Below are 57671 nucleotides of genomic sequence, written 5' to 3'. Positions count from 1 at the left end.
AGGCGGCGAACTTCTCGCCGAGCCACGCCGCCAGGCCGGCGGGGGAGTCGAGCAGGGAGTAGCCGAGCGTCTGCGGGCGGGTGTTCATGATCATCCCGAATCCGTATCCGTCCGCGAGATGCAGGTCGCGCCGCTCCAGCATGCGTCGTTCCGCCGGGTCCGGCGAGATCCGGTCGTCCGGCAGGGGAGAGGCGAGCGGCATCGTCAGATGCAGGCCGGCGACGCGCTCGGGCGCCAGGCGCGCCAGTTCGGTGCTGACGAACGCGCCCCAGTCCCCGCCGTGCGCGCCGAACCGCTCGTAGCCGAGCACGGTCATCAGCTCGGCCCACGCCCGCGCCGTGCGGCCGGGGTTCCAGCCGCGCTCGCGGGGACGCTCGCTGAACCCGAACCCCGGCAGGGCCGGGACGACGAGATGGAAGGCGTCACTCGCGGAGCCGCCGTGGGCGACCGGGTCACTGAGCGGCCCGAGGAGGTTCTCGAACTCGAGGACGGAACCCGGCCAGCCGTGGGTCAGCACCAGGGGGAGCGCTGTGGGCTCGGGTGAGCGCACGTGCCAGAACGCGATACGCAGGCCGTCGAGCAGCACGCGGTAATGCGGAATCGTGTTCCACTGCTTCTCCCTGGCCCGCCAGTCGTGCTCCCGCCAGGTGTCCAGCAGCGTCCCCAGCCGCTCCAGCTCGATACCCTGCGTGGCGTCCGGCACCGTCTCCCGCTCGGGAAGCCGGACCCCGTCGAGCCGGGCCCGCAGGTCCGCCAGGTCGCGGTCGGGAATGCGCAGGGGAAAGGGCTCGATGTCAGGCGTTGTCACTGTGTTCTCCGACATGATCGAAACCCTAGGAACGAACCACCGCCGAATCCATGCCGGAGATTGCCGGGAAAACGGTCAGGAATTGCGGTAGGCCGAGGGACGGGTGCCGGTGTGCCGCAGGAAGGCCGTCGACAGGGCGCCGGGACTGGCGAAACCGCAGAGCGGCGCGATCTGGGCGATCGTGAGGTCGGTGTCCCGCAGCAGCCGTTGCGCCTTCTCGATCCGCAAGCGGATCAGGAACCGGTGGGGCGTCTCTCCTGTCGCTCTGCTGAACACGCGAACGAGGTGATAGACGCTCAGATACACCTCGTCCGCGATGTCGGCCAGGGTGAGCGGTTCGGCCAGCCGGTCACGCATGACGGCGATCGCCGCGCGGACGCGCGCGTCCTCCCGCGCCGGCGACCGCCGGGCGGGCAGCCGGGCATGGCGGGTGAGCAGGTGCACGGCCAGGAAGGCGGCCGCGGACTCGGCGTACAGGTCGCCGGTCTCGTCCGCGGCGCCGACCGCGCGGACGGTCTCCTCGATCAGCGGATCTCCGGCGGCGACGGACGCGGCCATGCTCGCGTAGTCCACCGCGCGGCCACCGAGCTGCTCCGCGGTCCGTTCGACGGTGCGGCGCGGGATGTGGAGCTGCACGCTGCGTAAGGGGCCGTCCGCGCGATAGCGGCGGAGGGCCGGCCGGTCCGGGATGCCCAGTTCGAGCCGCCCCGGCGCCCAGGTGTGGCGGCTCCATCGCCCACCGGTCCGCGTCTCGATCACGGCCCGGCCTCCTACGGGCAGGATCAGGTGCAGGTCCGCCGTGGCCGGCAACTCCATGTCCTCGACCAGCGGGACGTGGTCGAACCGCTGCGCGAGCAAGGACTGCCAGCCGAGATCCTCCCAGCTGCAGCGCGTCCGCCGGACGTAGCGATCCATGTCGAAACCGGCATAGGGCTGGAGATCCAACTGAGCGGAGTCGAACACCATGCGACCGAGGCTAGCCGCATGGGCCGGAGATCAGGATGCCCCGGCGTCGCTCCGGGACCACCGGCCCGAGCCTCAGGACACGCCGCCGAGCGGGTCGGTCGTGTCCGTGGCGTGGGACGCCGGGCGCCGGTCGCGGCCGGGCGTGCTGGCCCAGCTCGCGAGGAGGCGGAGCTTGTCCTCGGAGTCACTGCCCGGTTCGGTGCCGTAGGCCACCAGGACGAGGCCGTCGGCGGCCAGGTCGAGGGATTCGTAGGTGAGGTGAAGGTCACCGACGACAGGGTGGTGGAAGGGCTTGGCGCCGAGGTGGTGCTGGCGGACGTCGTGACGGGCCCAGCGGGCGCGGAAGTCGTCGCTGCGGGTGGACAGCTCGCCGACGAGGTCGGTGAGGTCCTTGTCGTAGGGGTCGCGGCCGGCTTGGGCGTGCAGCAGGGCGACGGTGTCGTCGGCGGCGCGTTCCCAGTCGCCCCAGAACTGGTGGGAGCGCTGGTCGAGGAAGATGAACCGGGCGTGGTTGGGGGTGGCGCCGCGGGCCGCGTCGATCATGGGCGCGTACAGGGCGCGGCCGAGGGCGTTGGTGGCCAGGATGTCGCCGCGGCCGTTCATGACGAACGCCGGGGCGCCGGTCATGGCGTCCAGGAGCCGCTGCACCGAGGGCCGCACCTGGTTCGGGGCGGGACGGCGCCGCCGCCGCGGGCCGGGACCCGCGGCGCGGGCGAGATCCTCCAGGTGGGTGCGCTCGGCGTCGTTCAGCCGCAGCGCGCGGGCCAGAGCGTCGAGGACGTGGTCGGAGACCCCGGACAGGTCGCCGCGTTCCAGGCGGGAGTAGTACTCCACGCTCACTCCGGCGAGCTGGGCGACCTCGGAACGGCGCAGCCCGGGGACCCGGCGGGTGCCGTAGGAGGGCAGCCTGGCCTGCTGCGGGCTGATCCTGGCGCGCCGGGAGGTCAGGAACTCACGGATCTGACTGCGGTTGTCCACCTTCCCCAGGCTAGGCCGCCCGCCATCCCGGTGGGATGCCCTGTCAGTACACCTTTGACCAGCGCCTTCACTGGCAGAAGCCGTACTGTCCGCCGAGAGCGAGGCTTCGCCGCCGGCCCGGTCAGGTGCGGGTCCACTTCTGGTTGGCGCCGCCGTGGCAGGTCCAGATCTGGACCTTGGTGCCGTTGGCGGTGCCGGCGCCGGCCACGTCCAGGCACTTGTTCGCCCCGACGGCGGTGACGGTGCCGTCGGTGTTGAGGCGCCACTTCTGGTTGTTCTGGCCGTTGCAGTCCCAGATGATCACCGCGGTGCCGTCCGCCGTGGCCGCGCCGTTCACGTCCAGGCACTTGCCACTGGACGTCCGCAGCTCGCCGGAGCCGGTGGAGGTCCACTGCTGGCCGGACTGGCCGTTGCAGTCCCAGATCTGCGCCTGCGAGGCGCCGCTGACGTCCAGGCACCGGCCCGACCCCACGCCCTGAAGCGTCTGCGCCGCCGGTGGAGCGCCCGGGGGCAGGAGGGTGATGGTGAAGCTGTCGTCGGCGCTGACGTGCGGGAGGTTGACCGTCGTGCCGGTGCCGGACAAGGTGACGGTGGAGTCCTGCACGGTGACCGGGCCGGAGACCGCGCCGCCTCCGTTGTACGGGATGCGCTGGGTGACCACCCGCACCTGGTTGTTCCGCACGACGCCGCTGGTGGCGTCCAGGCGCTGCAGGTCGACGGCGACGTTGCCCGTCGTGCTGCCGCCGCCGACCAGGATCTTGGCGTTCCCGTCGGCCTTGGTCGCGAACGCGTCGTAGGACCTGCTGGGGGTGACGGAGACGATCTGGCCGGTCTGCGTCCCGTAGAAGCGGTGGACCCACCACTCGCCCTTGGGCTGGTACCGGCCCGCCGAGTCGCGGATCAGCAGATTGGCGAGATCGTCGTGCAGGTTCGCGCCGCCCGCCCAGTTGGCGCGCAAGCCGTCCGCGCCGGCCCGCTCCAGACGTGCGATGTACCAGGATCCGTCACCCGGGTTCTGCTCGTTGGCGGCGCCGTACTCGTTGATCTGGTACGGCCGCGGATGGGGGATACCGCGGGAGCCGAGCGTGTTGTCGGCCGTGGCGGCGTTCGCCACCGGGTCGCCAGGCAGTGCGTGCCAGCTGACGATGTCGGGGACCGCGTCGTTGGCCTTGACGTAGTCGAGGTACTGGGTCCACCAGCCGCCCGTCGCCGGTACGCAGGCGCAGCTCGGCCCGACGATCAGGTGCGTCGGGAAGGCGGCCCGGATGCGCTGATGCGCACGCTTCCACATGGCGAAGTACTGCGACTGCGGACGGTTCCAGAACAGGGTGATGTTGGGTTCGTTCCAGAGGTCCCACTCCACCGGGACGCCGGTGGACCGCACGTCGTTGATGAGGCGGGTGAGGAAGGCGTCGTAGTCGCTCCAGTCGCCGTTGTCGCCCGGGAAGCGCGAGATCGGATAGCCGTCGGCGCCCCACAGGTCGTGGACCAGCAGGACGAACTCGCCGCCCAGCGCTCTCGTGCGCAGCAGTTGCGCTCGGGTGGCGTTCCACCGGCGGTCGTACCTGCCCGACACCCAGCCGCCGGGGCTGTCGAGCTGCGCCCCGCCGGCCCGCATCGAGCGGAACTTCACCTCCGTGAAGAAGTGGTCCGGGGGGTTGGCCGCGTTCTCGGTCATCCCGTAGATCCACCCGGAGGCCCGGTAGGTGGGGGACCCGCCCGCGGCGGAGAAGTTCACGCTGATCGACTCGTCCGCGGCCTGAGCCGGCCCGGCGGGCGAGAGGACGGCTGCGATGACGAGCGCACCGATGGACAGCAGCGCTGCCAGGCGGCGACGGCGTCCGCGCCGCCGGTTACCCGAGGTGTCCATTCACACTCCTTCGACAGAACGGGCTAGGGGCGGGTCCACTTCTGGTTGGCGCCGCCGTGGCAGGTCCAGATCTGGACCTTGGTGCCGTTGGCGGTGCCGGCGCCGGCCACGTCGAGGCACTTGTTCGCCCCGACGGCGGTGATGGTGCCGTCGGCGTTGAGGCGCCACTTCTGGTTGTTCTGGCCGTTGCAGTCCCAGATGATCACCGCGGTGCCGTCGGCGGTGCCGGCGCCGTTGACGTCCAGGCACTTGCCGCCGTACACGCGCAGCTCACCGGAGCTCGTGGAGGTCCACTGCTGGTTGGACTGGCCGTTGCAGTCCCACAGCGCCACCTGGGTGCCGTTCGTCTGGGAAAGGGATGGGACGTCCAGGCACCTGCCGGCGTTGACGTTGCGCAGGGCGCCGTTCGCCCCAGAGGGCACCTTGATCGGCCCGTTGAAGGTCAGCTTCACCACGTAGGCCAGAGCGGAGTACGGCTGGCCGGGCAGCGTGATGTGCAGGCCGCCGGCGTCCTGGGCGCGCGTCGGCAGGTCGATGTACGTGCCGGCGGCGTCGCCGATCAGCTCGGTCCTGCTCAGGTTGGACAGGTCCACCCTGCCGCTCGCCAGGGACGCGAGGTCGAGGGTGGCGCCGTTGCCGGGCCACCCGAGCACGGTCGCGTACAGGACGGTGTTGTCCTTGCTGCGGGTGTAGCGGATGTCCTTGGCCGTTCCGGGACGCGGGGTGGTGAACGAGCCGCCGCCCATCTTGGTGGGACCTTCGCCGTAGACGGTCCAGGCTCGGGTGGAGTAGATCGACTCGCCGTTGCGCCGGAGATGGGTCCCGATGGCGTGCAGGATGTCCCGCTGGCCCTGCGGGATGGTGCCGTCGATCATGGGGGAGACGTTGAGCAGCATGTTGCCGTTCTTGCTCACCCGGTCGATCAGCGAGTGGAGCATCGCGGGGGCGCTGTAGTAGCCGATCCCGTTGGTGTAGGACCAGCTCGAGCTGCTGATGGCGTCGTCGGTCAGCCAGTACGGGTACTGGATGTCGGCGGGGCCGCCGCGCTCGTAGTCGAAGACCTCGCCCTTGTTGGTGAAGCCGTCCTTGTAGGTGGCGACGACCTCCTTGCCCCACGCGTTGGCCTGGTTGTAGTAGTACGACAGGAAGTCGAGCCGCCTGGACTCGTCGACGCGGCTGAGGTTGAAGTCCTGCCAGAGGATGTCGGGCCGGGCCTTGTCGACGACCTCCTTCAGCTTGTCGTACCAGAGCTGGTTCTGCGCGGCCGGGCCGAGCTGTCCGTAGAGCTTCTTCAGCGACGTGGTCGGCTGCGCCGGCACGCGGTCGTAGTAGCCGGTGAAGTTGTACGCGTGGTGCATCGCGACCAGCAGCTTCATGTTCTTGGCGCGGATCGCGTCGGCGAAGATCCGCAGCAGGTCCAGCTTGGGGCCTCGGCCGACCGAGTTCCACTCGTTGACCTGGCTGTCCCACATGGAGAAGCCGTCGTGGTGCTCGGCGACCGGGCCGGCGAACCTGGCCCCGGAGTCGGCGAAGAGCTGGGCCCACTCGTCCGGGTCGAAGGTGCCGCCCGCGGACTTGAGCTTGGGCGCGAACTGGACCCGGTTGCCGGCCTTGTCGCGCGCGCCGTCGATGAAGTTGTGGTACGGCCACGCCGCGGGATCGCCGTAGACGTTCCTGTGGTGGTTGTTCTCCGCGGAGCCGCCGACGTACATGTTGCGCGGGTACCACTCGCTGCCGAAGGCCGGTGTGGCGAAGGCGCCCCAGTGGAAGTAGATGCCGAACTTCGCGTCCTGGAACCATTCCGGCGCGGCCGGATGCTGGTCCACCGACGCCCACGTCGGCTCGTAGACGGCGGGGGCGGCTGTGGCGGTGCCGGTCAGGGCGGGCGCCGTGAGGAGGGCCCCGGCGAGCAGGGGGACGCCGGCGAGGGCGGTGCGTCTGCGCAGTGCCGACAGCTTGGTGGGGGGCACGCTGTCTCCTGATGTTGACCGTCGTATCGATTCGATCGGGTTTCGATCGGGTGAGGAGAGGGATCCTCTGCGCGCGGCTGCCGAGGGTGCGGCCGGGGATGCTCAGAGGCGGGTCCACTTCTGGTTGGCGCCGCCGTGGCAGGTCCAGATCTGGATCCTGGTGCCGTTGGCCGTGCCGGCGCCGGAGACGTCGAGGCACTTGTTCGCCCCGAGGGCGGTGATGGTGCCGTCGGCGTTGAGGCGCCACTTCTGGTTGTTCTGGCCGTTGCAGTCCCAGATGATCACCGCGGTGCCGTCCGCCGTGGCCGCGCCGTTGACGTCCAGGCACTTGCCGCCATAGACCCGCAGCTCACCGCTCGCGGTCGCCGACCACTGCTGGTTGGACTGGCCGTTGCAGTCCCAGATCTGCGTCTGCGCGCCGTTGGCCTGGGAGGCGCCGCTGACGTCCAGGCACCGGCCCGACCCCGCCCCCTTCAGCGCGCCCGTCGCCGGCGGATCGACCGTCGGGGTGACCGTGGGAGTCGGCGTCGGACCGCTGCCTCCGAACTGCGCGAAGAAGTTCCACACCACTGGCCTGGTCCAGGAGTTCTCGCCGGGTTCGAGGTCACCGGACTTCCCGTCGACCGGGCCGGGGGTGTGACCGGCGTCGAACGCCGCCCACGCGACCGGGTAGCCGGCCCGGCACCCGGAGTAGGAGGTGACGACGTGTGTCAGGCTGCCCTGCGCCGGCTCCGGCGGGTTCTGGGGGGTGCAGCCGTTGTTCCTGACGAACCTGTCACGCAGCGACCGGCCCGCGGAGATGTTGAGCACCGGGTCCCTGAGGCCGTGCAGCCCTATGTACGCGATGGGCTCGGTGCCGCCGCTGCATCCGCTGAGTTGCCCGCCCGAGTAGACCGCCACCGCGCGGAAGGTCGTCGCCCGGGCGCACGCGAGGGCGTAGCTCATGCCGCCGCCGTAGCTGAAGCCCAGGGCGAAGCGCTGGGTGGTCTCGACGCAGAGGTCCGCCTCGATCCGCCGGATCATGTCGTCGACGAAGGTGATGTCCTCGCCGCCGGAGTTGGCCCAGCCGTTGTTGAGGCCCTGGGGCGCGACGAAGATCGCGGTGTTGTTCGACAGTGCCCTGAGCCCGTAGTAGGACCAGGGATATCCACTGGTCCCGCCCGAGTCGACGTCGTTGGCGGTGCCGCCGTTCCAGTGGAACCCGAAGATCAACCGGTAGGGCGTCGTGTTGGTGTAGTTGTCGGGGATCCGCAGGATGAAGGTGCGATTCCTTCCGCTCGTCGTGATCGATTGGGGGCCGCTTCTCAGCGTCGGGGACTTGCCGCATCCCGCGGTGCCCGCGGCGGCGCTCGTCCCGGTGGGCGACGTGGTCGCGCTGTTGCCCAGCGCCGCCTGCGTCACGCCGAGGACGAGCAGTGCCGCGGTCGCGACAGCGGTGAGAAGCGCTCTGTGCCGCGACATCACCCGCGCTCCTTCGCCGTTCTCAGAGGGACACAGGTCAATGGAGGAGCCATTTCTGCCGCCTTTCTGATGTTAGCGCTCACAACACCGCGATGATCGGAGGTCTCCGTTCTTCCGGCCGGCTGGAGGGCGATGGTGCAGCGGAGCAAATATGACCGTGGCGGGACCTGTCAAGCGGCTGCCTCCCGAGGTTCACGGGGCCTCGCCGCGAGAGGGCCGGCGCTCCGGCGGCTGGCCAGGGGAGGCGGTCGTGGTCACCGTCGGCGCGCTGTCGTGAAACTTTCACCGCCCGCGTCGAATCGTTTCGCATCGGTCGAGCCGGCGGCACGGCCGTGGGGCGGCGGGCTGGACCGACCGGTCGGATGTGCCGGCGCTAGCGCCGCAGCCGGACGGGATCGGCCGGTCCGCTGCGGCGTACCAGCCACGCCTCGGTGATGTGCTGGAACATCGCCGCCGCGGCGCCGTCGGGGTCGTGCGCGGCGATGCGTTCGTAGATGCGGCGGTGGCCGAGGTTCGACGCCACGCACAGGGCCCGCTCGGTCCGGCCCATGTACCGCGCGGTGTTGATGACCTGGCTCTCCAGGGCCCGTACGACGCCGCGAGCGATGCGGTTCCCCGACGTCTGCATGATCGTGTCGTGGAAGGCGCGGTCGCTGTCGGCGTACGTGACGGGATCGTCCACCAGCTCGTCCATGCGGTCCACCAGCGCGCGCAGCCGCTCCACCGTGTCCGGGCCGGCCAGGCGGGCGGCGACGTTGGCCATGTCGGACTCCAGCACGCGCCGCGTGACGACGAGGTCGTCGAGGATCGCCAGGCTCTCGTCCTCGGCGATCGTCGCGGCGAGGACGAGCTCGTCGAGCATGTCCCACATCGCCGGGGGGTTCACCATGGTCCCGGCGCCTTGGCGGACCTGGACCAGCCCCTTCTCCTGCAGGACTTTCACGGCCTCCCGGACGACGGTGCGGCTCACGGAGAAGGCTTCGCACAGCGCGGGCTCGGGGGGCAGCGCCGTCCCGGGCGGGTGCACGCCACGGACGATGCGCTCCACCAGCTCGGCCGTCACCGCTCGCGCGAGAGTGGCCGGGCGTCGTACCCAGGCCGGTGGCGCCGGGACACCGCCGGCGGCCTCCTGCGATGCCGTCATGTTCCCCTCCGGTGGCCTGCGGCACAGCGCCGACCACCGCGCCAGTATACGTGCCTACTGTTGACGTAAGACGTCATACGAGTTACGTTTCGGCCGGTAAAAGCTCGGCCGCTCTCGGAAGGTGAGCAGCTATGCAGCAGCGAGTGTTGTGGTCGGCCGTGATGGTCGCGGCGCTGGTCCTGGCCGGCTGCGGAAGCGCGGCCCGGCCGGCTTCCCCGTCCGGAGGCCCCCAGCAGGAGCAGCGGAAACTCGTGGTCTGGGACTGGAAGTCCGGTGAAGCGGCGACCGCCACCTACGTCGAGAAGGTGAAGGCCGACTTCGCCGGGCGGCATCCCGGCGTCACCGTCGAGTTCGTCGCCCAGCCGTTCGACCAGTACTACACCCTGCTCGGCACCGCCGCCCAGTCCAGGAAGGGGCCCGACGTCATGCTGTTCAACGGCGGCGGGCAGATCCGCGACCGGGTCGACTCGCTCCTGCCCCTGGAGCAGCACGTGGCCCAGGACAGGAGCCGGCTGGCGGGCTGGGACGCGTTCACCAAGGACGGCAAGATCTACGCCGCGCCGGTGACCCTGCAGGGCCACCCGATCTACTACAACAAGACGCTCTACGAGAAGGCCGGCCTCGACCCGGCCAACCCGCCCAGGACCTGGGACGAGTTCGTCCGCGCCTGCTCCGCCGTCAAGAAGGCGACCGGCGCCGCGTGCCTGGCACTCGGCAACAAGGAAGGCTTCGGGATCCAGTTCTTCATGTCCGGCCTCGGCTCCGGCATCCTGACGCCACAGGAGTACGACGACTGGATCGCCGGGAAGCGCGACTGGAGCTCTCCCCACGTCAGGCGGATCTTCGAGCTGTGGAAGGAGGCCGGCGACAAGGGGCTGAACAGCGACGGGGCCAACTCCACCGCGATGTTCACGGACGTCTTCAGGGTCTTCGAGAGCGGTAAGGCCGCCCACATCATCGGCCTGATGTCGGACGTCGGGCACTGGAAGGACTTCGGCGAGTTCCTGCCGCCCGACAAGCTCGGCGTCATGCGGGCCCCCGTCGTGACCGGCGGAGCCACCCCGAGCCTGCCGTACGACGGCGGCATCGGCTACGCGGTCGCCCGGTGGACGAAGGACCCGGAGCTGGCCGCGGACCTGGTGCACTCCCTGACCTCGGCCGACGCCCTGGCCGCCTTCTCCTCCGCGGCCGGCGCGATCAGCTCGGACACGACGATCGACGTCTCGCGGGCGGGCCCGGCCGTCGCCGCGATCGTGCCCGAGATCAGGACCGGCCGGCCCGCCCTGCACGTCGCGCTGTCGGCCAAGACCCTGGACCTGATGGGAAGGCTGTCCCAGCAGCTCCTGAGCGGGTCGGCCACCGTGGACAAGGCCGTGGAGCAGTTGGCTGCCGCCGACCGGGCGGGTTGATCGCGTGCCGCTGCGAGGTTCGTCGCCGTTGGTCCGCCCGGCCGGCTCCGGACGGGCCGACGGCGCGGGGACGAAGCAAGGCGGAGGGGGCGGCCCGGCCACCCGGACCGCCTCCCGTGGGGCGCGCGCCGAACGCCTCGCGCCCTACGTCCTGGTGGCCCCGGCCGTGCTGATCCTCGTGACGCTGCGGCTGTGGCCGCTCGTCCTGGGAGTCAACTACTCCTTCACGGGTGACGGCGCGGACAACGGGACCCCGGTCGGTCTGGGCAACTACCTGGAACTGGCCGGCGACCCGTTGTTCCGCACCGCGCTGCGCAACGTCGGGCTGCTGGTGCTGCTGCTTCCCGTGGCGGTGGCGATCCCCGGCCTGCTCGCGACCTTCATCTACCTGCGCGTGCCGGGCCACCGGGTCTACCGCGGCGTCTACTTCTTCCCCGCCGTGCTCTCACCGGTGATCGTCGGCGCGATCGTCAATCTCATGCTCGGGTTCGACGGCCCGGTGAACGCCGCCCTCGGGACGGTCGGCGTCGGCCCGGTCGACTGGCTCGGCGACCCGGGCATCGCCATGTTCACGGTCACCGGCGTGCACGTCTGGGCGACGTTCGGGATGGCTCTGGTGGTGTTCCTCGCCGGGTTCAGCACCCTGGACGCGTCGCTGCTGGACGCCGCCCGCGTGGACGGCGCGTCGCTCGGCCAGGTCGTCAGGCACGTGATCATCCCGGGCCTGACGCGCACCATCCAGTTCGTCTTCGTGACCACGTTGATCGGGATGCTCACGTCCATGTTCGGTCTGCTCTTCGTCATGACCAGCGGGGGTCCGGAAGGATCGACCTACCTGCCGGAGTACTACATCTGGCACCAGCAGGGACAGCTGAACCGGCCGGCGCTCGCCTCGGCCGCGTCGACCGTCCTCTTCGTCGTCATGCTCGTGGTGGGGCTCGCGCAGATCACCCTGCTGCGCCGCGCGGGACGGCAGGACTGATGCCGGGCATGCGTCCGGCCAGGTGGGCGGCCGCCGTTCCGATGGCCGTTCTCGCGCTGGTGACGGTCTATCCGCTCCTGTTCACCGCGAACGTCGCGATGAAGACCCGGCGCGAGTACGTCCTCGACCGGTTCGCCCCGGCGGGTTCCCTGCGCTGGGACAACCTCGCGGAGGCGTGGGCCGGCGCCGGAATGGCGCGGTACTTCGCCAACTCCTTCGTCGTCGTGGCGTTCGCCGTGGCACTGCTGTTGCTGCTGGGCTCCATGGCGGGTTTCGCGCTGAGCCGGCTGCGCTTCCGCGGTTCGTCGCTGATCTACCTGGGCTGTCTCGCGGGACTGTTCGTCCCGTTCCAGGTGATCATGGTGCCGCTCACCAGGATCATGGCGGACACCGGCCTCGTCGACACCTATCCGGGCCTGATCCTGGCCTACGTGGCGCAGTTCCTCCCGTTCACCGTCTTCCTGATGACCAGCCACTATCGGACCATCCCGGCGGAGATCGTGGACGCGGCCAGGATCGACGGGAACACGGTGTACGGCGTGTACCGGCGGATCATGCTGCCGCTGGGCGTGCCGGCGCTGCTGTCGGTCGGCATCCTCGACATGCTGTTCTGCTGGAACGACGTGCTCATCTCCCTGCTGATGATGCCGTCGCCCGAGCATCGCACCCTCATGATCGGGGTCAACTCGCTGCGCGGACAGTACTCCGACGACATCCCGACCTTCGCCTCGGGAGTCCTGATCGCGGCGGTGCCCGTGCTGATGCTCTATCTGTTCCTTCAGCGCCAGATCGCCGAAGGCGTCACCGCCGGTTCCACGAAGGGCTGACATGCGGATCACGGGGTATAGGACCGCGACGACGATCCAGGAATGGGGACGCCCGGTCGGTGACGCCAACGGCGTCTTCGCCGACGGGACCGTCCCGGTGCCGATCGTCCTGGTGGACACCGACGAGGGCATCACCGGCGTCGGCCTCGGGCCGCACGTGCAGATCGACGCCGTGTTCGCCGCGATCGAGGGCGAGGACCCGCGCGGCGTGACGGCGCTCTACGACCGCATGCTGCGGCATACCTTCAAGGCGGGGCACGCGGGCGCCGTGTTCGGCACGATCGGCGCGCTCGACACCGCCCTGTGGGACATCAAGGCGCAGGCGGCCGGCGAACCGCTCTGGCGCCTGCTGGGCGGACGCGACAGGACGGTGCCCGCCTACGCCTCGGGCCTGGACATCGGCCTGACCGACGACGAGCTCGTCTCGGTCTACCGGGCCTACGCCGAGCACGGCCTGCGCGCGGCCAAGATCAAGGGCGGCCTGGACATCGAACGCGACCGGCGCCGCCTGACGCTGGTACGCGACGTCCTGACCGAGGCCGGGCGCGGATCGCGGCCGGGGCTCATGCTGGACGTGAACGAGGCATGGACCCGCAAGCAGGCGGTCCGGCACGTCTGCGAGCTGGAGCGCACCCTGGATCTCACCTGGATCGAGGAGCCGGTGCGGCGGTGGGACGCCGAGGGCCTGGCCGCCGTCGGCCGTGGCGTGCGCGCCTCGGTCGCCACCGGGGAGAACCTCACCGGGCTCGAACAGTTCCGTCCGCTGCTGGCCGCGGGGGCGGTCGACATCGTGCAGACGGCCGCGGTGTGGGGGGTGTCCCACTTCCTGCGGGTGTCCGCCCTGGCGCACGCCCATGACCTGCCGGTGAGCCCGATCGGCACCACACCGGTCGCGTTGCTGCACGCCGCGACGTCGGTGCCGAACCACCTGGCCAGCGAGCTTCAGGACCTGCGCCCGCCGTGGGGGATCTCGCTCGACCTGTACGTCGAGGACGGCTCCTTCGTGCTCGGCGACGCGCCGGGCCTGGGCATCACCCTCGACGAGCGCGCCTTCGACGCCGACCTCCCGCGGCCGGACGCCAGGGCCGCCGAGGGCCCGCACATCCGGCCGGAGCACGCCGGACGACGGCTGCTGGCGGTGGCCGACGGCTTCCGGCCGGAGCGGTCACCGGGACGGGACGGCGCCTTCCGCGACTGACCGGTGATGATGCGGGTCAGCGGTAGCCGGCGGCGATGACGTCGGCGTGGACGGCGTTCTCCACGGCGTCGGTGGGGTAGCCGGCGACCATGGCGCCTTCGTAGAAGGTGCCCGCGCTGAGGTTGGCGCCGCCGTCGGGCTTGCAGCAGTCGCCGCCGCTGCCCAGGATGACGGCCCCCTGCTTCCTCATCGGGCTGTAGCCGTTGGGGAGCGGGCCGTCGTACAGGGTGTACAGACCGCCGGACTGGGCGTTGCTGCCCTTGATGGCGAACCGGGATGTGCCGTTGTTCTTCAGCGTGGCGGTGACGAACTTGTGGGGGAAGGCCCGCTGGTTGGGGTTCCACGACTGGCTGCCGCCGGGGTAGAGGCCCCATTCGAGGTCGGCCTGGACCCACGGGCCGCCTCCCTGGCAGCCGCCGAACCAGCATTGGGTGCTGAAGTTGATGGCGTCCATGGCGCCGGCGGCGTCGGCCTTCCTGGTGGTCTCGCTGTTGCCGTAGTCGAAGCAGCAACCGCCGTTGACGTGCGTGCCGCTGGTCACCATGTACATGCCCTCGGGCGCGCTGCCCGTGGGGACGCCGGTCAGGTGGCCGTCCCGCCAGTAGCTGTTGCCGGGGTTGATGTAGAGGGAGTAGACCTTGGCGCCGCCGACGGTGAGCGACTCGGTCGTCGCGATGGCGGGCCTGCTCTGAGGGGAGCCGGGGACCACGCTGGAGCCCTGGTACCACAGGTCGTTGCCCCGCCCGGACTGGTCGTAGACGACCGTGATGACGCACGTGGTGGCGGTGCAGAAGGAGTCCTGCGCCGCGGCGTCGGCGACGCCGCCGGAGGTGCGGACGCCGATGTCGCGGGTCGTGTTGTCGGAGGAACGCCTGACCTGGTACAGGTTGCCGCTGTAGGAGCCGTAGAGCGCCCGGGTCGTGCTGTGCGCGGCCACGCACGGCGTGCCGCCCGAGGCGTAGATGTCGCACGGGCGCGCGCCGGACGGCGGCGGGGTCGGGGTGGGGGTCGGACTGGGGCCGGTTCCGGTGGTCCACTTCTGGTTGGCGCCGCCGTGGCAGGTCCAGATCTGGATCCTGGTGCCGTTGGCGGTGCCGGCGCCGGCCACGTCGAGGCACTTGTTCGCCCCGACGGCGGTGACGGTGCCGTCGGCGTTGAGGCGCCACTTCTGGTTGTTCTGGCCGTTGCAGTCCCAGATGATCACGGTGGTGCCGTCCGCCGTGGCCGCGCCGTTGACGTCCAGGCACTTGCCGCCGTAGACCCGCAGCTCACCGGAGCTCGTGGAGGTCCACTGCTGGTTGGACTGACCGTTGCAGTCCCAGATCTGCGTCTGCGCGCCGTTGGCCTGGGAGGCGCCGCTGACGTCGAGGCACCGGCCCGATCCCGCGCCCACCAGTGGCGTGGTCGCCGCCGAGGCCGGCGCCGACCAGGTCAAGGCTGTGGCGACGAGCGCCGCGAGCACCGCCGTGACGGTCGCGACGACGGCCGCCTGACGGCGCCGCCCACGCGGTGCACGGCCCGGTAAGGGAACGGAGGAAGGTCGCATGGGGGGTGCTCCTTGGGGGAGGGCCGCTCGGAGTCCGGTCGCCCTGTCGAATCGATTCGACGACACACGGGTCGGATGGGAGGGCAGACGGCGGTGTACGGCGAAGCACATACGACGGGCGGGCCCCTGTCAAGGCTCCACCCTGTGCGGACTCGGCGAGAGGCTCGCCCGGTGGCGCTCATCGGCCCGGCCCGCGCTCGGCCGGGCCGGGCCCCGATGAAACGTTCATCCGCCGCCCGCGCGGGCGCACGTCCCGGCCGGTTTGGCCCGCGGGCGGCGGGGTCAGTGGGACGAGAACAGGCGCTGCCGGATCTCCCGGCGGTAGTCGTCGAGCGTGTTGTCGATGTGCGTGGCGGCGGCCTGGGCGGCCGCTTCGGGGTCGCCGGCGCGGATGGCCTGGTAGATCGCCTCGTGTTCCTCGACGGCCTCGGCGGCGTGCCCGCCCACCGAGCCGCGCAGCCCGATGAGGCTGGACTGCGCCTGCAGCCGCCGCGCCTCCTGCACGGCGATCTGGAGGAACATGTTGTGCGCGGCCGTGGCGATGGCGGTGTGGAAGGTGTCGTCGCCCTCGTTGAACAGGTCTTCGCGTCCGGTCTCGAAGCCGTGGCGGCACCTGGCGGCCGCGTCCTCGATGGCCCGCAGCTCCGCCGGCGTGGCGCGGCGGGCGGCCAGCCGGCTGGTCTCCATCTCCTGCGCCCGGCGGAACTCGAACAGCATGTAGACGTGGTCCAGGTCGGTGGGCAGGAAGAAGGACGCCCAGCGCCCGGTGCCGAGCATCCCCTCGTCGTCGGCCACGTACAGGCCGCGCCCCTTCTGGGCGCGCACCCGGCCGAGCGCGGAGAGGATCTTCACCGCCTCGCGGACGACGGTGCGGCTGGTGCCGAGCTGCCGGGCCAGCTCGTTCTCGGTCGGCAGGCGATCTCCCGGGCGCAGGCGCAGCCGGACGATCAACTCCAGCAGCTGCTCCGCGGCCACCTCGTAGCCCGGCCGGTATCCGCTCTCGCGCGGGGCGTCGGTCACCGTGCTTCCTCCTCGCCGTTCCCCAGCAAGAGTATGACTGATCGGCGTGGCCCGGCCGCCGAAGAGCAGTGCCTGATCAGTAGCACACATGTGAATGATTCATCCGGAGATGATCGTCATGGACGGTCGCACCGCGGGGCATCGCCGCCGGTCAACGACGTGAACAGGATCACCGGGGGCAGAGTCCCGGTGTGCGCAGGGCGAGATAAGTGGGCTTAAGGGCTTGACGGGCATCAGCGCCCAGATCGTAATAGGGAGCGAGGTCCGGAGACGCGCTCCCTCCGGGACCTCCACGGCTGGATCGTGACCTGTGCACCCCTCCACCTCCCAGAGGAACCACCGTGCCATCTTCTTCGCCCGCCCGGGCACTGAGACCGGTCCTGACCGGCGTCCTCGCCGCGGTGCTGGCCGCGGCCTCCGCCCTCGTGGTCTCGGTCACCTCGGCCCTCGCGGCCACCACGACCCTGTACGCCTCACCCTCCGGCACCGGCACCGCCTGCGCCTCCGCCCAGCCGTGCTCGCTGTCCGCGGCGCAGGCGGCCGTGCGGTCGCTGAACGGCGCCATGACCGACGACATCGTCGTCGAGCTGGCCGACGGGGTGTACCGGCTCCCGGCGCCGCTCCGGCTGACCGCCGCCGACTCCGGGACCAACGGCCACACCGTCACCTGGCGGGCCGCGGCGGGCGCCCGGCCCGTCATCAGCGGAGCCCGGGCGGTCACCGGATGGTCACTGGCGGACCCCGGGAAGAACATCTGGCGCGCCGACGTCGGCACCGGGATCGACGCGCGGCAACTGTACGTCAACGGCGCCGTCGCCACGCGCGCCCGCACCCAGGTGAACCGGGCCGACTTCACCGCGACCAGCACGGGCCTGAGGTTCGGCAACGGCGCGCTGAGCTACCTCAACAACCTGGCCGACCAGAACCGGGTCGAGATGGAGAGCGTCGGCTCCTTCACCGACCGGTACGCGCGGGTGCAGAGCATCGGCGGCAACGTCATCACGATGCAGCAGCCCGGCTGGAACAACAACACCTTCGGGTACGACACCTTCACGCAGCCGCACCGGGCGGGTCCGCTGTACCTGGAGAACGCGTACGAGTTCCTGGACGCGCCGGGTGAGTGGTACCTCAACCCCGCGACCGGCGTCCTGTCGTACATCCCGGCGGCCGGCCAGACCATGAGCGACATCAGCGTCGAGCTGCCCGTGCTGCAGTCCCTGGTGAACGTCGGGGACACCTACGACGCGCCCGCACACCACATCACCTTCAGCGGGATCACCTTCACCGGTACGAGCTGGCTCGGGCCGAGCGGCGCCCAGGGCTACGCGGACCAGCAGACCGGCGCCTACATCGCGGGCGACTGGAACTGGCCCGCCGATCGGCTGACCTCCTGCCAGGAGGGCTGCCGGCAGTTCGAGGCCGTGCGGCCTCACTGGTACCAGATGCCCGCCGCCGTACAGGTCTCCGCCGCCCACCACGTCACCTTCACCGACTCCCGGTTCGTCAACCTGGGGCAGACCGCCGTCGGCATCGGCAACGACGCCAACGCGCACGCCAGCGGCGTAGGGCTGGGCGCGAGCGACATCACGGTCACCCGCTCCGAGGTCGCCCGCGGCTCGGCCGGCGGCATCCTGGTGGGCGGTGTGCGCGCCGACGCGCACCACCCCGGCGACCCGCGGATGACCAACCGGAACATCACGGTCACCGACAACCGGATCCACGACCTCGGCCTGGACTACCGGGGCGTCGTCTCGGTCCTGACCACCTACGTCACCAACACCGACGTGTCGCACAACGAGGTCTACAACATGCCGTACACCGGCATGTCGATCGGCTACGGCTGGGGCGCCAACGAGCCCGGCGGCAACAACCAGTACACCAACCGTGGTCTGTACGACTACCAGCCGCGGTACACCACGGCCACCACCGCGTCCGGCAACCGGCTCGTCGGCAACTACGTCCACGACGTCATGCAGCAGATGACCGACGGCGGGTGCATCTACACGCTGTCCTGGAACCCGGACGCCGTGATCAGCGACAACCACTGCCTGCGGACCAACGGCTGGTTCGGGGTCTACTTCGACGAGGGTTCCAAGTACTACACCGTCACCCGCAACGTGCTGTCGAACACCGGCACCTGGGCCACCGCCAACTACTGGGGCGGCGAGAACATGGGCAACTGGACCGTCACCGACAACTGGTCGACCAACGGCAGCACCAACGTCACCAACGGTGAGCGGGGCAACGTCGTCCGCGGCAACGTCACCGTCGGCAACGGCGCCTGGCCGGCGGGCGCCCAGGCCGTGATGGCGGCCGCCGGCCCCCGGACCGGCACGTCACCGCCGGGGAGCACGAGCGCGCTGAAGGGGGCGGGGTCGGGCCGGTGCCTCGACGTCAGCGGCGCCTCCCAGGCCAACGGCGCGCAGACGCAGATCTGGGACTGCAACGGTCAGTCCAACCAGCAGTGGACCTCCACGAGCTCCGGTGAGCTGCGGGTCTACGGCGGCAAGTGCCTGGACGTCAACGGCGCGGCCACGGCGGACGGCACCGCGGTGATCATCTGGGACTGCAACGGCCAGAACAACCAGAAGTGGCGCCTCAACGCCGACGGCACCGTCACCGCCGTCGGGGCGAACAAGTGCCTCGACGTGGCCGGCGCCGGTACCGCCAACGGCACCAAGGTCCAGATCTGGACCTGCCACGGCGGCGCCAACCAGAAATGGACCCGAGCCTGACGCCGCGGCGCTCCTTCGCGCGAAGCACGGCTCCGGCAACCGCGCAACGGCGCGCCCTTGCCCTGACTGGTCGTCGTATGTCAGGAAGGAATACCCATGTCCCGATGTCCGTGGCTGACCTTGCTCACCACGCTGGCGCTGATCACTCCGGGAGCCCTCGTGCTCACCGCCTCCTCGGCGGAGGCGCTGGTCATCCCGGCCTCCGACTACCAGCAGGTGTCGCTCGCCTCGGGCGGAGCGGAGCTGGGTGAGGCGATGTCGCTGGCGGTGCTGCCGAACCGGTCGGTGCTGCACACGGCGCGCGACGGCACGGTGCGCGTCACCGACGTCAACGGCAGCACGAAAGTGGCCGGCAGGCTCAACGTCTACACGCACGACGAGGAGGGCCTCCAGGGGGTGGCGGTCGACCCGGGCTTCGCGTCGAACCGGTACGTGTGGCTCTACTACTCGCCCCGGCTGAGCACGCCGAACGGCGACGCGCCGAGCAACGGCACGCAGGCGCAGTTCGACCAGTGGAAGGGCCACCTCAACCTGTCCCGCTTCACCGTGAAGCCCGACGACACGCTCGACCTGACCAGCGAGAAGGTCGTGCTGGAGGTGCCGAACGACCGGGGGATGTGCTGCCACGTCGGCGGCGACCTCGACTTCGACGCGGCCGGCAACCTGTACCTGACGACCGGCGACGACACCAACCCGTTCGAGTCGAGCGGCTACTCCCCGCTGGACGAGCGGACCGACCGCAACCCGCAGTACGACGCCCAGCGCTCCGCAGCCAACACCAACGACCTGCGCGGCAAGGTCCTGCGGATCAAGCCGCAGCCGGACGGCACCTACACGATCCCCGCCGGCAACCTGTTCCCGCCCGGCACGGCGAGGACCCGGCCGGAGATCTACGCGATGGGGTTCCGCAACCCGTTCCGGATGAGCGTGGACAAGGCGACCGGCATCGTCTACCTGGGCGACTACGGGCCGGACGCGGGCGTGACCAACGCCAACCGCGGCCCCAGCGGGCAGGTGGAGTTCGACCGCGTCACCGGTCCGGGCAACTACGGCTGGCCGTACTGCACGGGCACGAACACCACCAGTGAGACCTACAACGAGTGGAACTTCGCCTCCAACAGCACCGGCCCGAAGTACAACTGCGCGGGCGGCCCGGCCAACAACTCCTTCCGCAACACCGGCCAGGCCACGCTGCCCCCGGCCAGACCGGCGTGGATCCGCTACGCCGGCGATGCCGGATCACCGCCGGAGTTCGGCTCCGGGTCGGAGTCGCCGATGGGCGGCCCGGTCTACCGTTACGACCCGAACCTCACCTCGGCCGTCAAATTCCCGCAGGTCCTGGACGGGCGCTACTTCGCCGGTGAGTACGGCCGCCGCTGGATCAAGGCCATCGAGGTCAGGGCCGACGGGGGCTACGGGGAGATCTCCGCGTTCCCCTGGACCGGCACCCAGGTGATGGACATGGCCTTCGGCCCCGACGGGGCCCTGTACGTCCTGGACTACGGCGACGGGAGGGACAACCAGGCGCTGTACCGGATCGAGTACATCGGCCAGGCCAACCGCAACCCCATCGCCCGAGCCTCCGCCGACAGGACGTCGGGACAGGCTCCGCTGACGGTGAACTTCTCGTCCGCGGGCAGCTCCGACCCCGAGGGCGGCGCGCTGACGTACTCCTGGAACTTCGGCGACGGCACCACGTCCACGGCGGCGAACCCGAGCAAGACCTACACCGCGAACGGCTCCCGCACCGTCACCCTCACCGTCCGCGACCCGCAGGGGCTGACCGGAACCGCGAGCGTGAGCGTGGTCGTCGGCAACACCGCCCCGGCGGTGACGTTGACCACCCCGGCCGACGGGCAGCCGTTCGCCTTCGGCGACACCGTGCCCTTCCAGGTCGCCGTCAGCGACCCGGAGGACGGCACGATCGACTGCGCCAAGGTCACCGTCGCCTACTTCCTCGGCCACGACAGCCACCGTCACCAGATCACCTCCAGGACGGGGTGCTCGGGCTCCATCCCGGTGCCGGTCGACGGCGAGCACGACGCCGCGGCCAACATCTACGGCGTCTTCGAGGCCTCCTACACCGACCAGGGCGGCCTGACCTCCACCAGCGCCCGTACGCTCCAGCCTCGGCACCGGCAGGCCGAGCACTTCGGCGCCCAGCAGGGTGTGCAGACGGCCGAGCACGGCACCGCCGAGGGCGGCAGGACGGTCGGCTTCACCGACGACGGCGACTGGATCTCCTTCCAGCCGTACAACCTGGGCGGCGTCAGCAGGATCACCGCCCGGGTGTCGTCGGCGGGCGCGGGCGGCCGGATCGAGGTGCGGGCGGGCTCGGCCACGGGCACGCTGCTGGGAACGGTGAACGTCGCGAGCACCGGCGGGTGGGACACCTTCACCGACGTCTCGGCGAGCCTCGCCGGCGCGCCGTCCGGGACCACGACGCTGTACCTCGTCTTCCGCGGGCCGACCGGACAGGGCTACCTGTTCGACGTCGACGCCTTCACGCTCGACACCGGCACGTCACCGCCGGGGAGCACGAGCGCGCTGAAGGGCGCGGGGTCGGGCCGATGCCTCGACGTCAGCGGCGCCTCCCAGGCCAACGGCGCGCAGACGCAGATCTGGGACTGCAACGCCCAGTCCAGCCAGCAGTGGACCTCCACGAGCTCCGGCGAGCTGCGGGTGTACGGCGGCAAGTGCCTGGACGTGAACGGCGCGGCCACGGCGGACGGCACTGCGGTGATCATCTGGGACTGCAACGGCCAGAACAACCAGAAGTGGCGCCTCAACGCCGACGGCACCGTCACCGCCGTCGGGGCGAACAAGTGCCTCGACGTGGCCGGCGCCGGCACCGCCAACGGCACCAAGGTCCAGATCTGGACGTGCAACGGCCAGAGCAACCAGAAGTGGAGCCGCGTCTGAGGCCACCCGTCCTTGACCGCACCATGATCGCCCACTGATGTGACGGAAGGACACGCATGCTGCGACATCTGACACCCGGCGCGCTCGGGCGCGGCGCGGGGAGCGAGCGGAGGACGTCCGTGCTGCGGACGCTGTCGACGGCCGCGGTGGCGCTCACCGCCGCCGCCGCGACCGTGATCCCCGCCATCCCCGCCCAGGCCGCCGCCTTCAAGGTGCTGGTGTTCTCCAAGACCGCCGGGTTCCGGCACGACTCGATCCCCCGCGGGATCCAGGCCGTCCGCGAGCTGGGCGCCGCCAACGACTTCACCGTCGACGCGACCGAGGACGCGAACGCCTTCACCGCGGCCAACCTCGCCCAGTACCAGGCGGTGGTGTTCCTCAGCACCACCGGTGACGTGCTGAACGACACCCAGCAGGCCGCCTTCCAGACGTACGTGGACGGCGGGGGCGGCTACGTGGGGGTGCACTCGGCCGCTGACACCGAGTACAACTGGCCCTACTACGGGCAGCTCATGGGGGCCTGGTTCAACAACCACCCGGCGATCCAGCAGGCCACCGTGCGGAACGAGGACAGGGCGCACGCCGCGACCGCTCATCTGGGGGCGACCTGGTCACGCGTCGACGAGTGGTACAACTACCGCACCAACCCCCGCTCCAGCGTGCGGGTGCTGCAGAGCCTCGACGAGGGCAGCTACAGCGGCGGCGGCATGGGCGACCACCCGATCACCTGGTGCCATCCCCAGTCCTCCGGGCGCGCGTTCTACACCGGTCTGGGGCACACCCAGGAGTCGTACGCCGACCCGAACTTCCGCACGCTGCTGCTGGGCGGGCTCCGGTACGCGGCCAAGGCGGCCAACGCCGACTGCCGCCCGGAGACCGGGTACACGACGTTGTACAAGGGGTCGACGACCGGCTGGTCGCAGGCGGGGCCGGGGTCGTTCGCCAACAGCGACGCCACGCTGACCTCCCAGGGCGGCATGGGCATGCTGTGGTACAGCGCCAAGGAGTTGCGTTCCTACTCGCTGAAGCTCGACTGGAAGCTGACCGGTGACTCCAACTCGGGGGTGATCGTCGGGTTCCCGGCCACCAGTGACCCGAACGCGGCCCTCGACACCGGATACGAGGTGCAGATCGACGCGACCGACACTCCGGACAGGACGACGGGGGCGGTCTACGGGTTCAAGGCGGCGGACATCGCGGCGCGGGACGCGGCGCTGAATCCGCCGGGTCAGTGGAACACCTACGAGCTGCTGGTCGAGGGGGAGCGGCTCCAGGTGTTCCTGAACGGCATCAAGATCAACGATTTCACCAACACCGATCCGGTCCGCTCGCTTCAGCAGGGCTACGTCGGCATCCAGAACCACGGGCCCGGCGACGTGGTGTCGTTCCGCGACATCCGGATCAAGGAACTGACCAGCACACCCGGCAGTACGAGTGCGCTGCGCGGTGTGGGGTCGGGGCGGTGCCTGGACGTCGGCGGGGCCTCCCCGGCGAACGGGGCGCAGGCGCGGATCTGGGACTGCAACGGGCAGCCGGCTCAGCAGTGGACCTCGACCGGTGCCGGCGAGCTGCGGACGTCCAGTGGCAAGTGCCTGGACGTGAACGGCGGGGGATCGGCGGACGGTACCGCGGTGATCGTCTGGGACTGCAACGGGCAGAACAACCAGAAGTGGCGGCTCAACGCCGACGGCACCATCACGGCGGTGGGAGCGAACAAGTGCCTGGACGTGTCGGGCGCCGGCACGGCCAACGGCACCAGGGTGCAGATCTGGACGTGCAACGGCCAGAACAACCAGAAGTGGAGCCGCGTCTGAGGCCTGACGCGCGGCGCGGCCCGACTGGTGCCGCGCCGCGCGTGACCGTGCCCGCCGGATCCGGCGGCGTCGCCGTTCACCCCCGGTCCGCCGACGGGCGCGGGCGTGCGGGTCCGGTCGTTCCGCGCAGAGAGACGGGCGGGGCGACGAGCAGCCGGTGATGAGCGGCGGCCGGGTCGGCGATGCGGCGGACGAGCAGGTCGACGGCGTGGGCGCCGAGCTCGTCGGCGGGCACGTCGGCGGCGGTGAGCGGCGGATGCAGGTTCTCGGCCCAGTGGCGGCCCGCGACCCCGGCGATGGAGAAGTCGCCCGGCACGCTCAGGCCCGCGCGTTCGATCGCGCGGTACATGCCCGGCATCGCGGCCTCGTTGATGGTGGCGACGGCGGTCAGGCCGGGATGGTCCGCGAGGAGCCGGCCGACGCACGACACTCCGGCGCGGGCGTCGTCGGCGCAGCACGCCTGCACGCCTTCCATCCCGCGTTCGGCCACGGCGCGGCTGAAGCCCGCCCGGGCGCGGTGGGCCGGGCCGTACCCGGCGGCCAGCAGCTCGCCGGGGCGATTGACCAGGGCGACGTGGCGGTGGCCCAGGTCGGCCAGGTGATGCACGCACCGCGCGATCAGCGTCTCGTAGTCGAGGTCCACCCAGGACATCTCGTCGGGACGGTCGGTGCGGCCGATGCCGACGAACGGCAGCCCGCTCCGCCGCAGGCGGGTCACCCGGTCGTCCTCCAGCCGGATCTCCATGAGGATGACGCCGTCGACGCGCCTGCCGCCCACCACGCGCTCGAACGAGCGGTCGTGCTCGCCTCCGGAGGGCGACAGCAGGACGTCGAGGTCGGCGCGTGCGGCGGCGTCGACGACGCTGGCGACGAAGCTGAGCTGCATGTCGGTGAGGCGGCGGCCGGCCGGCGGGATGACGAGCCCGATGGTGCGGGTCCTGCCCTCCTTGAGGGCCTTGGCGCTGGCGTTGGGCTGGTAGCCCAGCTCGTCGATGACCGCCTGGATGCGCCGGCGGGTCGTCTCCGACACCGGGCGCTTGCCGCTCAGGGCGTAGGAGACGGTGCTGCGCGCCACGCCCGACCGCTTGGCGATCTCGCCGATGTTCATCCCGCTCCTCCACCGGTCATCCCACCTCAGCATCGTAGATCGAATCGTCGTGACCACGCCGGGCGTGAAAGTTTCATACTCATCTGCTGCCACCCCTGGGCAAGATCGTCTGTTTCCGGCCGCCTCGGGTGGGGCGAAATGCCGGTGATAAGTATTCGGACCTGCGCTTTCTCGTCGAGCGGTGATAAGCAGGCCATCCGCCGGGCCGACCAGGGAGTCCCTCATATGCCGCGATAAGCAGGCTTGACAGCTATGCCGGGCAGACCTACTTTCATGGCGAATCGGTTTGAATCGGTGCGCACATCAGGGCTCCAACCTCCTGTGAGGAGATCCCGTGCACGACCCCTCACCTTCGACGGCGCGCGGCGGGCGGGCCGCGTGCTGCAGATGACCGGCCCTTCGCCAGCGGCCGGTTCCTCAGCCAGGAGAACGTCGTCCCACCTCCGACCGTCACCGGTTACCCCCAGGAGACCCTCCATGCGAAGATCACGCCTGCTCCCCGCCCTGGCGGCGGCCCTGTTATGGCTGTCGTCGCTCGGTGCGCCGCCGGCGGCGCACGCCGCCGCCGCGCAGTTCAAGGTGCTGCTGTTCACCGAGACCGCGGGCGGCGCCTACCGGCACGACTCCATCGCCGCCGGTGTCGCGATGTTCCAGCAACTGGCGGCCGACAACGACTTCCAGCTCGACCGCAGCGAGGACTCGGCCGTCTTCGCGACCGCGACCCTCAACACGTACGACGCGGTGATCATGTTCCAGACCAACGGCATGGTGTGGGACAACGACGCCCAGCGTCAGGCCTTCCAGGCGTACGTGCGCGGCGGACACGGCGTCGTCGCCGTCCACAACGCCACCGACATGAACATCGAGGCGCAGTTCCCCTGGTGGGACCAGGTCGTGCTGGCCGGCGCGCACATGACCGCGCATTCGGCGACCGTGCAGGGCACCGCCAAGGTGGCCGACAAGGCGCATCCGTCCACGAAGAGTCTGCCGGATCGGTGGGCGCGTACGGAGGAGTGGTACAACTTCGACAAGAACGCGCGCGGCTCGGTGCACGTGCTGGTGACCGCGGACGAGACGACTTATGACGCGGGGCCGAACAAGATGGGCGCCGACCACCCGATCTCCTGGTGCCACAACCCGGAGGGCGGCCGGGTGTGGGCCACGGCGATGGGGCACCAGGCATCCGCTTATTCGGAGCCGCTGTTCAAGCAGCACCTGCTGGGCGGGGTGACGTGGGCGGCGGGCGCGGCGCCGGGCGACTGCGGCGGCACGGTCGCGGCCCGGTTCCAGAAGGTGACGCTCGACGGGGCGCCGGACCAGCCGATGGAGCTGGACGTGGCCGCCGACGGCAGGGTCTTCTCCATCTCGCGGTCGGGCAAGGTGAACATGATCCCCGCCAGTGGCGCGGGCACGCGCGTCATCGGCACGCTGCCGGTGTACGACGGCGGCGAGGACGGCGGGGTCGGGCTGGCGCTGGACCCCGGCTTCGCCACCAACGGCTGGATCTACCTCAACTACTCGCCGTCCAACGCCGGTGAGGTGAACCGCGTGTCGCGCTTCACCTTCAACGGCACCAGCCTCGACCTGGCGAGCGAGAAGAAGATCATCGAGGTCCCGGCGTACCGCAACGTCGACGAGCCCGGTCACACCGGCGGCTATCTCGCGTTCGGCCCGGGCGGCAACCTCTACATCGGGCCCGGAGACGACACCAATCCCAACGGCTCCAGCGGCTACGCGCCGATCGACGAACGGCCCGGCCGCGAGCACTACGACGCCCAGCGCTCCGCGGCCAACACCAACGACCTGCGCGGCAAGATCCTGCGCGTCCACCCCGAGGCCGACGGCACCTACACGGTCCCGTCGGGCAACCTCTTCCCGCCCGGCACCGCCAAGACGCGCCCCGAGATCTACGCGATGGGCTTTCGCAACCCGTTCCGCTTCGCCGTCGACAAGGACACCGGCTGGATCTCGGTGGGTGACTACGGCCCCGACGCGGGCAGCGCGAACCCCAACCGCGGCCCTGAGGGCACCGTCGAGTGGAACCTGATCAAGCAGCCGGGCTTCTACGGCTGGCCGTACTGCGTCGGCAACAACATCCCGTTCAACGACTTCAACTTCGCCACCAACACGTCCGGCGCGAAGTTCAACTGCTCGGCGCCGGTCAACGACTCACCCAACAACACCGGCATGACCAGCCTGCCCGCGGCCAAGCCCGCCACGGTCTGGTACGACTACCACGCTTCGGCCGAGTTCCCGGAGATCGACTGCTGCGGCGGCGCGGCCCCGATGGGCGGCCCGTTCTACCACTACGACCGGGCGAGCACCTCGGACCGCAAGTTCCCCGAGTACTTCGACAAGACGCCGTTCTTCTACGAGTGGAGCCGCAACGTCGTCAAGGAGTTCCGCCTCGACTCCTCCGGCAACCTTCTGAAGATCAATAGGTTCGTCGCGCAGCTCGCTCCGCACGCGCCCATCGACATGAAGTTCGGCCCTGACGGCGCCCTGTACTACGCCGACTGGGGCAACGGCTTCGGCCACGACAACACCGACGACGGCATCTACCGGGTCGACTACGTGGCCGGGAACCGCGCTCCTGTCGCCAGGGCGAGCGCCGGCCCCGACTCGGGCAGCGCGCCGCTGGCGGTGGCGTTCTCCTCGGCGGGCTCGTCCGACCCGGACGGCGACGCGATCACCTACGCGTGGGACTTCGGCGACGGCGGCACCTCCACCGGCGCCAACCCGTCCCACACCTACACCGCCAACGGCACCTACACCGTCAGGCTGACCGTACGGGACCCCGGCGGGAAGACGGGCGGCGCCACCGTGACCGTCAGCGTCGGCAACACCCGTCCCAAGGTCGTCCTCTCGGCTCCGCCCGACGGCGGGTTCATCGACTTCGGCGACCAGGTGGCCTACACGGTGAACGTCACCGACCCCGAGGACGGCGCCGTCGACTGTGCGAAGGTCAACGTGATCACCGCGCTCGGCCACGACCAGCACGCCCACGACACCGGTCAGTACACCGGTTGCTCCGGGACGGTCACGACCACCGCCTCCGGCCACGACGAGGCGGCCAACGTCTACTACGTCGTGTCCGCCGACTACACCGACAAGGGGGGCCTGAAGGGCAGCGCCGGCGTCACCCTGCAGCCCAAGCACAAGCAGGCCGAGCACTTCACCGGCTCGTCCGGGGTCCGGATCGTCGACGAACCCGGGGCCGAGGGCGGCAGGCGGATCGGTGACGTCTCGAACAACGACTGGATCTCCTTCACACCGGTCAACCTGTCCGGGATCGACGCGGTGTCCTTCCGTGTCTCGGCGCCGTCCGACACCGGGGCGTCCATCGAGTTGCGCGCGGGCTCGCCGACCGGGGCGCTCATCGCCTCGAGTCCCGTGACGGCGACCGGGGGCTGGAACACCTATGTCTCCCTGCCCGCGGTCCGGGTCACCGACCCCGGCGGCACCCGCGACGTCTTCATCGTCTTCAAGGCGCCGTCGGCGAACGCGTTCGACGTCGACTCCTTCACCTTCACCGGCAAGGGCGTGGGGCAAGGTGGCCCGTCCGGCAGTACGAGCGCGGTGAAGGGAGTGGGGTCGGGGCGGTGCCTGGACGTCGGCGGGGCCTCCCCGGCGAACGGCGCTCAGGCGCGGATCTGGGACTGCGACGGGCAGTCCGGCCAGCAGTGGACCTCGACCAGTGCCGGTGAGTTGCGGGCGTCCGGCGGCAAGTGCCTGGACGTCAGCGGGGCGGGCACGGCGGACGGCGCCGCGGTGATCGTCTGGGACTGCAACGGCCAGAACAACCAGAAGTGGCGGCTCAACGCCGACGGCACCATCACCGCGGTCGGGGCGAACAAGTGCCTCGACGTCTCCGGCGCCGGCACGGCCAACGGCACCAAGGTGCAGATCTGGACGTGCAACGGCGGCACGAACCAGAAGTGGAACCGCGTCTGACCCCGATGTCAACGCTCACAGTCCCGTCTCTCAGGGAGGTCCTCGTGCCCACCACAGCTGAGCCGTCGCGCCCCGCCGGTCACCACCGCCCATGGGCCCCGCCGAGCCTGTCACCACCGGCGTCCCCGACCGGCTCGGCCCGCCCGCTGACGACGACGAGAGGTTGAGCATGCGTACGTGGGGACGGTGGTGGGCCGCCGCGGTGACGGCCGTGATCCTGGCGGTGACCGGCACGATGCCGGGGGCCGGGGACGCCCGCGCGGAGTCCGACGGCGGGGTGCGGGTCATGCCCCTGGGAGACTCGATCACCGAGGGCACCCAGGTGCCGGGCGGGTACCGGATCGGACTGTGGCAGCGCCTGGCCGCCGGCCGCTACACGGTCGACCTCGTCGGGTCGCAGTCCAACGGACCGGGCAGCCTCGGCGACCACGATCACGAAGGCCATCCCGGGTGGCGGATCGACCAGATCGACGCGAACATCACCGGCTGGCTGCGCACCTACACACCGCGCACGGTGCTGCTGCACATCGGCACCAACGACGTCCTGCAGAACCGCGACGTGGCAGGCGCCCCGCAACGGCTGTCCACGTTGATCGACCACATCACCGCGACCGTGCCGGACGCGGACGTCTTCGTCGCGACCATCATCCCGCTGTCCAACGCCGGCCAGGAGGCGGCCGGCCGCACCCTCAACGCGGCCATCCCCGGCATCGTGCAGAGCAAGGTGAACAGCGGCAGGCACGTCCACCTGGTCGACATGCACGGCAAGCTGACCACCTCCGACCTGATCGACGGCATCCACCCCACCGCCGGCGGCTACGACAAGATGGCCGCCGCCTGGTACGGCGCCCTGCAGTCCGTACCCGGCAGCATCGGTCAGTCAGGGGACGGCACCCCGGCGATCAAGGGGGTGGGGTCGGGCAGGTGTCTCGACGTCGCCGGCGCCTCGCAGGCGAACGGCGCGCAGACGCAGATCTGGGACTGCAACGGCCAGGTCAACCAGCAGTGGTCGGCGACCGCGAGCGGTGAGCTGCGGGTCTACGGCACCAAGTGCCTGGATGTGTACGGCCGGGGCACCGCCGACGGCACCAACGTCATCATCTGGGACTGCAACGGCCAGGACAACCAGAAGTGGCGCCTCAACGCCGACGGCACCATCACCGCCGTCGGGGCGAACAAGTGCCTCGACGTCTCCGGCGCCGGCACGGCCAACGGGGTCAGAGTGCAGATCTGGTCCTGCGGCGGCGCCGCCAACCAGCGCTGGACCCGCACCTGACCCATGCCCCACCCCCTCACTCCCGTAGCCAGAGGTATCAGATGCGCAGAGTTCTCGGCTCAGCACTTGCGGCGTTACTCGCAGCCGGCTCCATCGTCGCGATCGGCGGTGCGACGTCGCCCGCCGCCGCCCTGGACAACGGCCTGGCCCGCACGCCCCAGATGGGGTGGAACGACTGGAACAGCTTCGGCTGCAACGTCAACGACGGCCTGATCCGCCAGACGGCCGACGCCATGGTCTCCAGCGGCATGGCGGCGGCGGGCTACACCTACGTCAACATCGACGACTGCTGGTCCACCAAGAGCCGCAACGCCAACGGCGACCTGGTGCCGGATCCGCAGAAGTTCCCCGACGGCATCAAGGCCCTGGCCGACTACATCCACTCCAAAGGGCTCAAGCTCGGCATCTACTCCTCAGCGGGTACCACGACGTGCGCGGGGTACCCGGCCAGCCTGGGCAACGAGCGGCGGGACGCGGCCCTGTGGGCGTCCTGGGGGATCGACTACCTGAAGTACGACAACTGCGGCGACCACAAGGGCCTGAACGGGCAGCAGCGCTACACCGCCATGCGCGACGCGCTGGCCGCGACCGGGCGTCAGATCGCGTACAGCCTGTGCAACTGGGGGCAGGAGAGCGTGTGGACGTGGGGGATGCCCGTGGGCAACTCCTGGCGCAACACGGGCGACATCGCGGCCAACTGGAATTCGATCATGGGAATCCTGGACCAGCAGGTCGGGCTGGAATCGTACTCGGGCCCGGGCGGGTGGAACGACCCCGACATGCTGGAGGTGGGCGTCGGCGGGGTGACGGGGACCGAGGGCCGCGCGCACTTCAGCCTGTGGTCGCTGCTGAACGCGCCGCTCCTCGCCGGGAACGACCTCCGCACGATGAGCGCCGACACGCGGACGATCCTCACCAACACCGAGGTCATCGCGGTCAACCAGGACTGGGGCGGCAGGCAGGGCCACAAGATCAGCGACAACGGCAACCTGGAGGTCTGGCGCAAGCCGATGTCGAACGGCTCGGTCGCGGCCGTGCTGCTCAACCGGGGCACCGCCACCTCCACGGTCTCCACCACCGCCTCCGCCCTCGGACTGGGGTCCGCCACCTCGTACGCGGTGCGCGACCTGTGGGCGCACACCACGTCCACCTCCCCCGGGACGATCAGCGCGTCGGTCCCCGGACACGGCGCGGCCATGTACGTCGTGACCGGAGGGGGCATCGTCACCCCGCCCACGGGGGCGATCAAGGGGGCGGGGTCGGGCAGATGTCTCGACGTCACCGGCGCCTCGCAGGCCAACGGCGCGCAGGCGCAGATCTGGGACTGCAACGGCCAGGACAACCAGAAGTGGACGGCGACCGCGAGCGGTGAGCTGCGGGTCTACGGCACCAAGTGCCTGGATGTCTACAACCGGGGCACCGCCGACGGCACCAACGTCATCATCTGGGACTGCAACGGCCAGGACAACCAGAAGTGGCGCCTCAACGCCGACGGCACCATCACCGCCGTCGGGGCGAACAAGTGCCTCGACGTGCCGAACAACGCCACCGCCAACGGCACCAAACTGACCATCTGGTCGTGCAACGGCGGCGCCAACCAACGCTGGACCCGCACCTGACCCGTCGATCCGGCAGGATGGACCGATCACGTCGAGGGCCGGATGGCGTCACCCGCCCAGGGCCCGCACCCCCGCGGTCACGACCACCGCCGCCGCCACCACGACCAGGAACGGAGCGCGCAGGACCAGCGCGAGGGCGGCCGCGGCGAGCCCCGCGGCCCTCGCGTCGAGCACCAGGGCGTGCCCGTCGGCGAAGGCCTGCTGGGCGGTGAGCGCGGCGAGGAGGGCCACCGGCAGGAGAGCGGCCAGACGCCTGACGAGCGGCCTCTCCAGGGCGCCCGCGGGCACCAGCAGGCCGGCCAGCTTGACGGCGTAGCAGCCGAGGGCGGTCGCACCGATCGCGATCCAGATGTTCAACGGACTTCCTCCTGCGGGTCGTCGCCTGCCGCGCCCCTGCGGCGGAGGCCCTGCAGGCAGAGGACGGCGGGCGCCGCGAGCGCGGCCACCAGGACGGGTACGCCCGCGGGCAGCACGGGCAGCAGCCCGAGCCCCAGGACGACGGCCAGGCCGGCCACGGCACGCTCGGTGGTGGTCCTCAGCATCGGCGCGAGCAACGCCAGGAACACGGCGGGCCCGGCGGCGTCGAGGCCCCACGCGTCGGTGTCCCCGAGGGCCTCCGCGCCGAGCGCGCCGAGCAGCGTGGTGAGGTTCCACAGCACGTACAGGCTGAGCCCGGTGACGGTGAACCCGAGCCGGGCGTTGCGCCGCGTGGGCTGGGCGAGCGAGACCGCGGTCGTCTCGTCGATGATCCACTGGGCGGCGAACGGCCGCACCGCGCGCGGGAGGGCCAGCGTCTGGGACAGGCGCAGCCCGTAGAAGGCGTTGCGCACTCCCAGGAAGAAGGCGCCGGCGGCTGCCGTGAGCGGGTTGCCCCCGGCCGCGAGCGCCCCCACGAGCGCGAACTGGCTGGCGCCGGTGAACACCAGGAGGCTGAGCGCGCAGGTCTGCGGCAGCGTGAGCCCGCTGCCGGCCGAGGTCACCCCGAAGGCGAAGCCGGACAGTCCTACGGCGATGCCGACTCCGAGGGCGTCCCGTACGACGGCGGCGTCCGGTCTCCCTACGCCGTCGGACCGCATGTCCGCGAGAGCTGTCTGTTCTGCCATGATTCGGACCGTAGCGGCGGGCGCCTTCGCGCGTCTTGTACGTCGGCGACGGCGGCCTCGGCCGGCGTCGTCCCGGCGTCCAGCAACCGCCGCGCCCGCCGTACCCGTGCGTCCGTCAGCCAGGCGTGCGGCGGCATCCCGTAGGCGTCCCGGAACGCCCGCAGCAACGCGAACGGACTGGTGCCGAGGTCACTCGCGAGCCTGTCCAGGCTCGGCGGCTCGGCCAGCCGCTCCAGCAGCACGGCACGCGCCCGGGCCGCGATCCGGGCGCCCGCCGTCCGTACCTCCCGCTGCGGCAACGGCCCGCCGTTGAGCCGAAGCAGCCTTGTCACGGCGACCCGCAACAGCGTGTCGGCGGCCAGCGCATTGCCGTCATCCGCTACCCGCAGCACCTGATGCACCAGCCTCACGGCGTACGGATCGTCGAGCACCGGGCTGACGAACCCCGGCGTCCCACGGATGAGCGTGGTCTCGGCCGCGATCTCACCCACCACGTCGGGCGACGGATACACGGCCCCGTACCGCCACCCCTCGGGCACGCCGGCCCGGCCCGTGTGCGGCGTGTCGGGATTGACCAGCGCGAGCGCCCCCGCCCCGGCGTGCTGATCGGCACCGCGATGGTGGAAGACCTCGCCCCCGTCGGCGATGGCGGCGATGACGAAGGCCTCATGCGTGTGCCGCACGAACTCCTTGTGGATGTACCGGGCACGCAGCAGATCGACTCCAGGCAGCTCGGGATACCGCCAGTGCCGCGCCAGCTCCTTCCCCGGATCCGCCATATCCCCATTGTCCGCCTGACCGATTTCCGCCCTGTGCCGACCCGCGTCCGCTCCACCTGCACGGCGGACCGGCGCCGGTCCGGGAGTGCCTGCCCGAGCCGGTCAAGACCCTGCTGCGCCCGTGACCTCCTGAGCAGCCGTTCCGGACGGCCACGACGGGCACTGCCACGCGCGTCCGTCCCACTCGACGAGGAACGGGACCGCGTGGGGGAGCGGCGCGCCCCACACCTGCCGGCCCAGCCCGCACAGAGCGCTGAGGCCGGTGGTGAGGCTCGCCACGTGCCCGATCACGGCGACCGTCTCGCCCGCGTGCTCGGCGGCGATCGAGGTGAGGGCGGCGGCGACCCGCGCGGTGACCGCGTGCCCGTCCTCTCCGTCGGCCACCGCCTCCCCGAGGTCCCCCTCCACGATCCACGAGCGGAGAACGGCCGCCGTGCGGGCCCGCGTGGCGGGATCGACGGCGCCTTCCGCGCGACCGACATGGACCTCGACCAGGTCCTGCAGCGGCACGACATCGACCCCGAGCGTCCGCGCCATGATGTCGGCGGTCTGCCGTGCCCGGACGGCCGTGCTGGCGTAGATCCGCGTCGTCCCTTCGCCGATCACGCGCCTGGCCGCTTCGGCGGCCTGGAGACGTCCCTTCGCCGTCAGCCTCGCGGAGGGGAGCGCGCCGGCGGCGCCGGCCGTGACGTTCTCAGACTCCGCGTGACGCAGGCACAGCAACCGGACGCGATCACTCATGCCCCGACCCTACCCGTTTGACAGGATGGTTATCCACATAATAGTTATTCGCATAATCAATCTGCTCTGACATCGAGGGAGCCGGGACATGACCGTGAAGGTCGCCGTCATCTACTACAGCGCGACAGGCAACGTGCACGCCCTCGCCGAGGCCGTCGCCGAGGGCGCCGCCTCGGCCGGAGCCGAGGTGCGGCTGCGGCGGGTCGCCGAGCTGGCGCCCGACAGCGCTATCGACGAGAACCCGCTGTGGCGGCGGCACGCCGACGCCACCACGACGATCGGCCTGGCCTCGGTCGAGGACCTGGCCTGGGCCGACGCGTTCGCGTTCGGGACGCCGACGCGGTTCGGCGCGCCCGCCGCCCAGCTCAAGCAGTTCATCGACCAGGCCGGGGGCCTGTGGCGCGAAGGGGTGCTGGCCGACAAGCCGGTGACGGCCTTCACCTCGGCCTACAACCGGCACGGCGGCAGCGAGGCCACGATCCTGTCGCTGGGCAACGTCTTCTACCACTGGGGCGCACTGATCGTCCCGCCCGGGTTCACCGATCCGGCCGTGTACGCCGCCGGCGGCAACCCGTACGGCACGTCGCTCGTGAGCGGCCAGACCGGTGACGGCCCCGACGCCGCCACGCTGGAAGCCGCCAGGTACCAGGGGCGGCGGCTGGCCACGATCACGACCCGGCTGCTGGAAGGCGTCCCCGCCGGGGACGCCCGCGACACCATGGCCGGCGCGGCCTCCCGCACCGCGTGAGCGGCGAGGAGGACGTCATGACGAGCACCGGAGCCGCGGCGCGGCCGGCCGGACCGCGTGCCGGGGCCGCCTGGCTGGTCCTGGCGCTGGCGTGCGCCTGCCAGTTCATGGTGATCCTGGACGCGTCCATCGTGAACGTCGCGCTGCCCTCGATCCAGCGCGACCTCGGCTTCACGGCCACCGGCCTGGCCTGGGTGGTGAACGGCTACCTGCTCACCTTCGCGGGCTTCATGCTGCTGGGCGGCCGCGCGGCCGACCTGGCGGGCCATCGCCGGACCCTGGTCGCCGGGCTGTTCCTGTTCTCCGCCGCCAGCCTGGCGGGCGGGCTGGCGACCGTTCCGGAGGTCCTGGTGGCGGCCCGCGTCGCGCAGGGCGTGGGAGCCGCCCTGCTGGCCCCGGCGACACTCGCCGTGATCAACACCGGCTTCACCGAGCCGGGCGCGCGTGCCCGGGCGTTCGGCGCCTGGTCGGCCGCGGGCGGCGTGGGCGGGATGGCCGGCGCGCTCGCGGGCGGCGCCATCACGTCGGGCCTGTCGTGGCGTTGGGTGTTCCTCATCAACGTGCCGATCGGTGTGGTGCTGATCGGGGCGGCCGTGACGTCGCTGGCCGGGACGCGGGCCGTCCGGCGGGAGCCGCTCGACCTCGTCGGCGCGGTCACGGGGACCGCGGGGCTGGCCGCGCTGATCTACGGCGTGATGCGGAGCGCCGATCACGGCTGGACGTCCTTGCCGGTCGCCGGGCCGGCCGGGGCGGGTCTGCTCCTGCTCGTGGCGTTCACGGTGGTGGAGGCGCGGTTCGCCGCGCGGCCGATGATGCCGCTCCGGCTGTTCAGGATCCGGCGGGTGGCCGTCGGCAACGTCATGCTGCTGCTGTTCGGCGGGATCACCATCGCGATGTGGTACTTCACGTCGCTGTTCCTGCAGAACGTCCTCGGCTACGACGCGCTGCGGGCCGGGCTGGGGCAGACGCCCGCGGCGGTCACGTTCATGCTGGTCGCGCGGCCGGCCGCCGCCCTGTTGCCGCGCACGGGTGTGCGCCCGCTGGTGCTGGCCGGCTGCGGCTGCTTCCTGGCCGGGTTCGGCTGGCTGGCCCAGGCCGGCGTCGGCAGCGGCTACGTCACCGGCGTGCTCGGGCCCACGCTGCTCGTCGCGGTCGGCATCGGGCTGACCTTCCCCACGCTCATGGCCGCGGCGACCGCCGACGTCCCCGAGGGCGACGCGGGGATCATCGGCGGCCTGGCCAACACCGCCGGCCAGGCCGGCGGGTCCATCGGCCTGGCGGTGCTCGCCACGGCCGCGGGCGCCGGAGCCGCTGAGGCCGCCGGGAGTTCGCCGGCCGCCCTCGCCGCCGGCTACAGCCTGGTCTTCCTGGTGGCGGCCGGGCTCGGACCGGTCATCGCGCTGGTCGGCCTGCTGCTGCCGCGGCACCGGCGCGACTGACCACCGTCCTCGGTACCGGCGGTGGCGGGGGCTTGACGGGGCCGGACCCGCGGCCTATTGTCAACGCATCGGTTGATAAAAGGATGCGTTGAACAACATGGCTGTTGACGATCGGGAAGAGCGGTTGGACCGTGCGTTCACCGCGCTGGGCGACCCCGTCCGGCGTGCGTTGATCGCCCGGCTGTCGCGTGGCGACGCGACCGTGAACGAGCTGGCCGAGCCGTTCGCCATCACCAAACAGGCGGTGTCACGGCACCTCCAGGTGCTGGAGGCGGCCGGCCTGATCACGCGCAGCCGCGACGCCCAGCGTCGGCCGTGCCACCTGAACGCGGCCGCTCTGGAGGAGCTGACCGGCTGGATCGACACCTACCGGCTGGTCGCCGAGCAGCGGCACCGCCGTCTGGACGCGGTCCTGGAGACCATGAAGGAGCAGGAGAAGTGAACGAGACCGTGATCACTGCCCGGCCCGGCACGCCGTTCATCGACATCGTGCGCGAGTTCGAGGCCACCCCGGTCCAGGTGTTCCGGGCCTGGACCGACCCCGAGCTCCTCCCGCGATGGCTGGGACCGTCCGGGACGACCACGACCGTGCTGGAGTACGACGCGGTCACCGGCGGCCGCTACTCCTACGTGCACCGCGACGGGTCGGGCCGACACGGCTTCCGCGGCGTGTTCCACACCGTGGAGGCGGGCGAGCGGATCGTCCAGACCTTCCAGTACGACGGATGGCCCGACCAGGTCAGCCTGGAGACGCTGACGTTCGAGGATCTGGGCGGACGCACCCGCGTGCACACCCACGCCGTGTTCGGCTCGGTCGAGAGCCGCGACGCGATGATCGAGAGCGGCATGGAACACGGCGTCCGCGACTCGATGACGCGCCTGGACACGCTCCTGACCCGATGAACGGGCCGGTGACGTGGCGAACCATGCCCTGACCGGTAGCCCCATGAGCCCGTTGCCGCGCGCGCCGGGATCCTCGACAGAACAGGTGAACACGATGACCAAGATCCGCAGCGTGATGGCCGTCTCCGTCGACGGCTTCATCACCGGCCGCGACCCGGGCCCCGGCCACGGACTCGGAGACGGCGGCATCCTCCACGACTGGTACTGGAACGGCGACACCCCCAGCACCGTCGTCCCGGCATTCCGCACCTCCGAGACCACCCGCCGCTTCATCGACCCCTTCGCCGCACGCGTCGGAGCCGTGATCGCCGGACGCAACAGCTACGACGACGCCAACGGCTGGAGCGGCGGCAGCCCCCACCCCACCGCACCGCTCTTCGTCGTCAGCCACCGGCCGGCGCCGCCCGAGGCGACCCCGGCGCAGCACTTCTCCACCTCGATCGAGGAAGCGGCCACCGCGGCCCGCGAGGCCGCGGGAGACCTCGACATCGTCCTGATGGGCGGCGGCGTCCTCGCCGCCGCGCTCACCGCGGGACTGGTCGACGAGATCGTCATCCACCAGGTGCCCGTCCTGCTGGGCGCCGGGCGGCGGCTCTTCCAGGAACTGCCCGTGCACACGCGGCTCAGCCTCATCGAGGCCATACCGGCACCCGACGTGACACACCTGCGCTACCAGCTCGAACGATGACCGCAGCCGCGACCCGGCTCGCCGGACGCCGGCCGCTGTGCTGCTGATCGCCTGCCGAAGCCGGCCCCGCGGGATCTCACCCTTCGGGACGATGGACACCCGCGCCCATCGTCCCGTGAGAAGATCCACATCATGACCGGTGCCCCCGATCCCGACCCCCGCGGACGCCTGGAGCCCTCGAACGGCTCCCCGGCGGGGGTGACGAGCATCGGGCGGATCGCCGGTCTGCGTCCGCGGCGGCGTCCCGGTGACGGCGGCGAGGTGGACGGCGCCGACGTCGACCTGGTCGACGGGCTCGACCCGGTCAGCCGCGGCACGGTGGCCGCCTGGCTGCACGAGTCGTCCTCCTTCGGCGCCCGGCGGTTCCGCCTGCGGGCGTTCGCCTCGTTCCTGCGCTGGCTGCGCCTCGACCGGCCGGATCTCGCCCCGCTGCGCGCCACGGGGGCCCACGTCCGCGAGTACTGCGACGCGACGCTGGCCGGCCGACTGCCCGACGCCCCGGGCAGGCCCCTGGCCAAGGCGACGGTGGCCCGGCGACGCGCGGCCCTGACCTCCCTCTACCACTTCGCCTGGGAGAGCGGATCTCACGAGGGCGAGGCGACGTCCGTCCCGGCCGGTGACGCGGGCAGGCCGGCGGGCCTCACCCGCGTCGAGCGGCGCTCGCTGCGGCGCGGCATCGCGCGCCTGGCCGCCGAGGGCCACGTGGCGGAGGCCGCCGCGGTCGCCCTGCTGGACGCGACCGGCGCTCCGGCCGAGGCGGTGGCCGGCGCGTCGGCGCAGGACTTCCGCACCGTCGCCGACGGCCACGGGGGTGAGCACGTGGTCATGGTCGTGCACGCCGGGTGCCACGTCGCCGCCTTCGTCCTGCCGCCGCTGGCCCGGCGGCTGTTGCGGGAGCTGGGCGGCGGCCGGAGGACCGCCCCGGAGCCGATCTTCGGCCGGTACGGCGAGCCCGCCGCGGCCGGATGGGTCGGCGACGCGCTCACCCGCGCCGCTCTGGCCGGCGGCATCTCCAGGCGGCGGGCCGCCCAGTTGCGTCCGGAGATGCTGCGTACCGCCCCGTAGAGGTCACATGTCCGGCGGGAACCAGGCCTTGAGGTTCTCCGGGTTGATCGGCACCGAGATGTGCTCATGCGTGATCGACCATGTGCCGTTCGAGCGCCGCAGGCACACGGTCGAACGCACCCAGATCGCGCTCTGGAGCCCGTTCTTCCGCGTCCCCGAGTCGAGGTGAAGCATGTGCGCGAACGCGACGTCCCCGCTCGCCGCGACGGACAGGTCGCGCGTCTCCAGGCTGATGGGGCCGTCGTACTCGTCGAACCACCGCGCGAAGTTGCGGCGGACGTCCTCGATGCCCGTGAACTGGAGCGGGGGCACGACGTCGTAGTAGACGATGTCGGGGGCATAGAACGACATGAGCCGATCGACGTCCTTCTTCTGGCTGGCGTCGACCCGGCTCTCCAGCAGCGCCATGATCTCGGAATCGTCCGACGTCATCGCGTCCTCCGTTCAAGGGTTGCGGTGCTTTCACTGCTCCGACGACGCAGCCGCCGGGAATGTGAGGCGCCGCGAGGGCCCGCCCGTGGAGGTCAGCCGTCCGAGGCGCGGGTCGCCCGGTCGAACAGCTCGACGAGCTCGTCGGCGCAGTGGTCCGGGTCGAGGCCGTCGACCAGGCGGCCGGCCAGGTCGTCGATGGCGGCCCGCAGCGCCCTGCTCATCAGCACCGCGTCGAACGCCCGGAACGCCCCGGTGCGCCGCCCGTCCTCGAACAGCGCCACCAGCCTGCCGATCGCGGCCTCCTGCTCCTGCCCGCCCACGGGAACCTGGTTGGCCGCGATCTGCTGCACCGCCCGCACGTGGTCGGGGTGGGCCGCGATGAAGGCCACGTTCGCCCTGATGAACGCCTCCAGCAGGGCCCGGGCTCCGGTGGCGGCGTCGAGGGCGGGGCGCATGAAGACCGCCGCGTCCTGGACGACCTGGTGGACGACGGCCTCGAACAGCTTCTCCTTGGTGGAGAAGTGGTAGGTGATCAGCCTCTTGCTGCTCAGCCCGGCGTGCTCGCAGATGGCCTCGAACGTGGTGTCGGTGTAGCCGCGCCGCGCCAGCAGGGTGATCGTGGCGGAGGCGATCTGCGCCCTGCGGGCCTCGGTGGCCGCCCGGCGGGTTCCGGTGATCTCCATATCACCCCAGCTTGCCAGCCTTCGGGAAGGCCTGTCGCACGGCGGGCCGGTTGATGAGGAGCGCCGCGGCGGCGGCCAGCACGCCGACGACGGCCTGCTCGGCCTTCATCCAGCCGGGATAGCCGCTGTCGGGGGCGAGGATGAGGAGCACGATCCCGATGGGGGCGGCGATGGTGACCAACCGGATCCGTACGTACGCCGCCCGCCTGCCCCGGCCCGCCTGGCCGGCCAGGGCGATGAGCCAGGCGGCGGCCGCGGCCACGGCGGCGCCGCGCAGCCACACCACCCAGGTGCCGCCGACGACGGCGGCCACGCCGAGGGTGGCGATCGACAGGACGAGCATGGCGACGAAGAGGGCGCGGACGAGCCCCCACACTTTGTTATCCATGCGAGTAACTTTATCCGGCCGGATAATATCGGGCAAGGGCGGGATCCGTCTTTCGCCTGGACATAAATGTGTGACTAACCTAAGAACGGTGACCCTGAGAGAGCTCAAGAAGCAGGAGACGCGGCAGGCGATCTCCGACCACGCCACCCGGCTGTTCATCGAGCAGGGCTTCGAGAAGACCACGATCGCGGACATCGCGGTCGCGGCCAGGGTGGCGAAGATGACCGTCACCAACTACTTCCCCCGCAAGGAGGACCTGGCCCTGGACTACGCCGAGCAGTTCGCGGCCGGCCTGGCCGCCGTGGTGGCGGACCGCCCACCGGGGCAGAGCGCGTTCACGGCACTGAAGGAGGCCCTCCTGCGCGCCGTGGACGCCCACGACCCGATGGCCGGGTTCGCCGGGCGCGCGTTCTCCCGCATGATCGCCGACAGCCCCACCCTGGTGGCGCGACTGCGTGACCTGCACGAACAGCGCGAGGTGGCGCTGGCCGCCGAGCTGGCCAAGGAGCACGACGAGCTGACCGCCCGCACGGTGGCCGCCCAGCTCGCCGGCGCGCACCGGGTGCTGTTCGCCGAGGTGCAGCGCCGCACCCTCGCCGGGCTGAGCGAGAGCGAGATCGCCGACGAGGTACGTCCGGCCGCCCACCGCGTCCTCGACCTGCTGGAACCCTCGGTCGGCCGGTTCTGAGAAAACATGACAGGGGGTGTCGGGTTTCGGGGCGAGCATGGTGGCGACACATGGACGGACCACGGACAGACAAGGACCCCGATGCGCGAAACGCCGGAAGAGCTCAAGGAGCTCCAGGCCCTCCTCGACGCCTCCCTCTCCCGCTCCACCTCGCACCTGCGCTCCATCATCAACAGCGAGCGCACGCTGAGCGCCGAGCAGCTCACCCGGGTCCTCACCGGCATGCGCACCCTCGCCCTGTCCACGGTGACGGCCAAGGGCGAGCCGCGCATCAGCGGCGCGGACGGGCACTTCCTGCACGGCAGGTGGCACTTCGGCACGGCGCGCGACTCGGCCAAGGCCCGGCATCTCGCCGCCCGGCCCGCCGCCAGCGTCGCGCACCTGCGAGGTGAGGACCTGGGCGTGTTCACGCACGGCGAGGTCGAGATCCTCAACCCACGCGACGGCGAGCCGGCCGCGGACTGGCCGTACCTGCTGGCGTACTTCAAGGACTTCTACGGCGACGACCTCTTCGACTGGGACAACGAGGTGGTCTACTACCGGCTGCACCCGCACTGGATGACCGTCTACGCCCCGGACCTCGCGAAACTCGTCCCGGCGGAGTAGCCCGGCGCCCGCGAGCGGTTCGTACAAGACCGGGCCGGGGCGCGCGGACGAGACTGCGGGCATGAGCGAGAACACCTTCACCCCCGCCCTGGGCCGCTTCGCCCCCACCCGGTTCTACGATCACGTGATCGCGCTGACGCGCGAGCGGCTGTGGCGGGCCCTGGCCGCCATGCACGTGGCGCCGCGGCCCGACGACGTGATCGTCGACGTGGGCTGCGGCACCGGCTCGCTGGCGTTGTTGCTGGCCCGCGTGGAGCCGCGGGCCCGGATCGTCGGGGTGGACCCCGATCCCGAGGTGCTGGGGGCGGCGCGGCGCAAGGCCGACGCGGCGGGCGTGGCGGTGCGCTGGCAGGTCGGCATGGGGGACGAGCTGGTGGAGTCGCTGGGCGCGGAATCGGCGGACACCGTCGTGTCCAGCCTCGTGCTCCACCAGTGCCCGGTCCCGGTGAAGCGGGCGGTGCTCGCGTCGATGGCCGCGGTGCTGCGGCCGGGCGGGAAGCTGGTGATCGCCGACTACGGGTGGCAGCGGACGCCGCTGATGCGCCTGGCGTTCGGGATCGTGCAGCTCGCGGACGGCAAGGAGGACACCCAGCCCAACGCCGACGGCGCCCTTCCGGGCCTGATCTCGGCCGCCGGGTTTCGCGACGTGCGCGAGGCCGAGGTGGTGACCACGGCCACCGGCTCGATCTCCGTCTACGTCGCGCGCCGGGACTGACCGCGCAGATGCAGCAGCACGGCCGCGGGGGTGAGCCCCATCATCTCCCGCATCCGCCGGGTGAGGTGCGCCTGGTCGGTGAAGCCCGCCACGATCGCCGCGTCGGCCGGCGACCGGCCCGCCCGCATCGCCTCGGCCGCCCGGCGCAGCCGCGCCCACACCCGCCAGCGCGTCAGCGGCATGCCCACCTGACGCCGCGCCAGGGCGCGCAGCCGCTGGGGTGAGAGCCCGACCGCCGCGGCCAGGGCCGGCATCGGGACGCTGCGCTCCCGCAGCGTGTTCAGCGCCTCCACCAGGCGGGGATCGAGCTCGGTGGACGGGCGCACGCCCGCCCGGCCGATGTCCTCCTCGCGCAGGTCGCGCAGCTCCGGGACGGCGGCGATGCCGTCGCCGCTGTGCTCGCGCAGCCGGTCGGCGAACACGCAGTGCGGCTCGACGAAGAAGGTGAGCAGGTCCGCCGCCGCGAGCATGCGGTGCCGCGCCATCGGTGGCACGACCAGCGCCACGCCCCGATGACGGATCTCCCGCTCGTCCACCAGGGCCACCTCGCCCTCCACCGCGATGGCGACCTGGAAGGCGGCATGACGGTGGAAGGAACTGCCCGCCGCCGCGCCCCGATACACCGCGTAACCCTCGCCGACGGCGAAGCGCGGCATCTCCGTCCCGGCGTTCACACTCCGCGATGGTGCCAAACAGGGCGGGCGGCGGCAACGGCGGCCCGCCGGTGACGGGGTTCCCGTCACCGGCGGGCCGCCCGGGTCACACGCCGAACGCGGCCGGGTAGCGGATGGTGCCGGCCGGCACGGGCCGGGCGGGGTCGAGGACGAGCGCCATCATGTACTTGTCCTCGACGTCGAACGGCGGCCGGATGCCGTGGCCGGAGGCCGGGGTGAAGCCGAAGCGCGGGTAGTACTCGGCGTGGCCCAGCACGAGCACGAGGCCCTCGCCCTGCTCCCTGGCGGCGTCGAGGGCGGCGCGGATGGCGGCCGAGCCGGCGCCACGACGCTGGTGCTCGGGACTCACGGCGCACGGGCCCAGGGTGAGCGCCGGAGCGCCGTCCACGTGGCAGCGGGTGAGCAGCGCGAACCCGGCGATGGCGCCGTCGGGCTCCTGCGCGACCCACGAGAGGCCGGGGATCCACGCCTCCCGGTCGGCGCGCAGGGCCTCGACCAGGTCGGCCTCGTGGGAGGTGGGGAAGGCGGCGAGGTTGACCTCGCGGATCCGGTCGAGGTCGGCGGCGGTCTCGGGGCGGGTGATCCAGTTCATGGTGGTGTTCAGGTCCGTTTCTGTGGATGCGTGCGGGTGCAGGACGTAGCCGGTGCAGCGGTACTCGGCGCCGTGCTCCCGGCGCATGGTGATCTCGGCGCCGGCCTCCTTCATGACTGCCGGTCCCGGAACTTGTAGGTCGCACGCAGATGGCTGGTGATGGCCTTCTGCCGGTTGGCGCGCTCGCCGCGCAGCCGGGCGTCGGTGCGCGAGGCCGCGTACGCGTTCTCGCGCTGCAGCTTGCGGTAGTTGTCCAGGCGCCGCCGGGTCAGCTCGCCCGCCCGGATGGCGGCCTGGACCGCGCAGCCGGGCTCGGTGTCGTGGGAGCAGTCGCCGAAGCGGCAGTCCCGGGCGAGGCGTTCGATCTCGGCGAAGACCTGTTCCAGGCCGTCGGCGGCGTCGTACAGGCTGATCCCGCGCAGGCCCGGCGTGTCGATGAGGACGCCGCCGCCGGGAAGGGGGACCAGCTCGCGGCGGACGGTGGTGTGGCGGCCCTTGCCGTCCTGCGCCCGGACCGCGCCGGTGGCCAGGAGCTCGTCGCCGAGCAGCGCGTTGCCGAGGCTGGACTTGCCCGCGCCCGAGGAGCCGAGCAGGACCGTGGTGCCGCTCAGCAACGCGGTCAGCACGTCGATGTTCTGACCGGTGGACACGCTGGTGACCAGGATGTCCACGCCCGGCGCCAGCGCGCCCGCCTCGGCCCGCGCGGCGGCCGGGTCGGCGGCCAGGTCCGCCTTGGTCAGGACGATCAGCGGCCTGGCGCCGCTGTCCCAGGCCAGGGCCAGCAGCCGTTCGAGCCGGGCCGCGTCCAGCGGCGCGGCCAGCGAGACGGCGAGGACGACCGTGTCGACGTTGGCGGCCAGCACCTGCCCGTGGGAGGACCGGGAGGCCGACGAGCGCACGATCGCGCTTCGGCGCGGCAGCAGGGCCGCCAGCCGCGGCTCGCGGCCCGGGAGCAGCGCGGCCCAGTCGCCGGTGCAGGGCGCGAGGAGCGGGTCGGGGGAGTGGAGCGCCGTGAGAGCGGCCCGCACGGGGCCGGACTCGGTGACCGCGTCGCACAGGCCGCGGTCCACCCGCGCGATCCGGGCCGGGACCAGGCCGGCCGCGCCGTGTTCGGCGAAGGCGTGGTCGAGGGTTTCCGTCCAGCCGTACCGCGACAGGCCGGCACCGGACGGATCCGTGGAGCGGGACGCATGCGTGAAGTCGGACGGATCCGTGAAATCGGGTGGTTCGGTGAAGTGGTGGGGCAACGTGAGACACCTTGCGGGAAGGGGCCCCGACGAGACGCAGCCGCCACCTCGCGTACGCAGCCGGACGGCTACGGCGAGGGGAAGAAGTGGGTCAGACCGGGGCCCGGGACGTGAGGAATGTCCGGGCGCTGCGCAGGGCAGCGGTCTTCACCGCGGTCATCAAGCCTCACCTCCCTCTCATCCGGAACTGCACCACCAACGATCAGCACCCTAGCACCGCCGGCGGCGTGCGGCGTCGTCATTTTCCGGCGGGGTCATCTCAGCCCGGCGAACAGGTCGTCCTCGGGAAGCGTGACCGGCACGTGGGAGCGGGCCAGGTGGTAGTCCTCGGTGGGCCACACCTCGCGTTCGACGTCGCGGTCGTGCAGCATGAACCCGGCGTCCGGGTCGATCTGGGTGGCGTGCGCGAGCAGCGCCCGGTCCCTGACCGGGAAGTGGTCCGCGCAGGACACGCGCGTGGAGAACTCGGGCGCGGGGACGTCGGCGGGGAGCTCCGCCAGCACCTCCCGCATGGGTGATTCGAGGCCGCGCGCGGTCATGGCGTCGTGCATGGTCTGGAACCACGCCCTGGACAGGGCGCCGTGGTAGTAGAGCTTGGCCGGCTGCCAGGGCGGGCCCGCCTCGGGGTGACGGCCGGCGTCCCCGGCCGCGTCGAAGGCGGCCACGGTCACCTCGTGGGTCCGGATGTGGTCGGGGTGCGGGTAGCCGCCGGTCTCGTCGTAGGTGACGACCACGTGCGGACGGAACGCGCGGATCGAGGCCACCAGCCGGCCGGCCGCCTCCTCCACCGGCCGCCGGGCGAAGCAGCCGTCGGGCAACGGCTCGCCGGCCGCGGGAAGCCCGGAGTCGACGAACCCCAGGAACTCCTGCCGACGACCAGGACGTCCACGCCCTCGGCGGCGTACCTGGCCAGCGTGGCGGCGCCCTTGTTCGACTCGTCGTCGGGGTGGGCGTGCACGCTCATCAGGCGAAGGGGTTCGCCTCGGATGACGCGCATGTTCACACGGACTCCTCTCGTTCGGTACGCGGGAAAACATATGACCGACCTAAAAATAGGTCAATCATCGTTTTGTGCTCGTACCAGGAGAGGGCGTCAGGCGGGGAGCAGGCCGTGGACCTTCGCCAGGAGTTCGAGGGAGCGCAGCCACGCCTTCCGGTCGGGGGCCATGGAGACGACGATCAGCTCGTCCGCCTGGGCGTGCCGGGCGAACCGGTCGAGGTACTCCTCCACCTCCTGCGGGTCGCCGACCGCCGAGTACTGGGCCATCTGCGCGATCTGCCGTCCGGCGGAGGAGTCGAGCACGGCGTCGGCCTCCTCCGGCGTGAGGGTGCGGCCCGGCGTGAGGAACCGGGCGACCCTGAGGCGCTTGGCCGCAAGGAACTGCTCCTGCGCCTCCTCCGTGGTACCGGCCGCGACGACGTTGACCCCGGCGATCACGTACGGCCGTTCGAGCTGCGCGGACGGCTTGAACTCGCGCCGGTACACGGCGACGGCCTCCTCCAGCGCGGCGGGCGCGAAGTGGGAGGCGAAGGCGTACGGCAGCCCGAGCGCGGCGGCGAGCGTGGCCCCGAACAGCGAGGAGCCGAGGATGTACAGCGGCACGTCGGTGCCCTTGCCCGGCGTCGCGTCCACGCCCGGGATGCGGGAGTCGCCGGTCAGGTAGCCCTGCAGCTCCAGGACGTCCTCCGGGAAGGCGTCGGCGGTGGCCGGCGTGCGGCGCAGGGCCCGCAGCGTCTTCTGGTCGCTGCCGGGCGCGCGGCCGAGCCCGAGGTCGATGCGGCCGGGGTGCAGGGTTTCGAGGGTTCCGTACTGCTCGGCGATGGTCAGCGGGGAGTGGTTGGGCAGCATGACGCCGCCCGCTCCGAGGCGGATCGTGCGGGTGTGCGCGGCGACGTGGGCGATGAGCACGCTGGTCGCCGAGGACGCGATGGACGGCATGTTGTGGTGCTCGGCGTACCAGATGCGCCGGTAGCCCCACTCCTCGGCGTGCTGGGCCAGGTCCACGCTGGCGCTCAGGCTGTCGGCGGCCGTCTCCCCTTCACCGATGTGGGCGAGGTCGAGGATGGAGAGGGGAAGAGCCATGGGGGACAAGCCTTTCGTCGGTCCGGTTCGTGGCAGGCTGTGCAATCACCGCTGTGCAACCATCGCTGTGCAACCACGGGGGACCGGCGGATATTTCGGGCGGGCGGCGTCAGCCCAGGTCGGTGAGCAGCCGCCGGCTCCGGCCGGCCCAGTGGTCCAGCCCGTGGCGCAGGTGGGTCTCGTGCGCCTGCCGGGCATGCTCGCGCGCCCGCTCCGGCTCGCCCATGGCGCGGGCCAGCTCCGCCAGGACCAGGTGCATGGAGCCCCAGCCCGCCGCGCCCATGCCGCTGACGACCAGCCGCCCGGCGTACGGTGCGAGCCTGGCGTACACGTCCGCCGGTTCGGGGACGCCCAGCCGGGCGGCCACGTAGCCCCACACGACGGTCAGGAACTCCGTGGACCAGTCGTGGCGGACCTCGGTCCCCCAGCGGGCGACCAGGTCACGCGCCAGCGCGTGGTCGTCCGCTTCGAGCGCGGCCAGCACCGCCACGGGCCGCAGCGGCATCATGTCGGGACGGCCCGCCCGCGACACCAGCCCGCCGGCCATCTCACCCGCCCGTCCCCGCGCCCAGCGGCAGGTGAACAGGGTGATCAGGCCCGGGAAGTCGGGCCCCCACATGCTGGACCCGTCCAGCAGCGCGCTGGAGTCCCCGGCGAGCCGCTCGGCCTCCTCCCACCGGCCCTGGAGGGTACGGCCGGCGGCCTCGGCGATGCGCACCATCGCCTCCGGCTCGGGGCGGCGCACCTCACCCAGCAGGCGTTCGCAGCGCGCGAGGTCGCGTTCCCACTCCGCCAGCTCGCCGTCCCTCAGCAGGTGCGCCATCCGGAACACGCGCGCCACGACCTCCGCGCCCGCCGGCAGGCCGGGCACGGCCAGCATCTCCTCGGCGGCGCTCCTGCGCTCCCGCTCCCGCTCGGGCACCCAGGAGGCGATCACGTAGTTGTTCAGCACGCGCGTCAGCAGGGCGGGATCCCCGGCCCGGCGGGCGATGGCGACGGCTTCGGCGGCCCGCCGCTCACCCTCGGCCCGCCGCGTGCCCGAGTAGTACAGCTCGACGCCGAGCGTGCCGAGCAGCGCGGCGCGGTCACGGTCGTCGAGCGGCTCGTCCAGCAGGTCCTCCACCAGGGCGGCCAAGCGCTCGTCGGACTGCCCGTAGGCGCGCCAGTTCCACACCGCGACCTCGCCGAAGACGACGATCGCCGAGACCAGCGCCGCCTTGTCCCGCAGATCGGCGGCGATGCGGATCGCCTCGTCCAGCGCCGCCCGCGCCCCCTCCACGTCGCCCACGGCCCGCAACGCCCGCCCGAGCCCGATGAGCAGCTCGTGGCGGCGGCGCGGGTCGGCCCCGTCCCGGGCGTCCAGCACGTCCAGCCCGTCGAGCGCGCGGCGCCAGAAGCCGACCGCCTCGTCGTAGGCGTGCTGGTCGGCCGATCGGCGCGCGGCCCTGACCGCGTAGCCGATCGCCTTGGCCGCCCCGCCGACCCGGGAGGCCGCGCCGAAGTGGTGGGCCAGCACGGACGCCTCCACGCCGGTGAACGACTCCAGCGCCTCACCGGCCCGCAGGTGCAGCCGGGTCCTGCCCAGCCTGCCCAGCTCGGCGTACAGGGCGTCCCTGACCAGGGCGTGGGAGAAGCGGTAGTCGAAGCCGTCGGGCAGCTCGGCCAGCAGCCCGCTGGCCACGGCCGGTTCGAGCAGCGACATGACCTCTTCGGGCGGCAGGGCGCCCACCGCCGCCAGCGCGTCGAAGCTCACCTCGCGGCCGAGGACGGCGGCACAGCGCAGCAGGTCCTGGGTCGGCTCGGGCAGGCGCGCCACCCGGCGTCCGATCACCTCGCGCACCCCGGCCGGGACGCCCAGCGACGCGGCGTCCAGCCGGTGCTCGCTGTCCAGCAGGCGGAGCAGCTCGTTCAGGAAGAACGGGTTGCCGCCGGTCCTGTCGTGCAGCACGCCGGCGAGCGCGGGGTCGGTGAGGTCGCGCCGGGCGAGGTAGGCGGAGACCTCCTCCCGGGTGAAGGGCGCCGGCGCCAGGCGATCGGTGCCGGGTTCGCGGGCCAGCCGGCCGAGGGTGTCGCGGAGCTGCTCGGGGTCGCCTCCCGGCTCCGGCCGCAGCGTCGCCAGGATGAGGACGGGGGTGCGGTGCAGGTGCCCGGCGAGGAAGGAGAGCAGCCGCAGCGAGGAGGCGTCGGCCCAGTGCAGGTCGTCCAGGACGACCAGCCGGGGCTCGCCGGACGCGGTCAGCTCCTTCAGGACCCGCTCGTGCAGGCCGAACAGCGCCGTGTCGGGGTCCTCGCCGCGGGTCCCCGGCTCGCCGCTCAGCAGGTGCGGCGCGCCGGCCGAGTCCTGGCCGAACGAGCCCAGGATCTGCAGCCACGGCCAGAACGCGGGCGCGCCGGTGTCCTCGGCGCAGTGTCCCCACGCGGTGGCCAGCCCGCGGGCCTCGGCCTCGTCGGCGGCGGCCTGGGCGAGGCGGGTCTTGCCGATGCCGGCCTCGCCCGTGACCAGCAGGACACCGCCCCGGCCGCGCCGGGTCGCCGCCAGGCGCTCCGCGGCGAGGCGCAGCGGCTCCTCGCGGGCGATGAGCCCGTCCGTCGCCTGCGGCGGCGCAGGGGCCGGCTCCCGCACCTCGACGCGGGCCGGCCCGGGTACGGCCGCGGCCAGCTCGGGGGACTGGGCGAACACCGCCTGCTCCAGCGTGCGCAGCGCCTCACCGGGTTCGAGGCCGAGCTCGTCGGCGAGCAGCGTCCGGACCCTGCGCAGCGCCGCGAGCGCGTCGGCCTGGCGCCCGGCGCGGTAGAGGGCGAGCACCAGCAGCCTCCACAGCCGCTCCCGAAACGGCTGCGCCTCCACCAGGCGCTCCAGGTCGGGGACGCACGCCGCGCCCTCGCCGAGCGCCAGCCGCGCCTCGAACCGGTCCTCCATGGCCGTGGCGCGCAGCTCGCCCAGTCGCGCCGCGACCGGCTGGGCGAAGCCGTGACCGGCGAACTCGGCGAGCGGCTCGCCGCGCCAGGTGGCCAGGGCCCGGTCGAGATGGCGCAGCGCCATGGCGTGCTCGCCGAGGCCGAGCGCCCGGCCGCCGTCCTCGGCCCACGTGCTGAACCGGACGAGGTCCACCTGTCCCGGCGCGACGGACAGCAGGTAGCCGGGCTCGCGGGTGACGAGCACCGCGGCCGGCGTACGGGGCGGCCGGTCCGGCTCCAGCGCCTTGCGCAGCTTGGCGATGTAGACCTGGAGCGATCCCATGGCACTGGAGGGCGGCTCGCCCGACCACAGCTCGTCGATCAGCCGGTCGAGGGACACGATCCGGCCCGGTTCGAGCGCCAGCATCGCGAGCACCGCGCGCTGTTTCGGGGTGCCGAGCTCGACGGGCCGCCCGTGCGCGTCGAGGACTTCCAACGGGCCGAGCAGGCGAAAGTCCATGGCTCCTCATCGCTCGCGTTCATCCGGCGCACCAGCGTAAGGCGACGCTCGCGCGAGAGGAAACGAGCCGTCTGTCCGGAATGAGGCAGGTCGCCGACAAGTCGCGGACAGCTCCTCCCCAAGTGCCGCGCCGCATCGTGGTGCGGCGACGACAACAGGAGGAACAGTGACATCTCACGCGGCAGGTCTCCGGCGGGCGGTGCGCGGGCAGGTGCTCGTGCCGGGCGACGACGGCTTCGACGCGGCCCGGCTGCCCTGGAACCGGGCCGTCGAGCAGCGGGTGAGCGCGGTGGTGCGGGTGGAGGACGCGGCCGACGCGGCGGCGGTGGTCAGCTACGCGAAACTGGCCGGGCTCGGCGTGGCCGTCCAGCCGTGCGGTCACGGCGCCGGCGACGGGCTGGACGGGCAGATCCTCGTACGGACCGGACGGATGCGCGGCGTGGAGATCCGGCCGGAGCAGCGGGTGGCGCGCGTCGAAGCGGGCGTCCAGTGGGGTGAGCTGCTGGCCGCGGCGGCCGAGCACGGGCTGACCGGCCTGGCCGGCAGCTCCCCGGTGGTGAGCGTGACCGGCTACACGCTCGGCGGCGGCATCAGCTGGTTCGGCCGCGCGTACGGCATGGCCGCCAACGGCGTGCGCGCCTTCGAGGTGGTCGACGCCGGCGGCGCCCGCGCGCGGATCACCGCCGGGTCCGACCCGGAGCTGTTCTGGGCGCTGCGCGGCGGGGGCGGCGACTTCGCGCTGGTGACCGCGATGGAGATCGGGCTCGTCCCGGCCCCGCACCTGTACGGCGGAGCCATGGTCTGGCCGGTCGCCCACGCCGAGCAGGTCCTCGCGGCCTTCCGGGAGATCACGGCGACGGCTCCCGGGGAGCTCACCCTGTGGTTCACGCTCATGCGCTTCCCGCCGCTGCCCGAGCTGCCCGGACCGCTGCGCGGGCTGTCGGCGGTGGCGGTGCACGCCGCGTACCTCGGTGAGGAGGCGGCGGGCCGGGCCCTGCTCGCCCCGCTCGACCGGGCCGGGGCTCCGCTCCTCGACACCCGCGGCCCCCTGCCGGCGCACGCGCTGGGCGCCGTCGCCGCCGAACCGACGGAGCCCAAGGCCGGGCTGCTGCGCGCGGAGCTCGTCACCGACCTCGACGACGCCTGCGCCGCTGCGCTGCTCGGCGCGGCGGCGGACGGGTCCGTCGCCCCGCTGGCCGCCGTGCAGGTGCGGCATCTCGGCGGAGCGCTGAGCCGTCCCGTCCCGGACGGCGGCGCCTGCGGGCACCTGGCCGAGCCGTACGCGCTGAGCCTGCTGGGAGCCGCCGACACCCCCGAGCTCGCCGCCGCCGTCCAGGAGCGGCAGGCCGCGCTGTCGCGGGCGATGATCCCGCACACCAGCGGCCGCAAGCCGTACACGCTGCTCGGCCACGGGGAGAAGGCGGCCGCGGCGTTCCCGGGCGACGTGCTGGCGCGGCTGCGCGACGTCAAGCGCCGCCGCGACCCGCACGGGGTCTTCCGCAGCAACTTCCCGGTTCTGGGCTGACCGCCTTCCTGCGGGCCCGAGGGACCTATCCTGCGAGTCATGCTGATGATCGTGCGCGGGTTCGCGGCCGCGCTCCTCGTGGCGTCCCTGGCGGCGTGCACCGCGGAGGCTCCGGGGCGTCAGACGCCGGTCGCCTCCGCACCGGCCGCCTCCGCACCGGCCGCCTCCGCACCGGTCACCTCCGCGCCGGCCCCCTCGCGGACGTCCACGACACCGGCGGCCCGCGGGGCGTGCCGCGCGGGCTGCGACGCGACGAAGGCCCGCGACTACAACGGCGACGGCTACGCCGACCTCGCCATCGGCGCTCCCGGGCAGCAGTCGGACGAGGAGGACTCCACGCGCTCCGGATACGTCGTCGTCTCGTACGGCGGAGCCCGGGGCCTCGGCCCGCGTCGCCGCACGGTGCTCCAGCCCGGCCGGGACGGCCTGCCGCGGGGCTTCACCGAGGGGGAGAACTTCGGCGCGTCGTCCGCCGGCGGCGACTTCGACGGCGACGGCTACGCCGACCTCGCCGTCGGCGCGAGTTCCGAACGCTCCGACGGGCCCGCCGCCGTGACGATCGTCTTCGGGGGCCGGGACGGGCTGTCCGCCCGGTCGGCGGTTCTGATCAGGCACGAGGACCCGATGTTCGGGGAGTTGCTGACGGCGGGCGACTTCAACGGGGACGGCCACCAGGACCTCGCGGTGGCGACGGTGGAGGCGGCATGGGTCGTCTACGGCAGCGACGGGATGCGCCGGCAGCCGCCGCGGCCGCGGCTGGTCCGCCGGTCCAGTGCCATCAACGCGCTGGCCGCGGGCGACGTCACCGGCGACAGGATCGACGACCTCGTGGTCGCCTTCTCCGACGACGACCCGGCCGACGAGGGCACCGGAGCCGTCCACCGGGGGTCGCGCGGCGGGCTGAAGGGCGTGGCCGGTCCCACGTTCGACGCGTGGGGTGTGGGGGCGCTGGCGGTCGGCGACGTCGACGGGGACGGCTTCGGCGACGTGATCGCGGGCAACGCCTACGCCGACGCGGACGATCCCGGAGGCCAGATCTTCCTCCACCGCGGCTCCGCCTCGGGGCCGGCGGCCGAGAGGGTGCTGATCTCCCAGAACTCTCCCGGCGTGCCGGAGGACTCGGAGGACGGCGACGGGTTCGGCACGGAACTCGCCGTCGGCGACGTCAACGCGGACGGGTACGCGGACGTGGCAGTCGGCGCGTCGGGCAAGTTCGAGATGAACGGCGCGGTCTTCCTGCTCTACGGGGGGCGGGGCGGGTTGGCGGAGGCCGGGGCCCGGGTGCTCCGGCCGGGTGACGCGGGCTTCGCGGGGGACGTTCAGGCGTTCGGGGCCTCGTTGCGGCTGTCCGACTTCGACAAGGACGGGAGAGCCGACCTCGCGGTCACGACCCGGACCGAGCCTGTGGTCGCCGTGCTGGCGGCCTCGCCCGAGGGCGTGCGCACGACGCGGCCGCTGCTCATCAGCCCCGAACGGGTCGGCACCCCCGGCAAGGACTCCGGTTTCGGCCGCTCGTTGACCTGAGCGGCGCGCGGCCCGCCGGCGGCGAAAAGCGGATGCGGGCCGCCGGTGCGGTGGTGTGTGATCGGCGGCATGGCGATCGTGACCGGGGTGCCGCGGGTCGACGGGCTGAGCGAGGTCGTGGGCGTGCTGCGGGAGTGGCAGCACGAGGGGGCGCCGATGCAGCTCCATCCGGGAGACGTGGGCTGGTTCTGGCGCTTCGGCGCGGAGGCGACGGCCGCGGCGGTCCGGACGTGGAGCCGGGACGGCCGGATCCTCGCCGTCGGGCTGCTGGACGGCCCCGGGCTCCTGCGGCTCACGATCGCGCCGGACGCTCAGCGGGACGAGGAACTGGCACGGCGGCTGGTCGAGGACGTGACCCAGCCGGAGCGCGGCGTCCTCGGCGAGGGGAAGGCGGACGTCGAAGCGCCCATGAGCGCGCTGGTCCAGGACCTGCTGGCCGAGAACGGCTGGCACGCCGCCGAGCCGTGGACACCGCTGCGCCGCGACCTCGCGGAGCCCGTGCGGGACCCGGGCGTGCGGGTGGAGGTGATCGGGCCGGAGCGGGCGCACGTGCGGAGCGCCGTGCAGCGGGCGTCGTTCGACGGGTCGACGTTCACGGACGAGCGCTGGCACGCGATGGCGGCCGGATCGCCGTACGCCGACGCCCGGTGCCTGGTCGCCTACGACGACCAGGGCGAGGCGGTGGCGGCGGTGACGGTGTGGTCGGCCGGCCCGGGGCGGCCCGGGCTGATCGAGCCGATGGGCGTGCACCGGGAACACCGCGGTCACGGCTACGGCAAGGCCGTCACCGTCGCCGCGGCGGCCGCACTCCGTGAGCTGGGCTCGTCGAGCGCGATCGTCTGCACCCCGAGCTCCAACGCCGGCGCCGTCGCGACCTACGGATCGGCCGGCTTCCGCCGGCTCCCCGAGATCCGGGACAGACACCGGGACGCCTGAAAGCGCTGGGGCGCGTCGTCGTCACGCCTGGCCGAGGCCCGCCGGCAGCAGGGTGCGCATCGCGTCCCGGACGGCGTCCAGGTCCACCGCCTCGGGCGCGACCCGCCACTGGGCGTGGACGCCGATGACGGCTCCCACCAGCAGCACCGTGAACGCCTCCGGTGTGGTCCCCGCGGGAAGCGCCTGGGCCGGTATCCGGGCCCGTACCGCCTGCCGCAGTGCCGCGTGCAGCCGCGCGTAGTGCTCGCGGATCGGCGAGTCCCCCTCCACCGCCTCGGCCAGCAGCGTGATGAACAGGCGCGTGACCGGCAGGCGGATGAAGCCCATGACCTGGTCGAGCGGATCGCCGGGGCGCTCACCGGCGGGCGCGGCGACGCCGGTCAGCACCCCCTGGACCTGCTCGTCGAGCACCGCCTCCAGCAGGCCGAGCTTGTTGCCGAAGTGCCAGGGGATGGAGCCGCGGCTGATGCCGGCCCGGTCGGCGATGTCGATGAAGCTCGTCTGCCGGTAGCCCTTCTCGGCGAAGAGCTCGGCGGCGGCCGTCACCAGCAGCCGGCGGCTCTCCTCGGTCCTCTGGATGCGTCGCGTGGCCATGGCGACCATCAAACCAGGTATGCCGGATGGCAGTGCGAATGCCGACCGCTATAGCCTGTGTTGGTCAACATAGAATGCGAGGAGGTTGTCATGCGGTGGGTGACCTACGCGACGGACACCGGGGACCGCGCCGGAGTGATCGGCGAGGACCGGATCCATCCCGTCGCGCCGGGCGTCAGCCTGATCGAGCTCATCGGCCGGGGCGCGCAGGAGCTGCGGGCGGCGGGGGAGGAGGCCCTGGCGTCCCGGGCGCCGGCGGTGCCGCTGGCCGAGGCCAGGCTGCGCGCGCCGATCCCGCGCCCGCCCTCGGTGCGCGACTGCCTGTGCTTCCTGGACCACATGCGCAACTGCCGGCAGGCCACCGGCCGGCCGCGCACGCTGGAGGACGCCTGGTACGAGATCCCGGCCTTCTACTTCGCCTGCCCCTCGACGGTCGTCGGCCCGTACGACGACGTGACGATCCCGCCCGGCTGCGCCTGGTTCGACTTCGAACTGGAGATCGCCGCGGTCATCGGACCGGGCGGCCGGGACCTCACGCCGGAACAGGCCGAGCGGCACATCATCGGCTACACCGTCTACAACGACTGGTCGGCGCGCGACCTGCAGCTGCGCGAGGCGCCGCTGGCGATCGGCCAGGCCAAGGGCAAGGACGGCGCGACCACGCTCGGCCCGTTCCTGGTCACCCCCGACGAACTGGAGCCCTATCGCCGCGACGGCAGGCTCGCCCTGCGGGTGGAGGCCACCGTCAACGGCAGGACCGTCGGCACGGGCCGCACCGACGCCATGGACTGGAGCTTCGGCGAGGTCGTCTCCTACGCCTCGCGCGGCGTGGACCTGGTGCCCGGCGACGTGTTCGGCTCGGGCACCGTGCCCGGCTGCTGCCTCGTCGAGCACCTGTCGCTCGCCGAGCCGGCCGCCTTCCCCGGCTGGCTGCGCGACGGCGACGTCGTGGAGCTGACCGTCGAAGGGCTGGGCGGCACGCGCCAGAGCGTCCGCGCGTCCGCCGCGCCGTACCGGCTGGCGCCCCGGCACAACCCCGACCGGCGGCCGGCGCGCCCGCGCGTCAACCGCGCCCCGTCGAAGCTGCCCTACACGCGCGGGCTGCACGAGGTCGGCGCGGGCGTGTGGGCCTGGCTGCTGCCCGACGGCGGGTACGGCTGGAGCAACGCCGGACTGGTCGCGGGACAGGGCGCCTCCCTGCTGGTGGACACCCTGTTCGACCTGCCGCTGACGGCCGAGATGCTCGACGCCATGCGCGTGGTCACCGACCGCCACCCGCTCACCCACGCCGTCATCACCCACTCCAACGGCGACCACACGCACGGCAACCAGCTCCTGGACGAGCGGGTCCGGGTCGTCGCGGCCGAGGCGACCTGCGCGGAGATGCGGCACGAGATGCCCCCGGAGATGCTGGCCGCCGCGCAGGTCATGGACATGGGGCCGGTGACGCCGTACTTCCGCGAGCGTTTCGGCGCCTTCGACTTCGGCGGCATCCGCCTGCGGCTGCCCGACCTGACCTACGACGGGGAGCTGACCCTGGACGTCGGCGGCCGCGAGGTGCGCGTGATGAACCTCGGCCCCGCCCACACCGGCGCCGACTCCGTCGTGCACGTGCCCGACGCGGGCGTGCTGTTCGCGGGCGACCTGCTGTTCGTCGGCTGCACGCCGATCGTGTGGAGCGGCCCGATCGCCAACTGGATCGCCGCCTGCGACGCGATGCTCGCCACCGGCGCCGAGACGATCGTCCCCGGCCACGGCCCGGTCACCGACCCCGACGGGATCCGCGCGGTGCGCGGCTACCTGGCCCACGTGGTGGAGCAGGCCGACGCCGCCCACGCCCGCGGCCTGTCCTTCGCCGAGGCGGTCCGGGCCGTGGACCTCGGCGAGTACGCCGGCTGGCTGGACTCCGAGCGGATCGTGGTCAACCTCCACCGCCGCTACCGCGAGCTCGACCCCATCGGCACACCCGACCCGGGACAGCTCGCGCTGATGGCCATGATGGCGGAAAGGGCGCTCTCGTGAGACTGCCGATCAGCGCGTTCACCGCTCATCCCTGGCGCGTCCACGCGTTCACGGACGACTTCGCGGTCGAGGACGTGTGGTCGTTCCGCACCCCCGGGGCCGGACCCGGCGACTTCCCGGCGATGCTCGCGGCGCTGCGCGAGCACGGCGGGCTCGCGAACCAGCCCCCGCCGGTGAAATTCCTGTTCGACCTCCGGTGGAAGCTCGGCGAGCTGTTCGGCTGGGACCACCCGTCGGCCGGCGTCGGCCGGCGGGTCTCCTCCCTGCGCGACCGCCTGCCCGCCGACCTCCGCGACGCCCCCCGCGGCCCGGACGACGCGAACATGCCCCTCAAGGCGGTCTACGAGCTCGACACGGAGGCCGTGCGCGAGCTGGCGAACAGGACCGTGCACACCCTGATGCACCTCGGCTGGGTCCAGGGGGCGGACGGCGACCACGAGCTGCGGATGGCCGTGCTCGTCAAGCCCAACG

47 protein-coding genes and 1 pseudogene (2 of these 48 cut by a window edge) are annotated in these 57671 nt (G+C 72.1%); 24 read left to right on the top strand and 24 right to left on the bottom strand.

Annotated features, from left to right (window positions below; all coding sequences use genetic code 11):
- From HTZ77_RS18240 to HTZ77_RS18210, 7 genes are all read right to left on the bottom strand, one after another.
- Positions 1-823 carry the 5' portion of an epoxide hydrolase family protein gene (locus HTZ77_RS18240; protein WP_175590777.1) on the bottom strand. The gene continues 371 nt to the left of window position 1, outside the view, so only the first 823 of its 1194 coding nucleotides appear in the window; the start codon lies at positions 821-823; its stop codon lies off the left edge, out of view.
- Between the two features lie 60 nt (positions 824-883).
- The gene (locus HTZ77_RS18235; protein WP_175590776.1) at positions 884-1774 is read right to left on the bottom strand and encodes an AraC family transcriptional regulator; all 891 of its coding nucleotides are present in this window, start codon (positions 1772-1774) and stop codon (positions 884-886) included.
- Positions 1775-1846: 72 nt separating this feature from the next.
- Positions 1847-2752 (bottom strand): helix-turn-helix domain-containing protein, encoded by a 906-nt coding sequence (locus HTZ77_RS18230; RefSeq protein ID WP_175590775.1) that lies wholly within the window; start codon positions 2750-2752, stop codon positions 1847-1849.
- 121 nt (positions 2753-2873) lie between these two features.
- On the bottom strand, positions 2874-4622 hold the full coding sequence (locus tag HTZ77_RS18225; RefSeq protein ID WP_175590774.1) for an RICIN domain-containing protein: 1749 nt from the start codon (positions 4620-4622) through the stop codon (positions 2874-2876).
- A 23-nt stretch (positions 4623-4645) separates the two neighbouring features.
- Positions 4646-6592 (bottom strand): alpha-L-fucosidase, encoded by a 1947-nt coding sequence (locus HTZ77_RS18220; protein ID WP_175590773.1) that lies wholly within the window; start codon positions 6590-6592, stop codon positions 4646-4648.
- 102 nt (positions 6593-6694) lie between these two features.
- Positions 6695-8053: a lectin gene (locus tag HTZ77_RS18215; protein ID WP_175590772.1), complete on the bottom strand. Its 1359-nt coding sequence runs from the start codon at positions 8051-8053 to the stop codon at positions 6695-6697.
- 373 nt (positions 8054-8426) lie between these two features.
- Entirely contained in the window at positions 8427-9197 is a 771-nt protein-coding gene (locus tag HTZ77_RS18210) for a FadR/GntR family transcriptional regulator (RefSeq protein ID WP_175590771.1), read from the bottom strand.
- Between the two features lie 131 nt (positions 9198-9328).
- Here HTZ77_RS18210 and HTZ77_RS18205 point away from each other — a divergent pair, with 131 nt between their 5' ends.
- Genes HTZ77_RS18205 through HTZ77_RS18190 form a run of 4 tightly spaced genes read left to right on the top strand, consistent with a single transcriptional unit; the run spans position 9329 to position 13613 of the window.
- A complete protein-coding gene (locus tag HTZ77_RS18205) occupies positions 9329-10606 on the top strand; it encodes an ABC transporter substrate-binding protein (protein WP_175590770.1) in 1278 nt (425 codons plus the stop codon).
- Positions 10607-10634: 28 nt separating this feature from the next.
- A complete protein-coding gene (locus tag HTZ77_RS18200; RefSeq protein WP_205302763.1) occupies positions 10635-11588 on the top strand; it encodes a carbohydrate ABC transporter permease in 954 nt (317 codons plus the stop codon).
- Entirely contained in the window at positions 11588-12415 is an 828-nt protein-coding gene (locus HTZ77_RS18195) for a carbohydrate ABC transporter permease (RefSeq protein WP_175590768.1), read from the top strand. Before HTZ77_RS18200 ends, HTZ77_RS18195 begins: the two co-directional genes overlap by 1 nt.
- Before the next feature lies 1 nt (position 12416).
- A complete protein-coding gene (locus tag HTZ77_RS18190) occupies positions 12417-13613 on the top strand; it encodes a mandelate racemase/muconate lactonizing enzyme family protein (RefSeq protein WP_175590767.1) in 1197 nt (398 codons plus the stop codon).
- Positions 13614-13629: 16 nt separating this feature from the next.
- Here HTZ77_RS18190 and HTZ77_RS18185 read toward each other — a convergent pair whose 3' ends face one another.
- On the bottom strand, positions 13630-15159 hold the full coding sequence (locus HTZ77_RS18185; protein WP_175590766.1) for an arabinofuranosidase catalytic domain-containing protein: 1530 nt from the start codon (positions 15157-15159) through the stop codon (positions 13630-13632).
- A gap of 282 nt (positions 15160-15441) precedes the next feature.
- The gene (locus HTZ77_RS18180; RefSeq protein WP_205302762.1) at positions 15442-16179 is read right to left on the bottom strand and encodes a FadR/GntR family transcriptional regulator; all 738 of its coding nucleotides are present in this window, start codon (positions 16177-16179) and stop codon (positions 15442-15444) included.
- Between the two features lie 341 nt (positions 16180-16520).
- Here HTZ77_RS18180 and HTZ77_RS48245 point away from each other — a divergent pair, with 341 nt between their 5' ends.
- The 3 genes from HTZ77_RS48245 (at position 16521) to HTZ77_RS18165 (ending at position 23650) form a co-directional block, all read left to right on the top strand.
- Positions 16521-18914 carry a ricin-type beta-trefoil lectin domain protein gene (locus HTZ77_RS48245; protein WP_175590764.1) on the top strand — a complete coding sequence of 798 codons (2394 nt, stop codon included), beginning with the start codon at positions 16521-16523 and terminating at the stop codon, positions 18912-18914.
- A 96-nt stretch (positions 18915-19010) separates the two neighbouring features.
- On the top strand, positions 19011-21836 hold the full coding sequence (locus HTZ77_RS18170) for a carbohydrate-binding protein (RefSeq protein WP_175590763.1): 2826 nt from the start codon (positions 19011-19013) through the stop codon (positions 21834-21836).
- Between the two features lie 56 nt (positions 21837-21892).
- Positions 21893-23650, top strand: a complete 1758-nt coding sequence (locus HTZ77_RS18165) for a ThuA domain-containing protein (protein WP_175590762.1) — start codon at positions 21893-21895, stop codon at positions 23648-23650.
- A gap of 76 nt (positions 23651-23726) precedes the next feature.
- Here HTZ77_RS18165 and HTZ77_RS18160 read toward each other — a convergent pair whose 3' ends face one another.
- On the bottom strand, positions 23727-24758 hold the full coding sequence (locus tag HTZ77_RS18160) for a LacI family DNA-binding transcriptional regulator (RefSeq protein WP_175590761.1): 1032 nt from the start codon (positions 24756-24758) through the stop codon (positions 23727-23729).
- Between the two features lie 477 nt (positions 24759-25235).
- On the opposite strand from HTZ77_RS18160, the gene HTZ77_RS18155 reads away from it, so the two are divergent.
- The 3 genes from HTZ77_RS18155 to HTZ77_RS18145 all read left to right on the top strand — a co-directional run bounded on the left by HTZ77_RS18155 (position 25236) and on the right by HTZ77_RS18145 (position 31607).
- A complete protein-coding gene (locus HTZ77_RS18155) occupies positions 25236-28712 on the top strand; it encodes a ThuA domain-containing protein (protein WP_175590760.1) in 3477 nt (1158 codons plus the stop codon).
- 91 nt (positions 28713-28803) lie between these two features.
- Entirely contained in the window at positions 28804-29988 is a 1185-nt protein-coding gene (locus HTZ77_RS18150; protein ID WP_235994782.1) for an RICIN domain-containing protein, read from the top strand.
- Between the two features lie 41 nt (positions 29989-30029).
- The gene (locus tag HTZ77_RS18145) at positions 30030-31607 is read left to right on the top strand and encodes a lectin (protein WP_175590759.1); all 1578 of its coding nucleotides are present in this window, start codon (positions 30030-30032) and stop codon (positions 31605-31607) included.
- A 48-nt stretch (positions 31608-31655) separates the two neighbouring features.
- Here the strand turns inward: HTZ77_RS18145 and HTZ77_RS18140 are convergent, their stop codons facing one another.
- The 4 genes from HTZ77_RS18140 to HTZ77_RS18125 all read right to left on the bottom strand — a co-directional run bounded on the left by HTZ77_RS18140 (position 31656) and on the right by HTZ77_RS18125 (position 34230).
- A complete protein-coding gene (locus tag HTZ77_RS18140; RefSeq protein ID WP_175590758.1) occupies positions 31656-31964 on the bottom strand; it encodes an AzlD domain-containing protein in 309 nt (102 codons plus the stop codon).
- Positions 31961-32710, bottom strand: coding sequence for an AzlC family ABC transporter permease (locus tag HTZ77_RS18135; protein WP_175590757.1), 750 nt, complete (start codon positions 32708-32710; stop codon positions 31961-31963). Before HTZ77_RS18135 ends, HTZ77_RS18140 begins: the two co-directional genes overlap by 4 nt.
- A complete protein-coding gene (locus tag HTZ77_RS18130; protein WP_175590756.1) occupies positions 32665-33489 on the bottom strand; it encodes an AraC family ligand binding domain-containing protein in 825 nt (274 codons plus the stop codon). The genes HTZ77_RS18135 and HTZ77_RS18130 overlap by 46 nt, the downstream gene beginning before the upstream one ends.
- Positions 33490-33591: 102 nt before the next feature.
- Complete coding sequence (locus HTZ77_RS18125; protein WP_205302761.1) at positions 33592-34230, bottom strand: histidine phosphatase family protein; 639 nt, start codon at positions 34228-34230, stop codon at positions 33592-33594.
- 88 nt (positions 34231-34318) lie between these two features.
- Between HTZ77_RS18125 and wrbA the strand changes: the two genes are divergently transcribed.
- The 6 genes from wrbA (at position 34319) to HTZ77_RS18095 (ending at position 39073) form a co-directional block, all read left to right on the top strand.
- Complete coding sequence (wrbA, locus tag HTZ77_RS18120; protein ID WP_175590755.1) at positions 34319-34978, top strand: NAD(P)H:quinone oxidoreductase; 660 nt, start codon at positions 34319-34321, stop codon at positions 34976-34978.
- 17 nt (positions 34979-34995) lie between these two features.
- Positions 34996-36417, top strand: a complete 1422-nt coding sequence (locus HTZ77_RS18115; protein ID WP_175590754.1) for an MFS transporter — start codon at positions 34996-34998, stop codon at positions 36415-36417.
- A gap of 97 nt (positions 36418-36514) precedes the next feature.
- Positions 36515-36859, top strand: a complete 345-nt coding sequence (locus tag HTZ77_RS18110) for an ArsR/SmtB family transcription factor (protein ID WP_175590753.1) — start codon at positions 36515-36517, stop codon at positions 36857-36859.
- Positions 36856-37320 carry an SRPBCC family protein gene (locus HTZ77_RS18105; protein WP_175590752.1) on the top strand — a complete coding sequence of 155 codons (465 nt, stop codon included), beginning with the start codon at positions 36856-36858 and terminating at the stop codon, positions 37318-37320. Before HTZ77_RS18110 ends, HTZ77_RS18105 begins: the two co-directional genes overlap by 4 nt.
- A gap of 94 nt (positions 37321-37414) precedes the next feature.
- A complete protein-coding gene (locus HTZ77_RS18100) occupies positions 37415-38008 on the top strand; it encodes a dihydrofolate reductase family protein (RefSeq protein WP_175590751.1) in 594 nt (197 codons plus the stop codon).
- Positions 38009-38140: 132 nt separating this feature from the next.
- Positions 38141-39073: a hypothetical protein gene (locus tag HTZ77_RS18095; protein ID WP_175590750.1), complete on the top strand. Its 933-nt coding sequence runs from the start codon at positions 38141-38143 to the stop codon at positions 39071-39073.
- A 3-nt stretch (positions 39074-39076) separates the two neighbouring features.
- Here HTZ77_RS18095 and HTZ77_RS18090 read toward each other — a convergent pair whose 3' ends face one another.
- From HTZ77_RS18090 to HTZ77_RS18080, 3 genes are all read right to left on the bottom strand, one after another.
- Positions 39077-39505: a YybH family protein gene (locus HTZ77_RS18090; RefSeq protein WP_175590749.1), complete on the bottom strand. Its 429-nt coding sequence runs from the start codon at positions 39503-39505 to the stop codon at positions 39077-39079.
- A gap of 92 nt (positions 39506-39597) precedes the next feature.
- The gene (locus tag HTZ77_RS18085; RefSeq protein WP_175590748.1) at positions 39598-40188 is read right to left on the bottom strand and encodes a TetR/AcrR family transcriptional regulator; all 591 of its coding nucleotides are present in this window, start codon (positions 40186-40188) and stop codon (positions 39598-39600) included.
- A gap of 1 nt (position 40189) precedes the next feature.
- The gene (locus HTZ77_RS18080) at positions 40190-40576 is read right to left on the bottom strand and encodes a hypothetical protein (RefSeq protein WP_175590747.1); all 387 of its coding nucleotides are present in this window, start codon (positions 40574-40576) and stop codon (positions 40190-40192) included.
- An 88-nt stretch (positions 40577-40664) separates the two neighbouring features.
- On the opposite strand from HTZ77_RS18080, the gene HTZ77_RS18075 reads away from it, so the two are divergent.
- The 3 genes from HTZ77_RS18075 (at position 40665) to HTZ77_RS18065 (ending at position 42585) form a co-directional block, all read left to right on the top strand.
- Complete coding sequence (locus HTZ77_RS18075; RefSeq protein WP_328808640.1) at positions 40665-41264, top strand: TetR/AcrR family transcriptional regulator; 600 nt, start codon at positions 40665-40667, stop codon at positions 41262-41264.
- Between the two features lie 81 nt (positions 41265-41345).
- Positions 41346-41870: a pyridoxamine 5'-phosphate oxidase family protein gene (locus tag HTZ77_RS18070; RefSeq protein ID WP_175590745.1), complete on the top strand. Its 525-nt coding sequence runs from the start codon at positions 41346-41348 to the stop codon at positions 41868-41870.
- Positions 41871-41931: 61 nt separating this feature from the next.
- The gene (locus HTZ77_RS18065) at positions 41932-42585 is read left to right on the top strand and encodes a class I SAM-dependent methyltransferase (protein WP_175590744.1); all 654 of its coding nucleotides are present in this window, start codon (positions 41932-41934) and stop codon (positions 42583-42585) included.
- Here the strand turns inward: HTZ77_RS18065 and HTZ77_RS18060 are convergent.
- The 6 genes and pseudogenes from HTZ77_RS18060 to HTZ77_RS47510 form a co-directional block, all read right to left on the bottom strand.
- Positions 42564-43259: an AraC family transcriptional regulator gene (locus HTZ77_RS18060; RefSeq protein ID WP_328808639.1), complete on the bottom strand. Its 696-nt coding sequence runs from the start codon at positions 43257-43259 to the stop codon at positions 42564-42566. The two genes, HTZ77_RS18065 and HTZ77_RS18060, sit on opposite strands and share 22 nt — an antisense overlap.
- Before the next feature lie 85 nt (positions 43260-43344).
- Positions 43345-43851, bottom strand: a complete 507-nt coding sequence (locus HTZ77_RS18055; protein ID WP_235994855.1) for a GNAT family N-acetyltransferase — start codon at positions 43849-43851, stop codon at positions 43345-43347.
- Between the two features lie 110 nt (positions 43852-43961).
- Positions 43962-45098: a ribosome small subunit-dependent GTPase A gene (rsgA, locus tag HTZ77_RS18050; RefSeq protein WP_235994781.1), complete on the bottom strand. Its 1137-nt coding sequence runs from the start codon at positions 45096-45098 to the stop codon at positions 43962-43964.
- A gap of 254 nt (positions 45099-45352) precedes the next feature.
- A pseudogene (locus HTZ77_RS18045) lies at positions 45353-46095 on the bottom strand (PIG-L family deacetylase).
- A gap of 96 nt (positions 46096-46191) precedes the next feature.
- A complete protein-coding gene (locus HTZ77_RS18040; RefSeq protein ID WP_175590743.1) occupies positions 46192-47181 on the bottom strand; it encodes an LLM class flavin-dependent oxidoreductase in 990 nt (329 codons plus the stop codon).
- Positions 47182-47290: 109 nt separating this feature from the next.
- A complete protein-coding gene (locus tag HTZ77_RS47510) occupies positions 47291-50599 on the bottom strand; it encodes an AfsR/SARP family transcriptional regulator (RefSeq protein ID WP_175590742.1) in 3309 nt (1102 codons plus the stop codon).
- A gap of 166 nt (positions 50600-50765) precedes the next feature.
- Here HTZ77_RS47510 and HTZ77_RS18030 point away from each other — a divergent pair, with 166 nt between their 5' ends.
- The 3 genes from HTZ77_RS18030 (at position 50766) to HTZ77_RS18020 (ending at position 54584) form a co-directional block, all read left to right on the top strand.
- Positions 50766-52124, top strand: a complete 1359-nt coding sequence (locus HTZ77_RS18030; protein ID WP_175590741.1) for an FAD-binding oxidoreductase — start codon at positions 50766-50768, stop codon at positions 52122-52124.
- A 39-nt stretch (positions 52125-52163) separates the two neighbouring features.
- Positions 52164-53648, top strand: a complete 1485-nt coding sequence (locus tag HTZ77_RS18025; protein ID WP_175590740.1) for an FG-GAP-like repeat-containing protein — start codon at positions 52164-52166, stop codon at positions 53646-53648.
- Positions 53649-53717: 69 nt separating this feature from the next.
- Entirely contained in the window at positions 53718-54584 is an 867-nt protein-coding gene (locus tag HTZ77_RS18020) for a GNAT family N-acetyltransferase (RefSeq protein WP_175590739.1), read from the top strand.
- A 21-nt stretch (positions 54585-54605) separates the two neighbouring features.
- Here HTZ77_RS18020 and HTZ77_RS18015 read toward each other — a convergent pair whose 3' ends face one another.
- Entirely contained in the window at positions 54606-55178 is a 573-nt protein-coding gene (locus HTZ77_RS18015; protein WP_175590738.1) for a TetR/AcrR family transcriptional regulator, read from the bottom strand.
- 90 nt (positions 55179-55268) lie between these two features.
- Between HTZ77_RS18015 and HTZ77_RS18010 the strand changes: the two genes are divergently transcribed.
- Entirely contained in the window at positions 55269-57200 is a 1932-nt protein-coding gene (locus HTZ77_RS18010; RefSeq protein ID WP_175590737.1) for a fumarylacetoacetate hydrolase family protein, read from the top strand.
- On the top strand, positions 57197-57671 hold the 5' portion of the coding sequence (locus HTZ77_RS18005) for a DUF2867 domain-containing protein (RefSeq protein WP_175590736.1). It continues 128 nt past the right edge of the window; the window shows 475 of its 603 coding nt (coding positions 1-475); it begins with the start codon at positions 57197-57199; its stop codon lies beyond the right edge, outside the window. The genes HTZ77_RS18010 and HTZ77_RS18005 overlap by 4 nt, the downstream gene beginning before the upstream one ends.

Origin of the sequence: Nonomuraea montanisoli (assembly GCF_013363975.1) — a bacterium.
Classification (GTDB): Bacteria; Actinomycetota; Actinomycetes; order Streptosporangiales; family Streptosporangiaceae; genus Nonomuraea; species Nonomuraea montanisoli.
The sequence above is the reverse complement of the archived record's forward strand: the minus strand, read 5'-3'. Positions and strand labels throughout refer to the sequence as shown.

Bases quoted from the DNA above. Each gene is read 5' to 3' on its own strand.
- HTZ77_RS18085 (WP_175590748.1), bottom strand. From the start codon at position 40,188: ATGGAGATCACCGGAACCCGCCGGGCGGCCACCGAGGCCCGCAGGGCG.
- HTZ77_RS18155 (WP_175590760.1), top strand. From the start codon at position 25,236: ATGCGAAGATCACGCCTGCTCCCCGCCCTGGCGGCGGCCCTGTTATGG.
- HTZ77_RS18190 (WP_175590767.1), top strand. From the start codon at position 12,417: ATGCGGATCACGGGGTATAGGACCGCGACGACGATCCAGGAATGGGGA.
- HTZ77_RS18040 (WP_175590743.1), bottom strand. From the start codon at position 47,181: ATGGCTCTTCCCCTCTCCATCCTCGACCTCGCCCACATCGGTGAAGGG.
- HTZ77_RS18125 (WP_205302761.1), bottom strand. From the start codon at position 34,230: ATGAGTGATCGCGTCCGGTTGCTGTGCCTGCGTCACGCGGAGTCTGAG.
- HTZ77_RS18025 (WP_175590740.1), top strand. From the start codon at position 52,164: ATGCTGATGATCGTGCGCGGGTTCGCGGCCGCGCTCCTCGTGGCGTCC.
- HTZ77_RS18165 (WP_175590762.1), top strand. From the start codon at position 21,893: ATGCTGCGACATCTGACACCCGGCGCGCTCGGGCGCGGCGCGGGGAGC.
- HTZ77_RS18195 (WP_175590768.1), top strand. From the start codon at position 11,588: ATGCCGGGCATGCGTCCGGCCAGGTGGGCGGCCGCCGTTCCGATGGCC.
- HTZ77_RS18065 (WP_175590744.1), top strand. From the start codon at position 41,932: ATGAGCGAGAACACCTTCACCCCCGCCCTGGGCCGCTTCGCCCCCACC.
- HTZ77_RS18215 (WP_175590772.1), bottom strand. From the start codon at position 8,053: ATGTCGCGGCACAGAGCGCTTCTCACCGCTGTCGCGACCGCGGCACTG.
- HTZ77_RS18080 (WP_175590747.1), bottom strand. From the start codon at position 40,576: ATGGATAACAAAGTGTGGGGGCTCGTCCGCGCCCTCTTCGTCGCCATG.
- HTZ77_RS18145 (WP_175590759.1), top strand. From the start codon at position 30,030: ATGCGCAGAGTTCTCGGCTCAGCACTTGCGGCGTTACTCGCAGCCGGC.
- HTZ77_RS18235 (WP_175590776.1), bottom strand. From the start codon at position 1,774: ATGGTGTTCGACTCCGCTCAGTTGGATCTCCAGCCCTATGCCGGTTTC.
- HTZ77_RS18070 (WP_175590745.1), top strand. From the start codon at position 41,346: ATGCGCGAAACGCCGGAAGAGCTCAAGGAGCTCCAGGCCCTCCTCGAC.
- HTZ77_RS18110 (WP_175590753.1), top strand. From the start codon at position 36,515: ATGGCTGTTGACGATCGGGAAGAGCGGTTGGACCGTGCGTTCACCGCG.
- HTZ77_RS18055 (WP_235994855.1), bottom strand. From the start codon at position 43,851: ATGAACTGGATCACCCGCCCCGAGACCGCCGCCGACCTCGACCGGATC.
- HTZ77_RS18020 (WP_175590739.1), top strand. From the start codon at position 53,718: ATGGCGATCGTGACCGGGGTGCCGCGGGTCGACGGGCTGAGCGAGGTC.
- HTZ77_RS18090 (WP_175590749.1), bottom strand. From the start codon at position 39,505: ATGACGTCGGACGATTCCGAGATCATGGCGCTGCTGGAGAGCCGGGTC.
- HTZ77_RS18010 (WP_175590737.1), top strand. From the start codon at position 55,269: ATGCGGTGGGTGACCTACGCGACGGACACCGGGGACCGCGCCGGAGTG.
- HTZ77_RS47510 (WP_175590742.1), bottom strand. From the start codon at position 50,599: ATGGACTTTCGCCTGCTCGGCCCGTTGGAAGTCCTCGACGCGCACGGG.
- HTZ77_RS18150 (WP_235994782.1), top strand. From the start codon at position 28,804: ATGGGCCCCGCCGAGCCTGTCACCACCGGCGTCCCCGACCGGCTCGGC.
- HTZ77_RS18115 (WP_175590754.1), top strand. From the start codon at position 34,996: ATGACGAGCACCGGAGCCGCGGCGCGGCCGGCCGGACCGCGTGCCGGG.
- HTZ77_RS18130 (WP_175590756.1), bottom strand. From the start codon at position 33,489: ATGGCGGATCCGGGGAAGGAGCTGGCGCGGCACTGGCGGTATCCCGAG.
- HTZ77_RS18095 (WP_175590750.1), top strand. From the start codon at position 38,141: ATGACCGGTGCCCCCGATCCCGACCCCCGCGGACGCCTGGAGCCCTCG.
- HTZ77_RS18185 (WP_175590766.1), bottom strand. From the start codon at position 15,159: ATGCGACCTTCCTCCGTTCCCTTACCGGGCCGTGCACCGCGTGGGCGG.
- HTZ77_RS18015 (WP_175590738.1), bottom strand. From the start codon at position 55,178: ATGGCCACGCGACGCATCCAGAGGACCGAGGAGAGCCGCCGGCTGCTG.
- HTZ77_RS18160 (WP_175590761.1), bottom strand. From the start codon at position 24,758: ATGAACATCGGCGAGATCGCCAAGCGGTCGGGCGTGGCGCGCAGCACC.
- HTZ77_RS18205 (WP_175590770.1), top strand. From the start codon at position 9,329: ATGCAGCAGCGAGTGTTGTGGTCGGCCGTGATGGTCGCGGCGCTGGTC.
- wrbA (WP_175590755.1), top strand. From the start codon at position 34,319: ATGACCGTGAAGGTCGCCGTCATCTACTACAGCGCGACAGGCAACGTG.
- HTZ77_RS18225 (WP_175590774.1), bottom strand. From the start codon at position 4,622: ATGGACACCTCGGGTAACCGGCGGCGCGGACGCCGTCGCCGCCTGGCA.
- HTZ77_RS18210 (WP_175590771.1), bottom strand. From the start codon at position 9,197: ATGACGGCATCGCAGGAGGCCGCCGGCGGTGTCCCGGCGCCACCGGCC.
- HTZ77_RS18135 (WP_175590757.1), bottom strand. From the start codon at position 32,710: ATGGCAGAACAGACAGCTCTCGCGGACATGCGGTCCGACGGCGTAGGG.
- HTZ77_RS18170 (WP_175590763.1), top strand. From the start codon at position 19,011: ATGTCCCGATGTCCGTGGCTGACCTTGCTCACCACGCTGGCGCTGATC.
- HTZ77_RS18100 (WP_175590751.1), top strand. From the start codon at position 37,415: ATGACCAAGATCCGCAGCGTGATGGCCGTCTCCGTCGACGGCTTCATC.